Raw genomic sequence first — 57671 nt, 5'->3', positions numbered from 1 at the left:
GCGATCTCGCGCCGCGTCTTGATCGGCGGCCGGTCGGAGGGCGTGCGCTCCCCGAAGTCGTTGAACATCGTGATGCGCGGCCGCTTGGTGACCGAGGCGAAGACCCGCTCCAGGTCCTTGCGCTGCAGCGTCTCGTGCTCGATCAGCTCGGCGGTCAGCGCGTCGAGCGCGTCGCGATGGGTGTTCAGGATCTCCCACGCCTCGGTGTGCGCGGCCTCGATGAGCTTGCGCACCTCCTCGTCGATCTCGTGGGCGACCTCGAGCGAGTAGTCCGACTGCTTGCCCGCGGTGCGGCCGAGGAAGGGCTCGCCCTGCTCCTGGCCGTACTTCACGGCGCCGAGCTTGGCGCTCATGCCGTACTCGGTGACCATCGCGCGGGCGATCTTCGTCGCCTGCTCGATGTCGGAGGACGCACCCGTCGTCGGCTCGTGGAAGACGAGCTCCTCGGCGGAGCGGCCACCCATCGCGAACACGAGGCGGGCGATCATCTCCGAGCGGGTCATCAACTCCTTGTCGTCCTCCGGGACGACGAGGGCGTGCCCACCGGTGCGACCGCGCGGCAGGATCGTCACCTTGTAGACCGGCTCGATGTCCGGCATCGCCCACGCGGCCAGGGCGTGCCCGGCCTCGTGGTACGCGGCGACCTTCTTCTCCTGCTCGGAGATGATCCGGCTCTTGCGGGCCGGGCCACCGATCACGCGGTCGACCGACTCCTCCAGCGAGGCGCCCGTGATCTGCTGCTGGTTGAGGCGCGCGGTGAGCAGCGCGGCCTCGTTGAGGACGTTCGCGAGGTCGGCACCGGAGAACCCGACGGTGCGCTTGGCCAGCCCGTCGAGGTCGGCGTCCGGGGCGAGGGGCTTGCCCTTGCCGTGCACGGCGAGGATCTGGCGGCGACCCGCGAGGTCGGGCGCGGCGACGGGGATCTGCCGGTCGAAGCGACCGGGACGCAGCAGCGCCGGGTCGAGGATGTCGGGGCGGTTCGTCGCCGCGATCAGGATGATCCCGCCGCGGGCGTCGAAGCCGTCCATCTCGACGAGCAGCTGGTTCAGCGTCTGCTCGCGCTCGTCGTGCCCGCCGCCCATGCCGGCACCGCGGTGACGACCCACGGCGTCGATCTCGTCGACGAACACGATGCAGGGCGAGTTCTGCTTGGCCTGCTCGAACAGGTCACGCACCCGGGACGCACCGACACCGACGAACATCTCGACGAAGTCCGAGCCGGAGATCGTGTAGAACGGCACGCCCGCCTCGCCGGCCACGGCGCGCGCCAGCAGCGTCTTGCCGGTACCGGGCGGGCCGTAGAGCAGGACGCCCTTCGGGATCTTCGCGCCGAGCGCCTGGTAGCGCGTCGGGTTCTGGAGGAAGTCCTTGATCTCGTAGAGCTCCTCGACGGCCTCGTTCGCGCCGGCGACGTCGGCGAAGGTCGTCTTGGGCATGTCCTTGTTGAGCTGCTTGGCCTTGGACTTGCCGAACGACAGGACGCGGTTGCCGCCGCCCTGCGCGTTCATCATCCAGAACAGCAGCACCAGGACGAGGCCCAGCGGGATCAGGTAGATCAGCATCTGGCCGAGCAGGGACTCCTGCGTGACCTGGGTGTCGAAGCCGTTGCGGGCCGGGTTCTCCCGCAGCTCCGTGAAGATCTGGTTCCCGGCGGCGGCCGGGTACTGCGCGTAGATCTGCGTGGTGCGCGTCGGTGACCCGGACGTGCCGTCCGCGGGCGGGACGTCGACGGGGTTCACCAGCGTCATACGCAGACGCTGTTCCTTGTCCTCGAGCGTGACCTCGGCGACGTTGCGCTGGTCGATCTGCTGGAGGGCGAGGGACGTCGAGGCCTGGGTGTAACCACGCGTGTCGCTGAAGAACGACGACACGACCAGGTAGACGACGAAGAGCACCACGATCCAGATCAGCGGATTGCGGAGCAGGCGCTTGCGGTCCATGCGGTGGCGGCCGGTCCGGCCTCGACCCTCCCCGGGTTGACTCACTGCCGTCTGTCATGCCAGGGAAGCCCTGATGAATGCCAATGTACCCCGGCCCACTGACGCCGACCCGCGCGCGGCGTGACGTGCGCGACGTCAGCGCCGGCGCTGCGCCGTCCCGAACAGCCCGCGGCTGATCTCCCGGCCCGCCGCGCTCGCGGCCGACCGCAGGAACGAGCGGACCATCGGGTTGGCCATCGCCTTCTCGAACAACCCCGGTCCCTCGTCGGCCTCGGGCGGCGGCGCCTGCGGCGGGGCGGGCTGCGGCGGCTGGTCGGCCGGCACCGGTTCGGCCCGCACCTCGGGCGCCTGGGTGGCCCCGGTCCGGGCCGAGAGCCGCTCGTAGGCGGACTCCCGGTCGATGGTCTCGCCGTAGCGGGCCCACAGCGGCGACGCCTTCGCCGCCTCGGTGACCGCCGGGGCGCCGATCGCCCCCATCAGCGAGCGCGGGGCGCGCAGGCGGGTCCACGCGACCGGCGTGGGGGCGCCGCGCTCGGAGAGCACCGTGACGATGGCCTCGCCGATGCCCAGCGAGGTCAACGCGGTCTCGATGTCGTAGACCTTCGACCTCGGGTAGGTCCGCGCGGTCCGCGTCAGGGCCTTCTGGTCGTCCGGGGTGAAGGCGCGCAGCGCGTGCTGTACCCGGGCGCCCAGCTGCGAGAGGACGTCGTTCGGGATGTCGGTGGGCAGCTGGGTGCAGAAGAAGACGCCGACGCCCTTGGACCGGATGAGTTTGACGGTCTGCTCGATGCGCTCCAGGAACGCCTTCGACGCGTCGGCGAAGAGCAGGTGCGCCTCGTCGAAGAAGAACACGAGCTTGGGCTTGTCGAGGTCGCCCGCCTCCGGGAGGTCCTCGAAGAGCTCCGCGAGCAGCCACATGAGGAAGGTGGAGAACAGGGTCGGGTCGGCCTGCTGGTCGGCGAGCTCGAGCAGCGTCACCACCCCGCGGCCGCCCTCGACCGCGAGCAGGTCGGCCGGGTCGAACTCCGGCTCTCCGAAGAACTGGTCGCCGCCGCGGGCCTCGAGGTTCACCAGCGCCCGCAGGATCACGCCCGCCGTCGCCGTCGAGACACCGCCGATCTCCTTGAGCTCGGCCTTGCCCTCGTCGGAGAGCAGGTGCTGGATGACCGCCCGCAGGTCCTTGGTGTCCAGCAGGGCGAGCTGCTTCTGGTCGGCGTAGTGGAAGATCAGTCCGAGCGTCGATTCCTGCGTGGCGTTGAGCCCGAGCACCTTCGACAGCAGGATCGGCCCGAACGCGGTGATCGTCGCGCGGACCGGCACCCCGATGCCGGCGGCGCCGAGCGACAGGAACCGCACCGGGTAGGCGGTGGGGGCCCAGTCGTCCCCGGTCTCCGCGGCCCGCTTCGTCAGGCGGTCACCCGACTCGCCGGCGCGGGCGAGCCCGGAGAGGTCGCCCTTGACGTCGGCGAGCATCACCGGGACGCCCGCCGCGGAGCACTGCTCGGCGAGGTTCTGCAGGGTCTTGGTCTTGCCGGTGCCGGTGGCGCCCGCGACCAGGCCGTGGCGGTTCAGCGTCGCGAACGGGATGCGCACCCGGGCCGCCGGATCGGTGGCCCCGTCGATCACCACCGCACCCAGCTCGAGCGCGGCACCGTCCGTGGCGTACCCGGCGGCGATCTCGGTCGCGGCCTCGTTCCCGGTCACGGCGGGGAGAGTAGCCGGTCATGGCCTCTCGGCCTTCCTGACGACGGAGGTGGTGGCGACACGCCGCGCGGCGCCCGGATTCCCCCCCATCGGGCGACTCCCGCCGTCCGGAAACGGAGCACCGGCGACCGGCGCGGCGCGGCGTCCCCCACTCGCCCCCCGCAGCCCGCCCGCACAGCCCGGTCGGGCACCGCGCACGGTGACGCTCGGTCGGAAGCGTCACCCTCCCGGCCGAGACACGCTGCGATCATGGCGGTACGCCTGCCACGCTGCGGACATGGCGCTCCCCACCGCCCAGCCCCGGGTCCCCGACCCCGGTGCCGCCCGACGTCAGGTCTCGGCCGAGGTCGCCCGGGTGCTGGACATCGCACGTCACGAGGCCGCCGAGCGCGGCCACCACTGGATCGGCACCGCACACCTGCTGCGGGCCCTCGTCCGGGCCGACGGCCCGGAGGCCGGTCTGCTCGCCGCGGCCGGCGTGACCGACCGCGGCAGCGACACCGCCCTCACCCTCGCGGTGTGGACGGCGGCCGGAGAACCCGACCCCTCGGGCCCGCCCGGGCCGCCGATCGCGAACGGCGCGGTCCTCGAGGTGCTCGCCGCCGCGCAGGTGCGCGCGGCCGGGTTCGACCACGACGTCTCGGTCTCGGACCTGCTGACCGCGCTCCTGCGCCACGGCGGCGACCAGGCGGCGGACATGCTCACGACGCTCGGCGCGGACGCGGACCGGCTGCTCGACGCCCTCGCCGGGCTCGATGCCCTGACCGGTCCGGTGCCGCCCGCGGTCTCGGCGCGCCGCCCCTCCCCGGTGCGGCGGATCCAGCCGCGCGACCCGGGCACCCTGCTGGGGTGGCCGTCGGCCTCGTGACGGACGGGGGTCGCCGACGCGGCCCCCGCCCCACGTGCCCGCGAGCTCCGGCGCGCGTCAGCGGGCCGGGAGGTCGACCCGGCTCGCCACGATCTCGCCGCGCTGGTCGCGCTCGCCGGTGACCGTGACGGCGAGACCCGCCCGGAGTGCGGCGTTGCCGCCGGCCGCCGGCGTGGCGACGACCGTGCCCGGGGTGGTCTGGAGGGCCGTCAGGCTCCCGTCGGCCCCCCGGACGGTGAGGACCGGGGAGCCTCCCGGGGGCGTGTCCACCGACTCGATGGTGCCGATGGTCTGGGGCACCGAGCCCGGACCGGTCGCCGGTGCGATGGCGCGCCCGATCAACAGGCCCGCGCCGAGGAGCACGACCCCGGCGAGGACGAGCAGCAGGATGCGGGTCGACCGCGCCATGCCGGGTCGCCGGAGACGCTCGCGCACGTCGACGTCGTCGATCGGCTCGTCGAGCACGGCCGCCGAGGTGCGGGTGCTGCCCCTCGCGTCCTCCTCCCAGCCCCGCGCCGGGCCGCCGTCACGGCGCACCGTGTCGGGCCCGAAGGCCGGTTGCGGGCTGGCCGGGTGGATCGGGCCCGTCTCCGTCGTGGTCTCCGCCGCGTCCGTCGCGGGCTTCTCGTCGTCCGACATCGTCGTCCCCTCTACTCCCGCCGCAAGGCCTCGATCGGCCGCAGGCGCGCGGCGCGCCGGGCCGGGTAGCCGCCGAAGAACACCCCGATGACGATCGACACCACGACCGCCACGACCACCGCGGCGGGCACCACCACCGCGCGGAACCCGTTCGGGAGCGGGATGAGCGTCCCGGCCACCCCGATGCCGACGCCGATGAGACCGGCCAGCACGGACAGGATCGTGGACTCCACGAGGAACTGGCCGAGGATCGCCGACGGCGGGGCACCGAGCGCCTTGCGGATCCCGATCTCGCGGGTCCGCTCGGTGACCGACACCAGCATGATGTTGGTGATCCCGATCCCGCCCACCAGCAGCGAGATGCCCGCGATGCCGGCGAGGAGCAGGGAGAACGTCGACAGGGTCTGGTCGAGCACCTGGGCGAGCTGGGCGGAGCTGATGAGCTGGTAGTCGCGGTTGTTCGGGTTCGTGATCCCGTGTCGCCGGTCGAGGATCGAGTAGATCTCCGACTCGGCGGCGTTCTGGGTCGTCGACGCCCGCGCCCCGACCACGATCTGGTTGAGGTTCCCGAAGCCGGTGAACGCGCTCTGCACGGTGGTGATCGGCGCGAGCACGTTCGAGTCGGGGTTGGCGAACCCGCCACCCTGGCCCTTGGCCTGCAGGACCCCGATGATCTGCAGGGGGACGCCCTTGACGAGAAGGCTCCGCCCCAACGGGGTCGACCCGACGCCGTAGAGGTCGTCGGCCACGGTGCGGCCGATCACGGCCACCGGACGGCCGTCGGCGACGTCCGCCTCGTCGTAGGCCCGACCGGCGGCCACCACCGTGTTCGACCCCGGGAAGTACTGGGGCGTGCTGCCGATGACCGTCGCGGTCTCGGAGTTGGGGCCGGCGGCGACGGTCGACGAGCTCTGCACGACCGGCGCGACGTACCCGACGTCCGGTGCCCCCTGCGGATCGGCGATCGCCGTGGCGTCGCCCGAGGTCAGCGGGCGGGCGGACGCGCCGGCGGCGGCCCCGGCGGTCCCGCCGGGGGCACGGGCGAGCACCGTGATGCTGTTGGCGCCCAGCCCCGAGATCTGTCCCTGGATGTACTGCGCCGCCCCGTTGCCGAGCGCGGTCAGCAGGATCACCGCGGCGATGCCGATGATGATCCCGAGCATCGTCAGCAACGACCGGAGCCGGTTCGCGAGCAGCGCCCGGACGGCGAACCGGACGATCTCGACGGAGCTCACGGCCGGGCCCCGGAGCTCTCGCGCAGCCGACCGTCGGTCACGGTGACCACGCGATCGGCCCGCTCGGCGACCTCGGCGTCGTGGGTGATGATCACGATGGTGCGGCCGGTGGCGTGGAGACCGTCGAAGAGGTCCAGGACGTCGGCCGTGCTCGCGGAGTCGAGGTTGCCGGTGGGCTCGTCGGCCAGCAGGAGCGCGGGCGCGGTGACGAGGGCCCGGGCGACGGCGACCCGCTGCTGCTGACCACCGGAGAGCTGGTTCGGACGGTGGTCGGTCCGTTCCCCGAGGCCGACGACGTCGAGCGCGGCCAGGGTCCGCGCCCGCCGCACGCGCCGCGGGACCCCCGCATAGACCAGCGGGAGTTCGACGTTCGCGAAGGCGGTGGTGCGCGGGATCAGGTTGAACGACTGGAAGACGAACCCGATCTGTCGGTTGCGCAGCACCGACTGCTGACGGTCGTCGAGGTCGGCGACGTCGAGCCCCTCGAGCAGGTAGCGACCCGACGTCGGGGCGTCGAGGCAGCCCAGGATGTTGAGCAGCGTCGACTTGCCCGAGCCCGACTGGCCGATCACCGCGACGTACTCGCCCCGGCGGACGAGCAGGTCGACCTCGCGCAGGGCGTGGACCGCGGTCTCGCCCTCGCCGTAGACCTTCGACATCGACCGGACGTCGAGCACCGGCACGTCCGGCCGCACCGCGACGCGCCCGGTCATCGTCCGGCGCCGCCCGAACCGCCGCCCCCGTTGCCGCCGTTGCCGCCGCCGCGCAACCCGCGCAGGCTCGCCGCACTCGACGCCGACTGGTCGGGCAGCACCACGAGGTCGCCCAGCGAGAGACCCGAGGTCACCTGGGTGACCGTGTCCGACGACAGGCCCGTGCCGATCGTCCGCTCGAGAGAGGTCCCGTCCGGCTGGAGGACCTGAACCGTCCCCTGGCCGCTGTCCGGTCCGCCCACCGGCGTGACGGCTACGGAGGGCAGGAACGTCACGTCGTTCGCCTGGGCCACGGTGATCGAGACGCTCGCCGACATCCCCGGCCGCAGCCCGGGCGGCGGCGCGGTGATCGCGACGGCCGTGCCGTACTGCACGGTCGCCTGCGACCCGGGCAGCATGTTCACCGACATCACGGTGCCCGGCAGCTTCTGCCCCTGCAGGGCGTTCACCGACACCGCCACCGTCTGTCCCGTCGCGACCTTCGCGACGTCGAGCTCGGGTACCTGGGCGAGCACCTGCATCGCCCCGAGGTTCGCGATGGTCATCACCGCGGGCGCGGTCTGGGGGGCCGTCGCGTTCGACGCGGTCGCGCCACCCGACGCGGACCCGCCGCCCGTCGCGGCACCGCCGCCGCCCGTGGTGGCCGACTGGCCCGAGCCCGCGCCGCTGGAGAGCGCCGACCCGTCGGGCAGCCGCCCGCCCGCCGGGTTGCCGGTCCCGGTCTGGCTCACCACGACGCCCTGCGGTCCGGCCAGCTGCCCGGCGACCCCGTCCAGGCTGACGACGGTGCCGTCGGCCGGGGCTACCAGGTCGAGGTTCTGGGTGTTCTGGAACGACTGCACCCGCGTCGCGTTCGCCTGCGCGAGCTGGGACTCGGCGTTGCGGACCGCCGCCTCGCCCGGGTCCGCCGACGTCTGAGCGGTGGTCCCGCCGGCCTGCCCGGTTCCCGACGTCGAGGCAGTGCCGGTCCCGGTGGTGCCGCCGGTCCCGCCGTTGGTCCCCCCGCCGGTCTGGTCGGCCATCGGCCGGACCTGCTCGACGCCGGAGCCGTCCCCGGCGAAGCGGTTGATGGTGACGAGCCCGCCCTGCGGGGGCTGCGCAGTGCCGGCGGACGTTCCGCCCCCCGCCGCGCCGGTGCTCGTCGTCGACCCGCCAGCGCCCGTCGTCGGTGCTGTCGGGGCCGCCGGGGCGGCCGGGGCGGCCGGGGCGGCCGCACGCTGCTGCGTGGGCGCCTGTCCGGCCTGACCCGCCGTCGTCCCGGTCCCCGCGGCCTGCTGCTGCGTCGACTGCGGGTGGTCCTGCTGGTAGTGGGCGTCGTCGAGCTGCTGCTCGGCCGCCGCGACCTGGGCGTCCGCGGCGTCGAGGCTGGCCTGCGCGTACTCGCCGTCGAGGCGGGCGACCGTCTGTCCCTTGGTGACGCGGTCGCCCAGCCGGACCCGCACCTCGGCGATCCGGCCGCTGCTGGAGAAGTTCAGGGTCGCGCTCGTCGCGCTCGTCACCGTGGCGGCCGCGCTGATCGTCTCGGCCACGGTGCCGCGCCCGACGGGCGTCGTCCGCAGCGAGGCGTTCGAGCTGTCCGCACTCCTCGTCAGGCCGTACACCGTCCCGCCCGCGGCGAGGAGCACGAGCAGAACGACCAGCCCGTTCACGATCCAGAGTCGCCGGGCACCAGCCGCCATGCGGCGCACACTAGGGCCAGCCGCGCTGCCCGTTGCGCCCGGGGGGTGACGATCCGGCAGCGCACTCCCGGGTGTGTGACCCGGGAGTGACGCTCAGGCGTACACGGAGGGGTCGAGCGTCCCGATGTAGGGGAGGTCGCGGTACCGCTCGGCGTAGTCCAGCCCGAACCCGACCACGAACTCGTTCGGGATGTCGAACCCGATGTAGCTGACGTCCACGTCGAGCTTCGCGGCCTCGGGCTTGCGCAGCAGCGTCACCACGTGCAGCGACGCGGGCCCGCGCGACTCGAGGTTCTTGCGCAGCCACGACAGCGTCAGGCCGGAGTCGATGATGTCCTCGACGATCAGGACGTGGCGCCCGGAGATGTCCCGGTCGAGGTCCTTGAGGATGCGCACGACACCCGACGACGACGTCGCGGACCCGTACGAGCTGATCGCCATGAACTCGAGCTGGGTGGCCACCGGGAGCCGGCGGGCCAGGTCGGTCATGAACATGACCGCGCCCTTGAGCACCCCGACGAGCAGCAGGTCCGGCTCCCCGGGGCCGGGTGAGCCGTAGTCGGCGGCGATCTGGTCCGCAAGCTCTCCGATCTTGGTCTGGATCTCCTCGGAGCTGATGAGCACGGACGCGATGTCGCCGTCGTACACCTCGAGCGGACCCCTTCGTCGCTACTTCCCGGTACGCGCTGAACGGACCATCAGCCTGCCACGCGTCCGGATCACCTCCAAGCCGCCGGGGAGTGACGGCGGCCCCTGTCCGCGCCAGCGGGCCACGAGGGCGTCGACCGCCCGCAGCTGCGCCTCGTCCCACCCCCGCACGCCCCGCGCCGCGAGCCACGCCCGCAGCACGCGCCGCCGGACCGCCGCCGGCTCCTTCCCGACGACGGGTGCGGCGAGGCCGCCGTCGTCGTCCTCCGCCGCGCGGCGGACCTCCTCCGCGAGGGCGGTGAGGGCCGCGTCGTCGTCGGCGAGCTGCGCGGCGGTCCGGGCGAGGGCGGACGCCACGCCGCCCGCGAGCACGTCCTCCAGCAGCGGCAGCACCTCGTGGCGCAGCCGCACGCGGGTGTAGCGCGGGTCGTCGTTGTGGGGGTCGTCCCACGGCTGCAGCCCGGCCTCGACGCATGCCTGCCGGGTGGTCGCGCGACGGACCCCGAGCAGCGGGCGGCACCACGGCGGGTCCCAGGGGCGCATCCCCGCCAGCGACCGGGCGCCCGCACCCCGGCCGAGCCCGAGGAGCACGGTCTCGGCCTGGTCGTCGAGGGTGTGGCCCAGCAGCACCGGCACCCCGCCGAGCGCGTCGGAGGCCTCCCGCAGCGCGGCGTACCGCACGCGGCGCGCCTCCCCCTCGGGGCCGTCCGGCCCGGTCCCGACGACGACCGCGCGCACCCGCGCCGCCACTCCCAGGCCGGCGAGCTGTGCGCGGGCCCGCTCGGCGACCTCGCCCGACCCGGCCTGCAGCCCGTGGTCCACCACCACCGCGTGCACGTCGTCGCACACCGCCGTCGCCGCCGCGGCGAGCGCCAACGAGTCGGCCCCACCCGAGCACGCCACGAGGACCGGCCCCGGCCCGGCGTCGGGAAGGGCCTGCCGCAGCGCGCGCCGGACCTCGGCGGTCGCGGCAGGTAGCCGGCTCATCCCCGTGGCCCCGGCTCAGCCGTGGACGCGGTCCATCCAGGCCGTCGGGTCGGTGATCTCCGAGCGGCGGGGCAGGGTGTCCGGGGACGTCCAGACGGCGTTGAAGCCCTCCATGCCGATCGTGCCGACGACCTCGTCGACGAAGACGCGTCCCTGCTCGTACTGCTTCACCTTCGCCTGGACGCCCAGCAGCACCCGCAGCAGCCGGTCGACCGGGCCGCCGCCGCGACGGCGCGCGGAGAAGCGGCCGCGGATCGTCGCGACCGACGGGATGACCGCGGGTCCGACCTCGTCCATGACGTGCTCGGCGTGCCCCTCGAGCAGGGTGGTCAGCGCGAGCAGCCGGTCGAGGATCGCGCCCTGCTCGGGTCCCTGGAGCAGCTCGAGCATCGAGACGTCGCTGCGCGTGCGGATCGCGCGGGTGATCTCGGGCAGCCGGTCGAGCGCCGCGGAGACGCCGCTCTCCATGCCGGAGGCGAAGGCCGTGACCTCGTTCCGGAAGTGGTCGCGCAGCCACGGGACGGCGGTGAACTGCAGCCGGTGGGTGGCCTCGTGCACGCAGACCCACAGCGCGAAGTCCTCGGCGTCGACCTCGAGGGCCTGGCGCGCCGCCGTGACGTTCGGGGCGACGAGCAGCAGGTGACCGGCGTTCTCGGGACCGGCGAAGGGGTCGTACTGGCCGAGCACCTTCGTGGACAGGAAGGCGAGCAGGCCGCCCATCTGCGCGCCCGCCACCGTGGCGGTCATGCCCGCGGCGGCGCGGGTGAGCAGGCCGGGCGACGTCCGCGCGGCGGTGGGGAGCCGGACCTCGGAGGTCAGGGTGCGGATGCCCTCGACGCCGGAGGCGATCCACCCGGGGCGGTCGACCACGGCGGCGTCGGGGATGTCGTGCCCGGCGCCGAGCCCGGTGAGCTCCCGGACGTGTCCCTCGCCGATCCGGGCGCCGGCCGCGAGGCGCGCGACCTCCGCGCCGGCCTCCGTCCGGTCGACGGCGGGTCCGGGCGGCACGAGCCGCGAGCCGGTGGCGACGGCGAGGTCCCAGCGCACGGGCAGTCCGGTCGCGGGGCGCTCGCTGGTGGCGGTCACACCGTCCACCGTACGGATTCCGGTGGGCACCCGACGTCAGCCGTGGCCCACCACTGACGTGCCGTGGACGCCGTGGGCCACCGCTGACATCACCGGCAGCCGCACCCGCGCAGCGCCGTGGCGAGGGCGTCGAGGCGGGGGCGGGCACCGACCGGGTCGGGCCCGTTGGACATGAACGCGAACACCAGCAGGCGCCCGTCGGTGTCGGCGACCACCCCGGCGAGCGCGTTCGTGCCGGTGAGTGTTCCGGTCTTGGCGCGGACCCAGCCCCGGCCGGCGGCGTTGGTGGACCCGCTGTCGAACCGGTCGACGAGGGTGCCCGTCCCCGCCGCGACCGGGAGCCCGTCGAGCAGCGGGCGCAGCGTCGCGGTGCGCGGGTCGGCGGTCGTCGGCGCGGCCGCGGGGGTGAGGACCGCGGCGAGCACGGAGGCCGGGATCCGGTTCTCGGTGGAGAGCCCGGAGGCGTCGGCAGTGGTGACGCCGCCCGTGGCGATGCCGTGCTCGTCGAGGACCTTCCGGACCGACGACGCCGCCCCGTCGAACGAGGCCGGCGCGCCCTCCCGGATCGCCACCTCCCGGCCGAGCGCCTCGGCGAGCAGGTTGTCCGAGTTCGTCATCGCCGTGTGCACCAGCTCGGTGAGCGGCGGCGACTCCACCCGACCGAGGACGGGCGCCCCGCCCGGGGCGGTCCCGTCGCGCACGGTGACGGTCGCGCCCAGGCGCCGCCCGAGCTCGGTACCCACGTCCTGCGCGGGGGTCGCACTGCGGGCGCCGTCGAGGGCCGTGGGGTCGAGCCGGGCCCCGTCGAGCATCGTCGGGACCATCGGGGCGAGGTTCCCGCCCGCGATGTCGACCGGGTCCCAGCCCGGCGCGAGGGCGGGGCCGGTGTAGCGGGAGGTGTCGACGTACACGGTGCGCAGCGGCTGCCCGCCCCGGGCCGCCCGGACCTGGGCGACGAGGTCGTCGAGGTGCGCCGCGCCCGGGTAGACCGACTCGCGCCCGTCGGGCAGCGAGGACAGCGACACGTCGCCGCCGCCCACGAGGACCACCGAGTCGGGCGTCGGGCCCGCCGTCACCGTCGTGGCCAGCCGGGTCTCGGGGTCCAGCGAGAGCAGTGCGGCCGACATCGTGAGCAGCTTGGTGGACGACGCCGGCACCTGCGGCTCGCCGGGGTTGCGGCTCCACAGCGGCGTCTGCGGCGACGCCGGGTCGAGCACCACCCCGGTGAGGTCGCCCAGTCCCGCGGTGCGGCCGTCGAGGGCGGCGGCCACGCCGTCGGGCGTCGGGGTCGGCGCGGCGGCCGGCAGGGCGGCGAGCTGCGGCCGGAAGACCACGGCGGCCGGCGGGTCGACCGCGGCCGACACCGGCAGCCCCAGCGTGCGGGCGAGGTTCGGCGCGGTGAGCACCGCCGCGGTCCCGAGACCCCCGATCAGGGCCAGCACCACCAGCACGACGAGCGCCCGCGTCAGGATGCGGCGGGAGCGCGGGACCTCCGCACGGTGACTGGTCGGTCGCTCCCCGGCCTGTCCCTCGGATCGGTGACCGACCTCGCTCGCCGTCAGGAGGACCTCCCGGTATCGCCGTCGGTGCGACCTGCCCCACGCCCGGCCGTCGTCACGTGGTGCGGCCCGTACGACACACTAGAGGCGACCGACGGCGGGTTCACCGACCCCGGTCGGGTGACGGCCCCAGACGACCGCAGTGAGGACGCTGTAGTGGACTTCGACGTTCTGATCGAGATCCCCAAGGGGAACCGGAACAAGTACGAGATGGACCACGCGTCCGGGCGGCTCCGTCTCGACCGCACCCTCTTCACCGCCACGCAGTACCCGGCGGACTACGGGTACGTCGAGAACACGCTGGGCCTCGACGGGGACCCGCTCGACGCGCTCGTGCTCGTGCAGGAGCCGACCTTCCCGGGCTGCATCATCCTGTCCCGCACGATCGGCATGTTCCGCATGACCGACGAGAAGGGCGGCGACGACAAGCTGCTCTGCGTGCCGGCGGGCGACCCCCGCCAGGAGCACCTGCGCGACATCCACCACCTCTCGGAGTACGACCGGCTCGAGATCCAGCACTTCTTCGAGGTCTACAAGGACCTCGAGCCCGGCAAGAGCGTCGAGGGCGCCGAGTGGGTCGGCCGCGCCGACGCCGAGCAGGAGATCCGCGAGTCCTACAAGCGCGCCGAGGAGCACGACGGGCACTGACCGACGAAGTCGGTCAGTGCCGCCACCCCGACGAACGGACGGCCCCCTCGCAGCGTGCGCGAGGGGGCCGTCCGTGGCGTGCGGGCCGGAGGTCAGCGCACCACCGGCAGCGGCGCGGTCTGCGGGTCGGCCTGCTCGACCGCCGGCGCCACCGGACGGGGCGGGTCGACGGTGAGCTCGACGGCCGCGTGGCGACCCGGCGCCACGTCGACCTCCTCGCTGACCGGCGCGAACCCGCTCGCGGTCAGCAGGTAGCGGCCCTCCGTCAGGTCCTCGACCGCGAAGCGCCCGGCGGTGTCGGTGACCGTCGAGGCCACGACGCGGCCGTCGGCGCCCATGAGCACGACGAGCGACTCCGGCACCGCGGCACCGGAACTCGACCGCACCTGTCCCCGCACGGCGTGGCGGGCGACCGGCACCCGGACGTCGTGGCGCGTGCTGCGACGCCCGGCCGGGGACGCCTCGGCGACGACGAGCCGCTCCGCGACCGGCTCCCGCCCGGGGGCGAGCACGGCGACCGTGTAGGTCCCGGCGTCCAGCTCGGGGCACTCCCAGGTGCCGTCGGCCCCGGTGCGGCGGACGGCGCGGACGCCGCCGCTCGCGTCGGTGACGGTCACCGTCGCGCCCACCACGGGCGTGTCGGCGGTGTCGCGGACCGAGCCGCCGACCGGCGTGGCCCGGCGCATCGCCAGGGCCCGGTGCACCGGCACCCCGTCGAGCGAGACCAGCTCGGCGTGCGGCTTGAACGTGCTCGGGTTGGCGACGACGACGTAGTTGCCGGGCAGCGGGGCGTGCAGCCGGAACGAGCCGTCGGCGGCCGAGAACGTGCGGTCGACGACGGTGCCGTCGAGGGCGTGCAGGGCCATCGGCACCCCGGCGACGTCGTCGGCGAACCGCACCGACCCGTCGTCGGGAACCGGGCCGTCGGAGAGGCGACCGAGGACGACCGAGTCGCCGCCGGGTGCCTCGTGGCGGCCGCGGGAGCGCGGCACGGGCGAGGGCCGCAGCAACCGCTCGCTGCCGGCGGCACCGGCCGCGCCGACCGGCGGCGTCGACGTCGGGAGGTCGAGGGCGCCCCGGGCGGGGCCGTCGACCTCGGCGGCCGAGTCCACGCTGCCGGGGCCCTGGGCGTGCCCGGCCTCCTCGGCCTGCCGGGCCTGGATGCCCGACGTCGTGCGCAGCGGCACCTCCTTGAGGAACCAGATGAGCACGAAGCCGACGGCGATGACGCAGGCGGCGACGAGGAAGACCAGGTCCATCGAGGACGCGAAGCCCTCGAAGAACGGCCGTGCCAGGCGCGGGTCCATCTGCTGCAGGACCGAGGAGTCCTGCGTGACCTGTGCCGCCCCCGCTGCCGGGTTCACCGCGGCGGCGTTGACCGGGTTCGAGGTGACGGCGGGGTCGGCCAGGGCGGCCCGGAAGTCCGGGGACGCGGCCGCGCTGCGGAAGGCCGACGTGATGTTCCCGCCGAGCGTGCCGAACAGGATCGAGATGAACACCGAGACGCCGACCGTGCCGCCCATCTGGCGGAAGAAGGTCGCCGAGGCGGTGGCCACGCCCATGTCGCTCGCCGGCACCGCGTTCTGCACCGCGAGGACCAGCGTCTGCATGCAGTTACCGAGCCCGAGGCCGAAGACGACCATCAGGATCGCGACCTCCCAGTACGGGGTGTCGGCGTGCAGCAGGAAGTGGAACAGCAGCATGCCGACGGTCATCAGACCGAGGCCGATCACCGGGAAGACCTTGTAGCGGCCCGTCCGGCTCGTGAGCTGACCGGAGATGATCGAGGCGACCATGAGGCCGCCGACCAGCGGGATCATCTCGAGGCCGGCCCGCGTCGGGCTCGAGCCGTTCACGATCTGCAGGTACTGCGGGACGATCGCGATGCCACCGAACATGCCGATGCCGGTGATGACCGCGATGACCGTGGTCAGGCTGAAGACGCCGTTGCGGAACAGGCGCAGCGGCAGCAGCGCGTCGTCGCCGTAGGCCCGCTCGGCGAGGACGAAGCCGATGATGCCCACGACGCCGATGACGTAGCAGGTGATCGACCACGCCGAGCCCCAGCCCCAGGACTGGCCCTGCTCGGCGACGATCAGCAGCGGGACGAGGGCGATGGCCAGCGCCGAGGCGCCGGGCCAGTCGATGCGCCGCTCGCGGCGGGTGTGCGGGAGGTTGAGCACCCGCCACACCACGATGAAGGCGAGCACGCCGATCGGGACGTTGACGAGGAAGACCCAGCGCCAGCCGGTGATGCCGATGATCGAGGACGTGCCGGCGAAGAAGCCGCCGACCACGGGGCCGACCACGCTCGACGTCCCGAAGACCGCGAGGAAGTAGCCCTGGTACCGGGCCCGCTCCCGCGGCGGCACGATGTCGCCGATGATCGTGAGCGCCAGGCTCATGAGGCCGCCGGCGCCGGCGCCCTGCAGGGCGCGGAAGGCGGCGAGCTCGTACATCGACGTCGAGATGGTGCAGAGCACCGACCCGATGACGAAGACGCTGATCGCGAACAGGAAGAACGGCTTGCGTCCGTAGAGGTCGGAGAGCTTGCCGTAGAGCGGCGTCGAGATCGTCGCCGTGATGAGGTACGCCGTCGTCGCCCAGGCCTGCAGGTTCAGACCGTTGAGGTCGTCGGCGATCGTGCGGATCGAGGTGGAGACGATGTTCTGGTCGAGCGCGGCCAGGAACATGCCGAGCATCAGCCCGGACAGGATCGTCAGGATCTGGCGGTGGGTGAAGGCGCCGCTGCCGGACGTCTTCGCCGCGCTCGCCGGCGGCGAGGCGGTGGTCGTGCTCATCGGTCCTCCTCGACGCCCGTGGCGTCGGACTCGTGGTGGTTCTCGAGTGCGGTGGTGAAACGGTCCATCAGGTCGACGAGCCGCTCGCGGTCGGTCTCGTCCCAGTCGCTCGTGACGTCGGATATCCAGCGGTTGCGCAGGTCGCGGTTGGCCGCGAAGACCCGGTGGCCCTCCGCGGTGGCGGCCAGCAGGCACGCCCGGCCGTCGGCCGGGTCGGGGCGGCGCTCGACGAAGCCGACCTTGACCAGCGCGGCGATCTGCCGGCTGACCGTGGACGGGTCGGAGTGCACCGCCTCGGCGAGGGCGTTCGAGCGGTGCGGGCCCTCGATGACCAACCGGGCGAGCAGGACGTAGGCCGCCCGCTCCACACCCTCCTTCTTGGCCTTGATGACGCGCTGCCGCTCGATGAGCCGGATGAGCCGGATGAGCTGCAGACCGATCCGGTCCGAGGTCACCCAGCGCTCGTCGACCCCCTCGGGGACCGTGAGGGGCGACCGCTCGCCCACTGCTGCATTCATTTGCGTGCTCCGTACAATCGCTTGTTCGGTACAACTATGCACCCGCGGCCCGACGGGCGCCAACCGGGCTACCCGGTCGGAGCGTGTGACGAGCGAGTCAGCCCCCTCCGGATGACGGCGGAGCGGCGTGGCCGTCGCCCGATGGCAGCGACGACGCTTCGCTGTCACGGCCGGGACGGCGCTACCGTGCGCCCGTGCCCGACGTCGCCGAGCGTTTCCACGACCGCGTCCGCTACGAGCGCACCGACCGGGTCGCGACCATCACCTACGACCGCCCGGACAAGCTGAACGCCATCGACGGCGCGATGCGCGACGGGCTCAACGCGGCGTTCGACGCCCTCCGCGGCGACGACGACGCCTGGATCGGCGTGGTGACCGGCGAGGGCCGGGCGTTCTGCGCCGGGGCGGACTTCACCTCGCAGCGCAACCCGGCCGGTGAGTTCCCCGGCTCCTACTGGGAGCGCCCGACGGTGAACTCGTTCGAGTCCGGCTGGGAGATCCACAAGCCGGTGATCGCCGCGGTCAACGGGCTCTGCCTGGGCTACGGGCTCACGCTCGTCACCTGGTGCGACATCGTCATCGCCTCCGACCGGGCGACCTTCGGCTTCCCGGAGGTCAAGCTCGGCGTCCCGACGATCGTGGGCGCCCTCCGGCTCCCCGGACGCATCGGCTGGCAGCCCGCGATGGAACTGCTGCTCACGGGCGAGACCATCTCCGCGGCCCGCGCGAAGGAGATCGGTCTCGCGCTGCAGGTGGTGCCGCACGACGAGCTGGGCGGTGCCGTCGACGCCTTCGCGCAGCGCCTCCTCGCGGGCGCTCCGCTGGCTCAGCGCGCCATCAAGGAGGTCGCGCGCCGCGGGCCGGAGATGTCCCAGACCGACGCGATCCGCTTCGGGGAGACGATGCGCCGCGTGGCCGGGATGACGGAGGACGCGAAGGAGGGTGGCCGCGCCGCCGTGGAGAAGCGGTCCCCGCGCTGGCAGGGCCGCTGATCCCGATGTCCCCGAGGGACGAGCGTGTCCCGTTCCTGACGTCGGGTGTCAGCGGTGCGCCACCGCTGACACACCGGACGCCCTACGAGACCCGCTCGAACACCGCCGCGAGCCCCTGGCCGCCGCCGATGCACATCGTCTCGAGCCCGTAGCGGGCCTCGCGGCGGTCCATCTCGCGCAGCATCGTCGTCAGGATGCGGACCCCGGTGGCACCGACGGGGTGCCCCAGGGAGATGCCCGAGCCGTTCGGGTTGACCCGCTCGTCGGCGATCAGGTCGATGCCCCACTCGCGGGCCACGCCGAGCGCCTGGGCGGCGAAGGCCTCGTTGAGCTCGATGACGTCGAGGTCGGCCAGCGTGAGCCCGGCCTGCCCGAGCGCCTTCTCGGTCGCCGGGACCGGCCCGATCCCCATGATCTCCGGGCCGCACCCGGCCACGCCCCACGACACCAGGCGCGCCAACGGCCGCAGCCCCAGCTCGGCCGCCTTCTCCGGGGTCGTCACGATGCACACCGCGGCACCGTCGTTCTGTCCCGAGGCGTTGCCGGCGGTGACGGTCGCGTCCGGGTCCTGCTTGCCCATGATCGGGCGCAGCTTTGCCAGCGACTCCAGGCTCGCGTCCGGGCGGATGTGCTCGTCCTGGTCGACCACGGTGTCGCCCTTGCGGCCGTGGATCGTCACGGGCACGAGCTCGTCGGCGTAGCGACCCTCCTTGACGGCCGCGGTGGCCTTCTCGTGGCTGCGCACCGCGAGCCGGTCCTGCTCCTCGCGCGGGATCGAGTACTTCTTCCGGACGTTCTCCGCGGTCTCGATCATCCCGCCGGGCACCGGGTGGTTCACCCCGCCGGCGTGCACCCGGCCCTGGGCCAGCGAGTCCTTCATCTCGAACCCGCCGGCCTTCGTGCCCCAGCGCACCCGGTCGGTGAAGTAGGAGGCGCCCGACATCGACTCCGCGCCGCCCGCGAGCACCAGGTCGTTCGCGCCGGACTGCACCGCCATCGCGGCGTACAGCACGGCCTGCAGACCCGAGCCGCAGCGCCGGTCGATCTGGATCCCGGGCACCGTCACGTCCAGCCCGGCGTCCAGCGCCGCGACCCGGCCGATCGCCGGCGCGTCCATCGTCGGGTAGCAGTGCCCGAACACGACGTCGTCGATCGCCTCGGCGGTCACGCCCGTGCGGCGGACCAGCTCGCGGATCACGGTGGCGGCCACTTCCTGGACCGGGACGTCGCGCAGCGACCCCCCGAAGCCACCGACGGGAGTACGGACCGGCTCACAGATCACGGCGTCGACCACGTCGCCATCCTTCCCGACGACGCGTCGGGCCGGGCAGGTGCGCTTCCGCGGGGCGGAAGCGCCCGTGAGCACTTTCCGTGGCTACGGCCACGGAAAGTGCTCACGAGCTACAGCACATACCGCAGGATCACCTCGGCGACGCAGGCCGGCTTCGGCCAGCCCTCGATCTCGACGGTGCCGCCGATGGTGGCCTGCACGCCGCCCTTGACGTCGGTGACGTCGACGAGCCGGCAGTGCCCCCGGACGCGGCTGCCGACCGGGACCGGCGAGGGGAAACGGACCTTGTTCAGCCCGTAGTTGACGGTCATCGACACCCCGCTCACCTCGAAGGTGTCCCAGCCGAACTTCGGCATGAGGGCCACCGTGAGGAACCCGTGCGCGACGGTCTTCCCGAACGGCCCCTGCGCGGCGCGCTCGGGGTCGGTGTGGATCCACTGGTGGTCGTCGGTGGCGTCGGCGAAGACGTTGATCCGCTCCTGGTCGACGAGGACCCACTCGCTGGTGCCGAGGTCCTCCCCCACGGCCGCGCGCAGTTCCTCGACGTCGGCGAACTTCCGCATGCTGCTCCTCGCTCGTCCGAGCCCGACGGGTCGAGCTCCGCTCCGCTGCGTCTCCCGGCACGTTCCTTAGAGCTCGGCCGCGATCTCCTTGGCCTGCCCGACCAACGCGACCCGCTCGGCCGTCGTGGCGCCGAGCGGGGTGAGGTTCAGCGTCGTCACACCCGCCTCGGCGAAGGCCGCCATCCGCTCGGCGACGTAGGAGCGCGGCCCGATCAGCGAGATCGCCCGCAGCAGCTCCTCGGGGACCTCCCGCGCCGCCTCCTCCTTCTTGCCGGAGAGGTAGAGGTCCTGGATCGTCCCGGCCTCGTCGTCGTACCCGTAGCGCCGGGCGACATCGTTGTAGAAGTTCTTGCCCTTCGCGCCCATGCCGCCCACGTAGAGCGCGACCATGTTGCGCATCCCGTCGAGCATCTGCCCGGCGACGTGGGAGTCCTCCGTGACGAAGAACGAGGTCTGCAGGAAGACCTCGAGCGGGCCGAGCGACGGGTCGCGCTTCGCCTTCCCGGCCGCCAGCGACTCGCCCCAGACCTCGTGGGCCTTCTCCGGCACGAAGAAGATCGGCTGCCAGCCCTCGGCCAGCTCGGCCACGAGCGCCACGTTCTTCGGGCCGAGCGCGGCGACGAGGATCGGGATCCGGGCGCGCACCGGGTGGTTGATCAGCTTGAGCGGCTTGCCCAGGCCCGTGCCCTGCCCCTCGGGCAGCGGGATCGTGTAGTGCTTCCCGGCGTACTCGAGCCGCTCGCGGCGCCACACCTGACGGCAGATGTCGATGATCTCGCGGGTGCGCCCGAGCGGGGCGTCGTAGGGGACGCCGTGGAAGCCCTCGATGACCTGGGGGCCGGAGGCGCCGAGACCGAGGGTGAAGCGGCCGCCGGAGACGTAGTCGAGGCCGGCCGCCGTCATCGCGGTGAGCGTCGGGGTCCGCGTGTAGATCTGCAGGATCCCGGAGGCGATCTCCAGGCGCTCGGTCCGCGCGGCGATGTACCCGAGCTGGCTGACCGCGTCGAAGCTGTAGGCCTCGGGCACGAAGACGATGTCGAGGCCGGCCTTCTCGTGCTCGGCCAGCTCGGCGACGGTCTCGGCGAACCCGCCGGCGTAGTTGATCCCCATCCCGATGCGCACGGGGACGGAGCCTGCCACGATCACGCCCTCGTGAGCACTCCCGGACACCACGAGTCCATCACCGTCCGCGGCTACGAGACCGACGCGAGCCGGCACCTCAACCACGCCGAGTACCACCGGTACGGCGAGCACGGCCGCGAGGAGACCCTCCGCGCCGCCACGGTGGGGATCGCGGCGCTCTCGGCGGACGGGATCGGCCCGGTCATCCTCGAGACCACGGCGCGGTTCCTCGCCGAGCTCGTCGTCGGCGACGAGGTCGACGTCGTCACGAAGACGACCTTCGGCGCCGGGAAGACCTTCCGGATGGACGCCGAGCTGGTGCGCGCCCGCGACGGCGTCACCGCCGCCACGATCACCGGCGTGATGGGGCTGCTCGACCACACCACACGGCGGCTCGTCGCCGATCCCCACGGCCGGCTGCGCACGATCGCCGCCGACCGGGCCGCCTTCGACGCGGTGATTCAGCCGCCCGAGGGCTCGTAGCCCTCCGGCCAGTCCGACACGTCGATCCGCCGCTTCTCCAGCACGTCGCCGATCGTCGACCACTGGTTGCCGCCGAGCCGGGCGAGCGGCTTGAGCCGGTCGATCTGCGGCCGGCCGTCGACGAGCACGTCGTCGGAGACCGCGGCGTGCACCACGCGGCCGAACACCACCGTCGAGTTCCCGAGGCAGACCGTGGAGTGCAGGACGCACTCCAGCGCGACCGGTGAGCGCGCCACGCGCGGCGGGCGGACGTGGGTCGAGGGCTCGCGCTCGAGGCCGACCTCGGCGAACTCGTCGGCGTCGTGGGGGAAGTTCGTGCCGGTGGCGTTGACCTCCTCGAAGAGCCACTCCGGGGTCAGCGAGATCGTCATCTCCCGGGTGGCCTCGACGTTGGCCAGCGAGTCCTTGCGCCCGACCGAGGTGAACTGCACGACGGGCGGGTCGACGCAGGCGACGGTGAAGAACGAGTGCGGCGCGAGGTTGTCCACCCCGTCGGCCGAGGTCGTCGCGACCCACGCGATCGGCCGGGGCACCACCACCGAGTTGAGGAGCTGGTAGAACGCACCCGGGCCGAGCTCGTGGGGGTCGAAGTCGGTGCGCACGGTGCGGGGTCCTCCTGCTCGGGTCAGTTCGCGGGCGCCACCAGCGTCGTGGTCGTCGCCGTTTCCCGCGACCGGGACGTGGTGGGGCGTGACCGGGCACTCGTCGTGGTGGTCGTCGTCGGCGCGTCGGTGCCCGTGGTCGCCTCGCCGGTGGCGTCGGCCGGGTCGGCGGTGGTGGTGGCCGCGTCCGGGGGCCGGGCGCCGATCACCTCGCCGACGCTCGTCCCGGACCCCCCGGAGAGCGGGGACCCCTTCACCCGCTCGATGCCGGTGACGACGACCATCGCGACGAGGAAGACCAGCAGTCCGGAGGCCACGAGGGCGGCGAGCTTCGCCCGGCTCCGGCGGGCGGACGCGCCGACCGGCCGCAGGTGCCGCGTCGGGGACTCGTCCGGCGGCGGCCCGTCGGGCAGCACGGCGGTGGGCGCGGGAGGAGCGGGGGCGGGAGGCGCACGGCGGGCGTCCAGGCGGCGGCGGACGTGGTCCCGCGTCCGCTCGAGCGAGCGCTGGTAGACGGCCTCGCCCACGGTCGTGACGACGGACGCCACCGCGGCTCCCACGATCGTCCCCGTGGCGCCGCCGACCAGCCCGCCCGCGGCGGCGGTCGTGGTGGCGGCCAGGGCCTGGCCGGTCACCCGGACGCCCGAGATCCGGCCGGCGGGCGCCGCCGGCTCCGGGCGACGGGGCGTCTCGGTCAGCAGGACCGTCGCCGACTCGTCGGCGGGCGGCGGCGGGTGGTGCGGTCCGGGGCCGCGCTCAGTCCCCCGAGCGTCGATGACGGCCCCCGGAGCCGCGCAGCATGACCGGCCGGGACACGCGCTCGGGCCCGTCGGCTCCGTCCTCCCCGCGGAAGGACCGCCGCTCCGCGGCGCGACCGGCCCGTCCGAGCGAACGCCTGACTTCGTCGTAAATCGGCGTCTGGGTCATGGCGTCAGACCCTACGACGGGCACACGCGGCCGATCGGTCGACCCCGCCCGCACCCACGCGGCGTTTGCAGGCGGCGTGACCAGGGCAAACGCGCCCGTGTGGGGGCGCCTGACGCCCGCTGCGGGGGCAGAGAGTTCCCCCGCCCCCGTCGAGTCCACGCCATCGGACCAACTCTGTGATCCATCAGACACCCTGTGTCACGAAAGGCGCGCGTGTACGGCAAACGAACCGACATGACCGTCCACTCCGAGCTCCCCTACAACGCCGAGCCACCGCGGGGCGCCCTCGCGGGGACGACGCTCACCCCGGTGGACGCGTTCTACTGCCGCAACCACGGGCCGGTGCCCGAGGCCGACGGGTCGGACTGGCGACTGCGGGTGGGCGGACTGGTGACGACGCCGCTGACGCTCTCGCCGGCCGAGCTCGCCGCGCGGTTCGAGGTGTGCTCCGAGACCGCGACGCTGCAGTGCGCGGGCAACCGGCGCGCGGGTCTCGTCGCCGTCCGGGACATCCCCGGGGAGGCGCCCTGGGGTCCGACGGCCACGGCGACCGCGGTCTGGACCGGGGTCCGGCTCGCCGACGTGCTCGCCGCGGTGGGCGTCGTCGAGGGGGCGTCGGACGTCGAGTTCGTCGGGACGGACGTCAGCGACGCGGCGGACCCGCCCCAGGAGTTCGGCGGGTCGGTCCCGCTGCGCAAGGCCCGGATGCCCGAGGTGTTGCTCGCCTGGGCGATGAACGGCGAGCCGCTGACGCCGGTGCACGGCGCCCCGCTGCGCGTCGTCGTCCCCGGCTACATCGGCGCCCGCAGCGTGAAGTGGGTGGACCGCATCGAGGTCCGCGACCGGCCGTCGGCGAACTTCTTCCAGGCCTCGACCTACCGGCTCCTGCCCCCGGACGCCCCCGTGACCGGCACCCCCGGCGAGGGCGTCGAACTCGGCCTGGTCGCCGTCAACGCCGACTTCCTCCTTCCCGACGACGGGTCGTCCCACCCGGCCGGGCCGGTCACCGTCGCGGGCTACGCGTTCGCGGGCGGCGACCGCACGGTGGTGCGGGTCGACGTCTCCGCCGACGGCGGCGCCACCTGGTCGCAGGCCGACCTGGGCGAGCAGGCGAGCACCTGGGCGTGGCGGCACTGGTCGGCCACGGTCGAGCTGCCCCGCGGGGAGACCGAGGTGCTCGCCCGCGCCTGGGACTCGTCGGCGGCGCTGCAGCCCGAACGGCCCGAGCACGTGTGGAACCCGAAGGGCTACGTCAACAACTCGTGGGCCCGGCTGCGGCTGCACGGGGCGTGACCGCGCCGCCGGTCCCGCCGGTGCTCCCGGGCCCGGACCGGATCAGCCAGATCAGGCCCGCCACCGTGACCACCGCGCAGCCGGCCGCGAGGGCGGCCCCGCCCGGGCCGCCGGTGAAGCGTTCGCCGAGCACCGCGATCCCGATCGTCCCGGCCACCACCGGGTCGATCGTGGTCTGCGTCGCGAGGCCCGCGTCGAGCCCGCCGTCGCGGTAGGCGGTCTGGAGCAGCAGCAGGCCGAGGATCGGCAGCACCAGGACCGCGACCCCCGCCGTCACGAGCCCGGGGTCGAGGGGGCCGCGGTGCAGGCCGTGCAGCACCGGCCGGACCAGACCCGACGTCGTCCCGGCGCAGAGGCCGGCGCCCGCGGCCCGGCAGACGGCCCGGCTGCCCGCCCGGAGCCGTGCGCTGGTGGCGACGAGCGCCGCGAGGACCACCGCCGCGACCACCACGGTGCCGACGAGGCCCGCAGGGGGTGCGGGCACACCGCCCGGATGGTGCGGCGCGAGCGCGAGCAGGCCGCCGAGTCCGGCCACGAGCACGGCCGCCGCCGCCCACTCGGCGCGCGTCACCACCCGGCGTTCGAAGCGGGCGTCGAGCGGGAGCGCCAGCACCAGCGCGAGCACGCCGATCGGCTGGACCAGCGTCACCGACCCCAGGCCCAGGGCCACCACGTGGATCGTGGCCCCGGCCGCCATGGAGCCGACGCCGCCCCACCACACCGGCTGCCGCACCAGCGCGCCGAAGAAGGAGCGCCCGTCGTGCCGCCGGTCCCCGGTCCGGCCCGCGGCGAGGCGCTGCAGGGCGGCCGCGAGGGCGTAGAGGAAGGCCGAGCAGAGCGCGAGCACCACCGCGAGGACAGGGTGCGCCGCCACGGCGGGAGGAGGCGGTCGCAGGAGCACGTGGTCGACGGTACGGCCCGGTGCTGCGTCCCGGCGGGTGCGGGCGGGACGATGCGCGGGTGCCCGACGCCGACCAGGACACCGAGCGGGAACCCGACTACCGGTTCACCCTCGCGAACGAACGCACCTTCCTCGCCTGGCTACGGACCTCGCTGTCGCTGCTCGCCGCCGGCGTCGCCGTGGTCCAGCTGGTGCCGTCGTTCCCGATCCCGCATGCGCGGGGCGTGACCGGCGGGCTGCTCGCGGTCCTCGCGGTGGTGGCGGCCGCGTCCGGGGTGCTGCGCTGGCGCTCGGTGGAGGACGCGATCCGGCACGACCGCCCGCTCCCCCGCCAGCGGATCCCCTGGGTCATGGCCACGGGGCTGGTGGTCCTCGCGCTCTTCGGGCTCGTGCTGATCGTGCTGCGCGGCGAGGCGTGAACAGTCCCAGCGACGCCGGGCTGCAGGCCGAGCGGACCGGGCTCGCCTGGAGCCGGACCTCGCTCGGCGTCGCGGGCAACGCCGTCCTGCTCGCCGCCCGGGAGTTCGGTCACCTCGAGGTCTCGCTCGCGCTCGTGCCGGCGGGGCTCGCGCTGCTGATCGCGGTGGCGACGGCGCTCTACGGCCGGCACCGCACCCGGGTGCTGCGGCACGCGCCGCTGCCGTCCCCGCTCGCCGCGGCGCGGGCGGTGCCGCTGCTCGGCGGCGCGGTGGTGCTGCTCGCCGTCGTCTCCGGCCTCGTGCTGCTGGTGTGAGCGTGCAGCCGAACGCCGCCCGGCCGACCCTCGCGTGGCGGTTCTGGGTGGTCGTGCTGCTCGTGGGCGTGGGCGCCGGGATCGCCGGCGGCCTGCTGACGCTGCTGCTGCACCTGGCGCAGGACGTGGCCTACGGCTACAGCGAACGGTCGTTCCAGGAGGGCGTGGACGGGGCGCCCTGGTGGCGGCGCCTGCTCGTCCCCGTCCTCGCGGGCCTCGTCGCCGGGCTGGGGTGGTGGTGGCTGCGCGGCCCGGTCTCGCGGCGGCTCGGCGCGATGCGCGGGGTGTCCGCGACGGTGTGGACGCCCGGCGCCCGGATGGGACTGGGCCGGACCGTCCTCGACGGCGTGCTGCAGATCGTGATCGTGGCGCTCGGCGCCTCCCTCGGCCGCGAGGGCGCGCCGCGGGAGATCGCGGCGGCCCTCGGCTCCCGCCTCGGCGAGCTGACCGGGCTGGCCGACCACGAGCGCCGCGTCCTCGTCGCGTGCGGGGCGGGGGCCGGACTCGCCGCGGTGTACGACGTCCCGTTCGGCGGCGCCCTCTTCACCCTCGAGGTGCTCCTCGGCTCCCTCGCGCTGCCGGTCGCGATCCCCGCCGTCGTGACCGCGACCCTCGGCGCGGTCGTCGCCTGGTTCCTCGTCGGCGACGCGGCGGTCTACGCCGTCGCCCCGGTCCCGACGACGGGCTCGGCGGTGGTCTTCGCGGTCCTCGCCGCCCCGGTGTGCGGGCTCGCGGCCGTCGGCTTCGTCCGCCTCGTGCGGTGGGCGCGACGCCCGGCACCGACCGGCTGGCGGCTGCCGGTGGCGACGACCGGGGTGTTCACCGTCCTCGGCGCCCTCGCGATCGTGTTCCCCGAGCTGCTCGGCAACGGCAAGGGGCCGACGCAGATCGTGCTCGACGGCGGCGGCGCGCTGCCGGTCCTGGTCGCGCTCGTGCTGCTCAAGCCGCTGCTCACGATCGCGTCGCTGCGCGCGGGGGCGAGCGGCGGGCTGTTCACCCCGACCCTGGCCACGGGCGCCCTGCTCGGGGCCGTGCTCGCCCGCGGCTGGGTCCTGCTCTGGCCCGGCAGCCCGCTCGGGGCCTACGCCCTGGTCGGCGCCGCGGCCTTCCTCGCGGCCGCGCTGCAGGCCCCGCTGGCCACCGTCGTGCTCGTGCTCGAACTGACGCACGCCGGAACCGGTCTGCTCGTCCCGGTCACCCTCGCGGCCGTGCTCGGCACCCTGGTCGCGCGGCTGGTCGAGCCGCAGTCCACGACGACGGCGGCGCAGCTCGAGCCGCTCAGCCCGCCCGGACCTCCGCGGGGGTGAGGTAGTCGTCGGTGTGCTCGAACTCGGCGAGCCGTCCCGAGGTGTCGGTGAAGAAGCCGAGCCGCACGGCGTTGTTCCCGCCGACGCCGTGGAGCGCCCAGTTGGTGGCCACCCGCGCGACCGCGTCCGGGGCCCGCAGCGCCCACAGGTGGTACCCGCGCGTCACGACCTGCGCCGGGAGCCCCGCGAGGTCGATCCCGAAGGGCTTGGCCACCGCGTCGGTCCCGCCGAGGTCGACGACCAGGCCGAGGTCGCGGTGCCGGTAGTCCGACGTCGGACGGCCGGCGAGGGCCGCGGCGACGTTGGCCGCGGCGACCGGGGCCTGGCGCGTGGCGTGCTGGGCGGTCGGCGGGCACGTGTGGCCCGGGTTCGTCAGGTCCGGCACCGACGCGGCGTCGCCCAGGGCGGTGATCTCCGGGTGGTCGGCGGCGGCGAGGTCGGCCCCGACGTCGAGCGCCCCGTGGGTGGACGGCAGGTCGAGGCGGGACATGAGCGGGTTCGGCGCCACCCCGGCCGTCCAGATGAGCGTGGCGGTCTCGAGGCGTCGGCCGTCCGAGAGCGTGACCGAGCCGTCGTCCGCCCCGGTGAGGCTGGTGCCGAGGTCGACCACGACGCCCCGGTCGGTGAGCACCCGGTGGGTGTCCTCGCTCAGCCGCTGTCCGAGGCCGGGCATGAGTTCGGGGGCGTGCTGGACGACGTGCCAGCGCACGAGGTCGGGGTCGAGCCCGCGGGTCCGACGGGCCAGGGCCCGCGTCATGAGCTGCAGGCTCGCCGCCGTCTCGACCCCCGCGTAGCCACCGCCCACGACGACGAACCGGCACCGCCGCTCCCGCTCCGCGGCGTCGGTCGTCGCGGCCGCGAGCTCGAGCTGTTCGAGGACGTGGTCGCGCAGGAACGCGGCCTCCGCGAGCGTCTTGACCCCGCGGCCGTACTCGCGCAGGCCGGGGATGTCCATGACCTTCGTGACGCTGCCCGGTGCCAGCACGAGGTGGTCGTAGGAGAGGTCCTCGCGGGTCCCGGTGATGGTCCTCACCAGCACCCGCCGCGCCGCGGGATCGACGCCGACCGCGCGGCCCGGCAGCGTCCGGGTGCGGCGCAGCCGCCGGGCGAGGGCGATCGTCGCGGCCCGCGGCGGGATGACGCCGGCCGCGACCTGCGGGAGCAGCGGCAGGTAGAGGACGTGGTCGTCCGGGCTGACGAGGGTGATCCGGGCGTCCGGGGCGAGCCGCTCGAGCCGCCGCGCGACCCCCGCCCCGGCGAACCCACCTCCGACGATCACGACGTGCGCTGCCACGTCGCCTCCGTTCCCGGTCCCCCGCCGCCCCACACCGGTGCTCACGCGAACAGGCGCGCCCCCGGCCACCCGCCGTCGGGAACGACTACCGGACGAAGGCGCTGTGCCCGGTGATCCTCTTCCCGACGATGAGGGTGTTCATCTCGCGCGTGCCCTCGTAGGAGTAGAGCGCCTCGGCGTCGTTGAAGTACCGGGCGATCCCGTTCTCCAGGATCGTCCCGTTGCCGCCGACGATCTGGCGGCCGAGCGCGACCGTCTCGCGCATCCGGTCGGCGCAGAACTGCTTCGCGAGCGCCGAGTGGGCGTCCGAGCCGCCCCCGCCGTCGATGAGCTGCGCGTTGCGGGCGGCCATCCCGAGCGACGCCGTCGTGTTGCCGAGCATCTGCACGAGGGCGTCCTGGATCATCTGGAACCCGGCGATCGGACGCCCGAACTGCACGCGCTGCTGGGCGTAGCTCAGGGCGAGCTCGTAGGCCGCCATCTGCACCCCCACGCACGCCCACGACGCGTTGCCCCGGGTCCGGCGCAGCACCCCGCCGGTGTCGGCGAACGTGCCCTGGCCGCCGGAGAGCCGGCGGTCCTCGCCCACGCGGACGCCCTCGAGGGTGATGTCGGCGTTCTGGGTGATGCGCAGCGCCGTCTTGCCCTCGATCTTCGTGGTGCTCACACCGGCGGTCTCCCGGTCGACGACGAAGCCGCGGACCGCCTCGCCGTCGCGGGCCCAGATCACGAGCACGTCGGCGAACGTCCCGTTCCCGATCCAGCGCTTGTGCCCGTCGATGACCCACTCGTCGCCCTCGCGGCGCGCGGTGGTCTCCATCCCGCCCGCCACGTCGGACCCGCCGTGCGGCTCGGTGAGGCCGAAGGCCCCGACGAGGTCCAGACGTGCCATGGGCGGTAGCCAGCGCTCGCGCTGCTCCGGGGTGCCGCACGCGTCGATCGAGCCCATCGCGAGGCCGCTCTGCACCCCGAAGAAGCTGTTGGTCGAGGCGTCGATGCGGGCGATCTCGGCGTGCACGAAGCCCATGAGCACGCGCCGCGCCGGCCGGTCCGAGTACGTCGAGAGGCCGTAGGGCAGCCCCGCCAGGTCGAGTTCGGCGAAGCCCCGCCGGAACTGCTCGGGGAACTCCGCCGCCTCCCACGCCTCGTTCACCACCGGGGCCACGTCGGTGGCGAGGTAGCCGCGCAGCCGGCGCAGGATGTCGCGCTCGCCGTCGTCGAGCAGCTCGCCGTAGGCGTAGAAGTCGGCGACGTGGGCCGCGTCGGGATCGAGCTCGAGGTGCGGGCGGGGCAGGTCGGCGAAGGGGTCGCCGTGACCGCCGTCCTCGCCGGCGGTGGCGGGCGCGATGGAGGTGCGGTCGTCGGTGGGCGCAGCCATGGCGTCAGCGTGCTCCCGGTCCGGGGCCCGCGCCACAGGATCGGTGGTGCACACCATCGGTGATCGCGTGGGCGTCCCACGGAAGATGCTTGTACGATGAAAGTGAAATCTCGGGTGGTCCGCGGGGATCCGGATGGCCGACCGGTCCCGGTTTCGCGACAGTGGTGGGCGGGTCAGTCTCCCGCGTGACCCCGGGGCGCCGGGACGCGAGCGGTTTGAGGAGTACGACGGTGGACGGACAGCAGCCGATCATGATCTTCGGACGGATCACACGGGGTGACGGCGGCCCGCTCCCGGGGGCGGCGCTGACGCTGTGCGACCTGGCGGGCGACCAGCTCGACCGGACGGTCGCCGACGAGTCCGGCGACTACCGCCTCACGCCGTCGACCGGCGGCACCTACCTCGTCATCTGCTCGTCGTCCACCCACCAGCCGAAGGCCTCGCTGGTGGCGGTGTCCGACCGGGCGCTGCGCCACGACGTGTCGCTCTCCGGCGGTGGTGCCTCCCTCGAGGGGACGGTCGGCGCGTCGCGCGACGGCGGCCTCGTCGGGAGCGCCGGGGTCGTGCTGACGCTGACCGACGTGCGCGGCACCGTCGTCGCGGTCGCCCGGTCGAACGCCGACGGCGGCTACCGGTTCGCCGACCTCGACGAGGGCACGTACACGCTCACGGCCGCCGCCCCCGAGACCACGCCGGTGGCCGAGACCGTCCAGATCCCGGGCGAGGGCCGCGTCACGCGCGACATCTCGCTGGTCAGCCAGCTGCGCCTCTCCGGCGTGGTGCGCTCGGCCTCCGGCGGCCGGCCCGTCGCCGAGGCGCTGGCCACCCTGGTCGGCGCCGACGGCAACGTCGTGGGCGCGGCCGTCACCGGCGCGGACGGCACCTTCGACTTCCCCGAGGTGACGCCCGGGACCTACACGATCACGGCCAGCGGGTACGCGCCCGTGGCCAGCGAGATCGAGGTCGGCGCCGGGCAGCCCTCCGAGGTGACGCTCACGCTCACCCCGCCGGCGCTCGGCCCCGCCGACGAGGCGCCCTCCGACGCCACCCGCTCGTTCTCGGGCGAGGACTTCGGCGCCGACGCCGTCCCGGCGGGGGCGTACGCCAACGGGCACAACGGGCGCCACGCGACCGGCGACTTCTACTCCGACCGCGGCGACGCCGACGGCGGACGGCGGTGACCGCCACGACGTCGGGGACCCAGCGGGTGGCGGGTGTCGCCGTCACCAGCGACGGCTGGCCGGTGCCGTTCGCCGTCGTCACCGTGATCGACGCCGCCGGTCAGCAGATCGGCGGCGCCACGGTCGACGACGACGGCCGCTTCGTCCTCGACGGCCTCCCCGCCGGGCCGTGCACCGTCATCACCTCCGCCGTGGGCCACACGCCGTCGGCCCGACCCGTGGCCGGCCCGGCGTCGGGCGACCTCGGCCGCGTGGTGCTCACCCGCACCGGCGCCCTGGAGCTCCCCGCCCCCGGGCGCTGGGAGATCGACCCCGTGCACTCCCGGATCGCGGCCTCGGCGTTCCACCTCGGCATCACGAAGGTCCACGGTCGGCTCCGCCGCTTCACCGGCGCGATCGACATGGGGCCGACCCTCGAGAGCACGCAGGTCACCGCGGCGATCGAGTCGGGCAGCGTCGACACCGACGACGAGCGGCGCGACGAGCACCTGCGCGCGCCCGACTTCCTCGACGTGCTGCGCTTCGGCGAGATCCGCTTCGCCTCGACGCAGATCGTGAAGCACACGGCCGACCACTGGACGATGCTCGGCGACCTGGAGCTCAAGGGCGTCAAGAGCCGCGTCGCGATGGACGTGATCTACCACGGTGCCGGCCCCGACCTCTGGGGCGGCGAGCGCGCCGGGTTCTCCGCGACCACCCAGCTCTCCCGCGACGACTTCGACATCTCGTGGAACCAGTCGGTCATCGCCGGCATCTTCGCGATCGGCCGCACGCTCCGGATCGAGATCGACATCGAGGCGGTCCGGGTCACCGGGTAGGTCCGGCACCGTCCCCGCGGGGGTGACACCGCGCAGGTCCGGGTGCGGCTGGCCCGTGGGCTCCCTGTTCCTTGTCGCGGGCTCCTGGACATCGCGCCCCACCCTGTCGTTCTGATTCACAACGACAGGGCGGGGCGCCTGGGCGAATCGGCCGCGACACGGTGACGTGAGGGCCGCCGGGCCGCGCGCCGACGTCGTGCCGAACCGTCCGGGCTCCGCTCACCCGAAGTCCCCGACCGTTCCGTGTCCTCGCCGCGCCCCGCGCTGCGTGTCGCGGTCTCCCCCACGTCACGCCGAGCGCCCCGCGTCGCCCGTGCAGCTTGTCGCGGCCTCCCCCGCGTCACGCCCCGCGCACCGCGTCACGCCCCACTCGTCCGTGCAGCTTGTCGCGGCCTCCCACCCGCCCGTGCAGCTTGTCGCGGCCTCCCACCCGGCCGTCACCGCCTTGTCGTTCTGATTCACAACGACAGGCCGAGTCGCCCGGGCCGATTTCTCCCGACAGGGTCGTTCGACTCCCACTGCGCCGTTCGGACGGCCGGCTGTCCACAACCATCCGAGAGTCAGCTGGTTGTCCACAGCGTGACGCCGGAACATGGCCGAACGACGGAGCTCGCGGCCATTCTCGGCGCCATGTCCTGGTTCGAACCCCAGCCCGGCGACGGCGGCCTCCTGCGTCGCAGCGCGTTGATCCGCCTCGAGGACCCCACCCTCGTCGACAAGGCCCTGCGCCAGAAGCAGGTCGTCCGCGTGCACCGCGGGATCTACAAGGAGGGCGAACCACCCGACGACCGCGAACGCGCCTGGGCCGCGTGCGCGACGGTCGGCGGCTGCGCGGCCGTCGCGAGCCACCGGACGGCAGCGCGCGTCCTCGGCCTCGAGGTACCCGCGGGCGGGCCGGACGAGGTCACGATCCCGCGCTGCGAGCGCCGCCCGCATCGCACCGACCTGCGGTTCCACACCTCCGTCGTCGCCCCGGAGGACGTCCTCGACCTGGACGGTCTCCGGGTCACGACCGTGGCCCGCACGCTCGTCGACCTCGCCCGGACGGAGGAGGAGTACCGGGCCGTGTGGGCGGTGGAACGCGCCCTCCTGCGCACCCGCGTCACGCGGGAGGAGTTGGACGACGCGATCCGGCGGTGTCGTGGGACGCCGGGTGTCCTGCGGGCCCGCCGTCTGGTCGCGGCGGCCCGACCGCTGTCCGGCTCGCCGCTCGAGACCGCCGGACGGCTCGCCCTCGTCGAGGACGGACTGGAGGAGCCGGAGGTGCAGATGCCGATCACCCGCGCCGACGGCAGGAACGCCTACGTCGACCTCGCCTATCGCCGCCTGCGCAAGGGCTTCGAGTTCGACGGCCGTTCGGAGCACGGGATGGAGATGGCCGTGTTCGAGGACCGCGACCGTGAGAACCAGATCGTCCTGCGCGACCTCACGATCTACCGGTTCTCCTGGTTCGACGTCTTCCGACGGCGCGCGCAGTACCTCCGCACCGTCCGCGGCGCGATCGGGGCGTGAGCCCACGCCCTCCTGTCGCGGCCCGCGTCCGACCCGGCCGGCCTTATCGTTGTGAGTCACTGCGACAAGTCCAGGAGAACCCGGCGGCCGACCGCGACAAGGCGCGAGCAGCCCCCTACGCCGGGGCGCCCAGCACCACGTCGTGCTCGACCGACTCACCGGCCACCGTCACGACGACGACCCGGGGTCGGTCGGTGTCCCCGCCCGTGCGGTGGGGCGTGCAGATCAGCACGAAGTCGCCCACCTCGGGCGGGCGGAGGTCGAAGGTCCCGTCGGGCTCGGTGTGCACGCGGGCGACCTGCTGGCCCGCCATGTCGACGAGGGTGACGGCGGCAGGGCTCGGCCCGCCCGTCCCGTCGACGACGCGGCCCGTGAGCCGCCCGATGCCGTCCGCGGTCGTCCTGTCGACCACGTGGTGCTCCTCCATGGTGGCGGCCGCGTCCTGGCACTCCTCCGTGGTGGCGGCCGCGTCCGGCACCTCGGTCCGCGCGTCGGGGGCGAACTCCGGCTCGCCGGCGACCAGCCCGCCGTGGTTGGCCCGGGTCACCAGCGCCATCAGCACGATGGCCACCGCCACGAGCACGACGGGGACGACGAACGCGAAGTCCGGCATCTCCCGGGCGACCACGGCGTTCCCGCCCGCCGCGACCACGATGACCGTAATGCGCAGCGGCGAGTTCCAGTTCCAGCGGAACGGCCTGTGGAGCTCGACGAGGCTCGACACCCAGTTCGTGACGGTGCCCGACAGGAAACTGGTCGGGGTGCCGGCCGGGCCGACGTAGCGCATGGCCGCGGCCTGGATGCCCATCGCCAGGCCGGCCCCGAGGACCAGGACGACGACGCGGGGCTGGGCCAGCGCCTCGTCGTCGACGGCGTAGAAGAACACCCCGACGGCGACGAGCAGCGCGAACTCCACCGTCAGCGCCACCCCGACGGCGTTGCGCCAGGGCAGTCGGCGCATCGCCACCCCGCACACGAGGGTCCCGACGACGAGGCCGCTGCAGTACCCCGTGATCGCCACGACGTTGTCGAGGGCCTGGTACCAGTCCCCCTGCCCGACCCCGAGCCCCAGCAGGACCAGGTTGCCGGTCATCGTCGAGGCGAAGACCTCGTTGAAGGCGAAGAACGTGACGACGTCGATCGCGCCCGCGGCGGCCGTGAGCACGATCGTGACCGCGCTGAGCAGCCCAGGCCGTCGCTCCGGATGGTCGAAACCGGTCATACCGACTCAATGCCCCGGACGGGCCGCTTCTAGGGCGCGGCACGCCGTGACGAGCGTCATCGCGTTGTGCACGACCGAAGCGATGGCGCTCGATCCCGAGCGGTCGTCCACGGCCCCGAGGAGCGCCGTGGGCGTGCCGCTCAGCGCCGGTCGAGCACCAGGTCCACGTCCACCGGACCGCCGTTCACCGAGATCTGCGTCGCCCGCGGGGCCGCGAGGTGGGCCGCGTCCTGCGGGGTGGCGATCACTAGGAAGTCGCCCGAGGCCGGCGGCTCGATCCGGAACCGTCCCTGGCCGTCCGCGACGGCCCGGCCGGCCTGCCGCCCGGAGTGGTCGACGAGGGTCACGACGGCGGGTGCCGGGGCGGCGTCCGGGCCCGTCACCCGACCCCGGAGCACCCGCCCGGGGCTCACCGGCACCGACCGGTCGTCGGGAACGGGGACGCTCTCGGTGACGGCGGCGCCGTCGAGCTCGTCGGCGCCGTCCGCGGCGCGCTCCTCCGGCTCGACGTAGGCGTACTTCCCGCCGCGCAGCAAGGAGGCCAGGGCGGCGACGACGCAGCACAGGGCGGCGAAGACGAGGGCGAAGGTCAGGCCGTCGGCGAACGGGCCCGAGATGAGCTGCGGGAAGAACGAGCGCCCGGTGAGGAACCCGGCCTGCTGCGGGCCGACCTGGGCGAGGACCTGCGGGCCGAGCAGCGTCTGCATCGGGTTGTAGCCGAGCAGCGCGGCGAACAGCGTGGAGACCGGTGGGAGCTCCGAGATCCGCTGGGCGGCGTCGGCGGGCACGCCGTGCGCGAGGAGCCCGTCGCGCAGGGCGCTCGGCAGCGTCCTCGAGAGCCCGAGGATCAGCATCGAGAAGAAGATCCCGATGGAGAGCACGGTCGCGCCGTTCTGGAACGTCGAGGTCATGCCGGCGGCCGCGCCGCGCTGCCGGGGCGGGACGCTGTTCATGATCGCCGCCCGGTTCGGCGACGAGAACAGGCCCATCGACAGCCCGTTCACCGCGAGGATGATCGCGAAGTCGACGTAGGAGAAGTCGACCGGCAGGAACTTGAGCAGCAGGAAGCTCAGGGCCGCGCCCAGCATGCCGACGGTGGCGTAGGCGCGGGCGCCGTGGCGGTCGGACAGGATGCCCGAGACCGGTCCGGCGACGAGGAACCCGATGGTCAGCGGGACCATGTAGATGCCGGCCCAGAGCGGGGTCGACTCGTAGTCGTAGCCGTGCTGGGGCAGCCAGATGCCCTGCAGCCAGATGATGAGGATGAACTGCAGACCGCCGCGGCCGAGGGCGGCGAGCAGGCTCGCGATGTTCCCGGCGGTGAACGCCCGGATGCGGAAGAGCGACAGGTGGAACATCGGCTCGGCGACCCGGGTCTCGATGACCGCGAAGACCGCGAGGACGATCACGCCGCCGATCAGGCAGGTCAGCACCGTCGGGGAGGTCCAGCCCATGACGTGCCCGCCGTAGGGCTGGATGCCGTACGTGATGCCCATCAGCACCGCGACGAGGCCGACCGCGAAGGTGACGTTGCCCCACCAGTCGATCTTCGCCGCGTGCCGCTCCCCGACGTCGCGCAGCTTGAGGTAGGCCCAGACGGTGCCGACCACGCCGATCGGGACGCTGACCACGAAGACGAGGTGCCAGGACAGCGGCGCGAGGACACCGCCGATGATCAGGCCCATGAAGGAGCCGGCGATGGCGGCGATCGAGTTGATGCCGAGCGCGAGCCCGCGCTGGTGGGTGGGGAAGGCGTCGGTGAGGATCGCCGTGGAGTTGGCCAGCAGCAGCGCCCCGCCGATGCCCTGCAGCACCCGCATCACGATCAGCCAGAGGGCCCCGGCGTCGCCGGTCATCCAGGTGACGGCGAGCAGGATCGAGAAGACCGTGAAGACCGCGAAGCCGAGGTTGTACATCCGGGCGCGGCCGTACATGTCGCCGATGCGCCCGAAGCTGACGACGAGGACCGCGGTCACCACGAGGTAGCCCATGATCAGCCACAGCAGGTAGCTGATGTTCGCGGGCGCCAGCGGGTCGATGTCGATGCCGCGGAAGATGTCGGGCAGCGCGATGAGCAGGATCGACATGTTGATCGTCACGATCAGCACGCCGAGGGTGGTGTTGGACAGCGCCACCCACTTGTAGCGATCGGTCGACACGCCGCAACCCCCTGTCGTTAGCCTATGCAAACAGACTGTACCCGCGTGCGGCCGGGACGACGCCTCGTCGGGGTGCGGTCAGGAGCCGGCGGGGACCAGGACGGGGAGAACCCGCTGCGCGAGGTCGGCGAGCAGCGACCGCTGCTGGTCGGCGGACAGGCTGCCGCCGCGGGTGAGCGTGAGGCTCACCGTCACCTGCCGGTAGGCGACGACGAGGATCGGGCCGTCGGGGTCGGAGAAGAACGTGCCGCGGGCCGCACCGATGGGGGTGTCCACCCCGGTGACGCCCTGGCTCTGCAGCACCTGGTTGTTCACCTCGACCTGCGCCAGCGCCGCCTCGGGCGAGTTGTAGCCGCTGGTGAGCAGCTTGAGGACCTGCGACCCCTGCGGCGCGGCCCCGGGCCCGCCGGTGGAGGTGTAGGTGCAGGTGACGCGCTCGAGGCGGCCCACCGAGGGGGCGGGGACGTCGCGCAGCGCCCGGACGTCGACGGTGCCCAACGGGAGACCGAGCAGGTTCGGCAACTGGTCCTTGGACAGGATCTGGTTGCAGTCGGTGGGCACGAGCGTCGAGCGCGACGGCGGCGCGCTGGTGGGCGCGGCGGCACCGGGACCGGGGAAGGTGGGGATGGGCGGCGTCGCGAGTTGCGGCGCCGAGGAACAGGCCGCCGCGAGCACCACCAGGGCGACGGCTGCCGCCGCCCGACCGCATCGTCCCCGCACCCTCGTCCCCTCGACCGCACCACCGCCAGGCGCCCACGGTATCGGGCACCCCCGGGGTCCCGCGCCGGGAGCACCACCCGCGGACGCCGGTCAGTCCTCCGGGATCTCCGCCAGCACCTTCTGGGCCACCCCGAACGCCCGGTTGGCCGCGGGGACGCCCGCGTAGACCCCGACCTGCAGCAGCACCTCGCGGATCTCCTCCCGCGTCAGCCCGTTGCGCAGGGCCGCGCGCACGTGCATCCCGAGCTCGCCGTCGTGGTGGAGGGCGGCCAGGACCGAGAGCGTGACGATGCTGCGCTGCCGCCGGTCCAGGCCGGGCCGGTTCCAGATGCCGTCCCAGGCGTACCGGGTGATGAACGCCTGGAACTCCGCCGTGGTCTCGTCGGTGTTCGCGATGGCCCGGTCGACGTGCTCGTCGCCGAGCACCTCACGGCGGGTGGCGAGGCCGGCGGGATCGAGGTCACTGCTCATCGGTACTCCGTCCGTGACGCGAGGAAGGCGTCGACGAGGGCCGTCGACTCGCCCACGTGGGCCGCCGGGTCGAGGGCGGCGTCGATCTCCGCCGGGGTGACGTCGCTGCCGTCCAGGGCCTCGGCGAGCACCTCGGCGAAGGGGCGGCCGGTGTCGAGGGAGGTCGAGGCCGCATCCGTGACCAGCGTCTTCGGGTCCGCGACCCGGCCCCGCAGCACCGTCGTGACGTTCTCGGCGAGCAGGAGTCCGCCGGTGGTGTCGAGCGAGGCGCGGACCGCGGCCGGGTCCACCACGAGGTGGGTCAGGGCGTCGGCGAGCCAGGCCGAGCCGGACCCGGCCGTCCGGAGCAGCTCGCGCAGCGGCGCCCACTCCGCGTGCCAGGGCCCGGCGGCGCGCTCGTACTCGTGTCCCGACGCGGCCGTGAGCACCGCGGCCACCAGCCCCGGCACCCCCACGGCGGCCGCCCGGGCGGACACCGCGCCCACCGGGTTGCGCTTGTGCGGCAGCGTCGAGGAGCCGCCGCGGCCCGGCACGTCCTCGCGGACCTCGGCGACCTCGGTCTGGGCCAGCAGGACGAGGTCGGTCGCCACCGACCCGACCGCCGCGCCCGCCCGACCCAGGACACCGGCGAGCTCGGCGACCCGCCCGCGTTCGGTGTGCCACGCGAGCACCGGCTCGTCGAGCCCGAGGCGGCGGGCGAACGCCGCCCGCACCGCCCGCCCGTCGCCGGCGAACGCCGCGAGCGTCCCGACCGCCCCGCCGAGCTGCACCGCGGGGCGCCACGTGCGGAGCGCGGCGACCGCGCCGTCGAGACCGGCGGCCCACCCCGCGGCCCGGAGACCGACGGTGACCGGCGCGGCCTGCTGCAGGAGGGTCCGGCCGGCGGCCGGGGTGTCGCGGTGCCGCTCGGCGAGCGCCGCCGCGGCGTCGGCCGCCGCGGTGAGGTCCGCTGTCACGACCGCGACCGCCCGCGCGGCGACCAGCATCGAGGCCGTGTCCATGACGTCCTGGCTCGTGGCCCCGCGGTGCACCGCGGCCGCCGCCTCGTCCTCGCCGTCGGCCCGCAGTGCCGCGCGCAGGGCGGCCACCAGCGGGACCACCGGGTTCCCGGACGCCGCCGCCTGGGTCGCGACCGCCGCGGCGTCCACCCGTCCCGGCCGGCACGCGCGACCGACGGTCTCGGCGACCGGGGGATCGATCAGCCCGGCGTCGGCGGACGCGGCCGCGAGCGCGGCCTCCGTCTCCAGCAGCGCGGCGAGCCAAGCGTCGTCGGCGACCGCGGCGCGGACGGCCCCCCGCGCGAGGATCTCGTCGAACAGGCCCGGAGCGGTCACGCGGGCATCATGCCGCGCGTGGCGCCCCGGCCCGCGACCCCACGTCCGCTCAGGCGAATTCCTTGACCAGCGTCGCGCAGAACGCGTCGAGGTCGTCGGGGTTGCGGCTGGTGATCAGGCCCTGGTCCACCACGACCTGCTCGTCGACGACGGTGCCGCCGGCGTTGCGGATGTCCGTGCGCACGCTCGGGAACGAGGTGAGGCGCTTGCCGCGCACGAGGTCGGCCTCCACGAGGGTCCACGGCGCGTGGCAGATCGCGGCGATCGGCTTGCCCGCGCCCGCGAAGGCCTGCACGAAGGCAATGACGTCGGCGTTCTGGCGCAGCGTGTCCGGGTTGCACGTGCCGCCCGGCAGGATCAGCGCGTCGAAGTCGTCGGCCGACACGTCGGCGATGGCCGCGTCGACCGCGAAGGTGTCGGCGGGGTTGATGTCGCCGTTCATGGCCTGGATCTCACCGGTGTCGACCGAGATCAGGGTGGTCGTCGCGCCCGCGTCGTCGGCGGCCTTGCGGGGCTGCTCCAGTTCGACCTGCTCGACGCCGCTCGCCGCGAGGATCGCGACGCGCTTGCCGGAGAGTTCGTTCGCCATTCGGGCTCCTCCATCGAAGATCGTCTTTCCCGACGACGGGTTGCCCACGACCGACCGCGCGCGAAACGGGTCACCGCACCAGGCGCGGCGGGCTCCCCGTCGCGAGCTCCCCGCCCGCCTCGACGGCGTCCGCGCGGGTCTGCGCCCACGCGACGACGCCCTCGGCGTCCACACTGTGGCGGCCCGCCACCGACGCCCCGGCGCCGAGGTTCTCCGCGCCGCGGCGCAGCAGCGACACCGCACCCCGCCGGTTGCCGCGCTGGGCGTGCGTGAGACCCACCGCGAGCTGGGCCAGGCCCTGCCAGAACGCGCGCTCGTCGTCGGCCCCGGACTTCCACGCCCCCTCCAGCACCTCGTGGGCGTGGAAGGGGAACCCGCCGTCGAGCAGGCGCTGGGCCTCGCGCAACGCCTCGTCGGGCGGCAGCACGACGTCCTCGTCCACCCGCTCGACGCCCGGCGCACCCGGCGGGAGCGGCCGGCCGGCGGCGTCGCGGGGGCGGGCGTTGCGCGCTCGTCCCGCCTCGTCACGGTCTCGTCCGGCACGTGGGGTCACCCGACCACGGTGACACGGACGGCGCTGCCGGGAGGTGGCGGACGGACGAACGGGCCGCCCGTCACGGTCGATCGTGACGGACGGCCCGTTCGTGGGGTGCCGGCGAGTGGTCAGCGACGCTGCGAGGTGTCGGTCGGCTCCTCCGTCGTCGCGTCGTGGTGCGTATCGGTCCCGTTCGTGGCGGCCGTCGAGCCGTCCGGGCCGGCCGACGTGGCGTCGACGTCGGCCTTCGGCGGCAGCCCGCGCGTCGCGTGGAGGCTGGTGATGGTCACGACCGTCAGGGTCACCAGGATCACCGTCAGAGACAGCCAGGTCGGCACCTCCGGGATGGCCGCGTCGACGTCGACGTGCAGCCAGTGCAGGACCAGCTTCACGCCGATGAAGGCGAGGATGAACGCCAGGCCGTACGAGAGGTGCACCAGGCGCTCGAGCAGCCCCACCAGCAGGAAGTACAGGGCGCGCAGGCCGAGCAGCGCGAACGCGTTGGCCGTGAACACGATGTACGCGTTCTGGGTGATGCCGAAGATCGCGGGGATCGAGTCGAGCGCGAAGACCAGATCCACCGAGAGGATCACCGCGACGGTGATGAACAGCGGGGTGACCCCGAGCCGCCCGCCGACCGTGCGCCAGAGCCGGCCGTCGTGCTCGTCGCCCGGCTTCGTGTCCTCCTCGTGGACGGTCACGAGCCTGCGGGTCAGGCGCACGGCGACGTTGTCGCTCATGTCCTTCGGCTCGTCGCCGTGCGAGCGGACGAGGCCGTAGGCGGTGTAGAGCAGGAACGCCCCGAAGACGACGAACGCGAAGCTGACCGCGTTGATCACCGCGGCGCCGATGAGGATGAAGATCGCGCGCATCACGAGCGCGCCGACGACGCCCCAGAGGAGCACCTTCTGCTGGTGGCGCTTCGGCACCGCGAACTGCGCGAGGATCACCGCGAAGATGAACAGGTTGTCGACCGACAGGCTCTTCTCGACCAGCCAGCCGGACAGGTACTCGACGCCCGACTGGGCGCCCATGACGACCCAGAGGCCGGCGCCGAACGCGAGGGCCACCGCGATGTAGATGACCGACCACAGGGTGGCCTCGCGGAAGCCGACCTCGTGCGGCGACCGCGCGTGCCAGATGTCGACGCCCACGAGGACGACGATGCCGCCGATCGTCGCGGCCCAGACCCAGAACGGGACGGTCACGTCCAGCCTCCTCCAGCTGATGAACTCCCCGTCCAACGCCAGGGGAAGTCTTTGAGTTCCCTTTACCCGGTGAGCCCGCCCACGCCACCCGTCCCGGCGAACTCTCCCGGCCCGCACGCGTCGTCGCACCTCCGTCAGACCCACACGGGCGACGCTGCCGCTCCGGAACGGTGGTGGGAGGGTCATGACGGCTGGTCGGGTCGGTCTGGCGGTACTGGCGGCAGGGGTCGTGCTCGCGCCGGCCGCGCTCGCCGCCCCACCCCCGCCGTCGCCCGCCCCTCCCCCGCCCGGCCGGATCCTCGACGCGCTCCTCGCCCCGCGCGGCGGCGACGTCGTCGGCACCGAGTACCGCGAGTTCACGACGACGGCCGCCGCGGGCCGCGTGCGCGGCCACCTGATCCGGGTCGACCTCGCGAACCGACGCGTCGCGATGCGGCTGCTGCGACCCGCCGTCGTGAGCGCGGTCGGCACGGTGCCGGACCTCGCGGCGCGGGCCGGCGCCATCGGCGGCGTCAACGGGAACTTCTTCGACGAGGGCGGCACGGGGGCGTCGGTGGGGGTCGAGTACGAGAACGAGGCCCTGGTCAAGTCCGCGGTGCCCCTCGGACGACGCCCGGCCCCGCCGGGCCCGCCGGGGTCCAGCCCCGACACGGTGATCGGTATCGACACCCAGGGGGTCGGGCGGATTGGGCGCGTGCTGTTCTCCGGCTCGGTGCGGTTCGGCGGCCGGGAACTCCCCCTGGCCGGCCTCAACCTCTACGCCGTCCCGGTCGGCGGGATCGCGGCCTTCACCCCGGCCTGGGGCGGCACGACCCGCGCGCGCACCGTCTGCGGCTCGGACACCGACGTGAAGGCACCCTGCGCCGGGGAGGCGGTCGAGGTGCGGGTCCGGGCGGGGAAGGCGGTGGCCGTCGGCGCGGTCGGCACCACCGCGGTGCCCGCCGACGAGGTCGCCCTGGTCGCCCGGGACGCGGCCGCGGCGTCGCTGCGGGCCCTGCGTCCCGGCGACCCGGTCGACAGCCGCTGGACCGCCGTCGCACCCGACACCCCGCCGCTGCGCACCGCACTGGGGGCGCTCGCCCTCGTCCGCGACGGCGCGCCCTGGCCGGGACTGCAGACCACCGAGCGGGCGCCGCGCACGGCGGTCGGCCTCTCCGGCGACGGCCGCACGTTGTGGCTGATCGCCGTGGACGGCCGCCAGGAGGCCAGCGTGGGCGCCACGCTCGCCGAGCTCGGGCGGCTGGTCACCGACCTCGGCATCCCGCAGGCCGTCGCGCTCGACGGCGGCGGGTCGACGCAGATGGTCCGTCGCCCGGTCGGGGGACCGCTCGCCGTCGTGAACGTCCCGTCCGCGAAGCCGCTGCGGGCGGTGGCCGACGGTCTCGCGGTGGTCCCCGCCGGCTGAGATTATCCGTCCGGGGCGGGAACATCGGGCCGCGGGGCGTGGTTGGATCGGGTGTCCGGGCCGGGCGCCATGTGCCCCCGGGTCTCAATAATAAGAGCCGCCAGGGACGATCGTTCGGCTGAAGCCCTGGTGTGCCACGCGCCGCGAGGCGGCTCATCGCCCGGCTCGGACACCCCACGGACGCAGCGGGCCCCGGCACCATCAGGTGCCGGGGCCCGTCGTCGTGAACCGGGATTACTGCCCGCCGCCGAGGTTCGGCAGCTGCTGGTTGAACTGGTCGGCGCACTGCTGGGCGGCCTGCTGGACCGCCGCCGGGTTCGGCTGGGACTGCGCCTGGGAGATGCACTGCTGGAACTGCCCGAGCGTGTTGCCGCCGCCCGACTGGAAGAAGGCGAAGAGCCCGACACCGACGACGACCATCAGGATGATGTTGACGATCACGGACAGGAGGCCGAGCAGCAGGCCGGTGAGCGCGACGCCGCCGTTGGTCGCCTGCTGCTTGCGGACCCGCCCGCGGCCGATGACGCCGAAGATGACGGCGAGCAGCCCGAACAGGAAGCCGATGACCGGCAGCCACCAGCAGGTCAGCAGGCCCAGGATGCCGAACACCAGCGCTGCCGCGCCCATGCCGTTGCGCGGCTTCGGCGGCGGGGTGGCGGTGCCGGTGTCCCACTGGCCCTGTTGCGGGTAGGGCTCGGTCACGTCGGGTGTCCTCTCGGGTCGGAGCCGGTTGCCCACCTTCTACCCGCCGCGTCCGGATTCACACCGCCATCCGCGCCGTCGAGGGAGCCACCACCCACCGGTCCGGATCGTCCGGGGTGGTGCGGCGACTCCCCGCGGGCTCACGCCCCGAGCGACGCCGTGTGCGCGATGGCCTCGTCCTGCCGACGGTTCTCCGCGCCGGTCGCGATGGGCGCGTCGATCCAGCTCTCCGGGATGCCGAACCCGTCGACGAGCGCCCGCGCGTGGGGCCGCAGGGTGTGGCACAGCTTGTTGATCTCGGAGGTCACGGCCTTGGACCGCCCGGCGGAGATCCGGCCGTGCTCGAGGAACCAGCCCTTGTCCTGCTCGACGACGCTCAGCGCGTAGAGGTCGCACACCGACCGCATCAGCTGCCGGGCCGTCGGGTCGGTCTGGGCCTCGCACGCCCGGTTGAACGCGTCGAGGACGAGCCCGTCGAGGTGCGACCGGGCGGAGTGCAGCAGGTGGTCCTGGGCGCGGTTAAAGATGGCGAACGCCTTGTCCGGCGTGACGCCCTTGCCGCGCGCCGGCCGCAGCCGGCGGACCAGCCCGTCGAGGGTGTGCTGCTCGCGGTCGTCGAGCAGCTTGATCTGCCACGACGAGTCGAGGAGCTCCTCGTCGTCCCCGCCGGTCGCCGCGCCGCGCAGCCGCTCGGCGAGCTGGTGCAGCGAGGTGCGCTCGGCGACGGTGTCGAGCACCTGGTCGGCGACGAAGCGGATGGTGCCGAGGGTGTCGAGGTTGCCGAAGTCGTCGGCGTAGCCCGAGATCAGGCCCTTGGCGACGAGCTGCAGCAGGACCGTGTTGTCGCCCTCGAACGTGGTGAACACGTCGGTGTCCGCGCGCAGCGTGCCGAGCCGGTTCTCCGAGAGGTAACCCTGCCCCCCGCACGCCTCGCGGCAGACCTGGATGACCTCGGTGGCGTTCCAGGTGGACAGCGCCTTGATGCCCGCGGCCCGCGACTCGAGCTCGCGCTGACGGTTCTCGTCGACCGAGCCGCCGGCTTCCCGCTCGGTCTGGATGTCGTGGAGCATCTCGACGAGCTCGTTCTGGGCGAACCGCAGGGCGTAGGTGCGGGCCAGCAGCGGGAACAGCTTCCGCTGGTGGGCGAGGTAGTCGAGGATCACGATCTCGCCGTCGCCGCCCGGGGCCGCGAACTGCCGGCGGGCCTCGGCGTAGCGGATCGCGATGGTCAGGGCGAGCTGCGCGGCGCCGACGGCCGAGCCGGAGACGCTGATGCGGCCGCGGACCAGCGCGCCGAGCATCGTGAAGAAGCGGCGGTTCTCGCTCTCGATCGAGCTCGAGTAGGTGCCGTCGGCGTTGACGGAGCCGTAGCGGTCGAGGAGGTTCTCGCGGGGCACCCGGACGCCGTGGAAGGCCAGGCGCCCGTTGTCCACGCCGTTGAGGCCCTCCTTGTGGCCGTCGTCGGTGATCTCGACGCCGGGCAGGACGTTGCCCTCCTCGTCGCGCAGCGGGACGAGGACGGCGTGCACGCCGTGCCGTACCGGGGCCTCGCCGGTGGGGGCGGACCAGAGCTGGACGAACACCGCCGCCATGCGGCCGTCGCGCGCGGCGTTGCCGATGTAGTCCTTCTTCGCCGACTCGGTCGGCGTGTCGACCACGAACTCCTCGGTGGCCGGGTCGTACGTGGCGGTGGTGTGCACCGACTGCACGTCGGACCCGTGGCCGGTCTCGGTCATCCCGAAGCAGCCGGGCAGCGACAGGTCCATCACCGACGGCAGGTAGCGCGCCTGCTGCTCGGGGCTGCCGAGGGCCTGGATGGCACCGCCGAACAGACCCCACTGCACGCCGCTCTTGACCTGCAGCGACAGGTCCGCGAACGCGAGCATCTCGAAGGACACGACCGAGCCGCCGATGTCGCCGCGGCCACCCACCGCGGTGGGGAACCCGTGCACGGCGTGGCCGTCGGCGGCGAGCTGCCCGAGCATCTCCCAGACGCGCTGCCGGTGGGTCTCGGCGTCGGTCCCGGGTTCGACGTGCAGGTCGGCGAAGTCCTCACGGCCGCGGATCTCGTCGCGCAGCCAGGCCCAGCGACCGTCGAGCGAGTGCCGCACGGCGTCGACCACGGCGGGCGACACGTCGGACGTCGACGGGGGGACGGAGAGCGGAGCGGCCATCGGGAAGGCCTCCTCAGAGCTTGTTACTGGTCGGTAACCACGGTTGTACCGCGTACCGGGAGTACCCGCTTCCTGGTGTGGCCTGCGTCACTCGTCAGGCGGACGCGGCCGAGGAGTTCACCGTGTGGGCCAGGCCGCCCCACGCGAGGTCGGCGACCTCGTCGGTGATGACCTCGCGTGGGACCTCCGGACGGGACGTGAGCCAGTGGTCGCCCACCGAGCGGGCCATCCCGACGACGGCGTGGCCCCACGTGGCCGCGGGCGCCGGGTCCCGACCCTGGCGGTGCAGTTCGGTGGTGATGATCTCGCCGACGTGGTCGCCGATGAACGACGTCAGGTCGCCCACGAAGTCACCCTCGGCCGCCGTGGCGGTGCGGTCGGACCCCGGCGGGCGCATCACGTAGCGGTAGATGTCGGGGTCGCCCTCGATCAGCGCGAAGTAGGCGTCGATCCCCTGCCGCAGGATGTGCTGGGGCGGACCGGCGGTGCGCATCGCCTCGGCGACCTGCGCCACGATCACGGCACCGACCCGCTCGCACACGGCCTGGTACAGGTCGAACTTGTCGGCGAAGTGGCGGTAGACCACCGTCTTCGAGGTCCGTGCCTGCGCCGCGACCTGGCTCATCCCGACGTCGGGCCCGAACTGCCGGATCGCGACGATCGTCGCGAGCGTGAGTTCCTGCCGCCGGGCGCGTCGGTGCTCGTCCCACCGGCTGGAACGTTTGTCCCGACGGGGCGGCGGGGCAGTGTCCTGCTCCGATGCGCCGTCGGTCACAGCGCCTTCCGGCGAGGGGCTGCGCCGGGACCGTCCCGAACGGCCCGACCCCTCGTCCTCATGACGATGCGAACGACGACTCACGGCACCCACGGTACCTGCTACTTTTGAGTAACCAAGACCAGACCTCCCTGGAGGAACCCATGGCCAGCCCCCGTCGCGCGGCGGTCGTCGGCGCCAACCGCATCCCGTTCGCCCGCTCGAACGGCGCCTACGCCCGCGCCTCCAACCAGGACATGCTCACCGCGGCGCTCGACGGTCTCGTCGCCCGCTTCGGGCTGACCGAGGAGCGGATGGGCGAGGTCGTCGCCGGGGCGGTGCTGAAGCACAGCCGCGACTTCAACCTCACCCGCGAGGCCGTCCTCGGCTCCCGCCTGTCCGCCGCCACGCCGACCTACGACGTGCAGCAGGCGTGCGGCACCGGCCTCGAGGCCGCGATCCTCATCGCCAACAAGATCGCCCTCGGACAGCTCGAGGTCGGCATCGCCGGCGGTGTCGACACCACCTCCGACGCCCCGATCGCGGTGAACGACGATCTGCGCGAGGTCCTCCTCGAGGCCAACCGCGCGAAGTCGACGGCCGGCATCGTCAAGGCCCTCGCCGGGTTGCGCCCGGGCCAGCTCGTCCCCGAGATCCCGGCCAACCGCGAGCCGCGGACCGGCATGGCGATGGGCGAGCACGCCGCCATCACCGCCGCCCACTGGGGCATCGAGCGCACCGCACAGGACGAGCTCACCGCCCGGTCGCACCAGAACCTCGCCAAGGCCTACGACGCCGGGTTCTTCGACGACCTCATGACGCCGTTCCTCGGCCTCACGAAGGACAACAACCTCCGCGCCGACTCCACCGCGGAGAAGCTCGGCAAGCTCAAGCCGGTGTTCTTCCCGGCCGGCGGCGACAAGACCGAGGCGACGATGACGGCGGGCAACTCGACGCCGCTGACCGACGGCGCCGCCACCGTGCTACTCGCCTCCGACGAGTGGGCCGCCGAGCGCGGCCTGCCCGTCCTCGCGCACATCGTCGACGCCGAGACCGCCGCCGTGGACTACGTGCACGGCGACGAGGGCCTGCTCATGGCGCCCGCCTACGCCGTCCCCCGGATGCTCGAGCGCAACGGGCTCACGCTGCAGGACTTCGACTTCTACGAGATCCACGAGGCGTTCGCCTCCACCGTGCTCGCCACGCTCGCCGCCTGGGAGAGCCCGCAGTTCTGCAAGGAGCGCCTGGGCCTCGACGCGCCGCTCGGCTCGATCGACCGCGAGAAGCTCAACGTCCACGGCTCGTCGCTGGCCGCGGGGCACCCGTTCGCCGCGACCGGCGCCCGCATCGTGCCGACGCTCGCCAAGATCCTCCACGAGAACGGCGGGGGCCGCGGGCTCATCTCCATCTGCGCCGCCGGTGGCCAGGGCGTCGTCGCCATCCTCGAGGCCTGAGAAAGGGATACGGACATGTCGCACGACTGGTACTCCGACTTCGTCAACTCGGGCTTCGGCCGGGCCGTCGCCGGCAACGTCGGCCTGCCCCCGGTGCCGAAGCTGCGTCGCTGGGAGCCCGGCCAGCCGCTGCTCTCCGGCGCCGCGCTCCTGGGCACCGCGACCGCCGACGGGCGCGTCGCCAAGATCGTCCGGGCCGTGCTGGCCGACGCGGGCGTCGAGGTCCACGAGGACCCGGCCGCCCCGATCGGCGGCGGCTCGTCGAGCTCGAAGGTCGCCGCGGCGATCGTCGACGCGACCGGGCTGTCGAGCCCGCGCGACCTCGCGGCGATCCAGCAGTTCCTCACCCCGGTGATGCGCCGGGTGGGCCCGTCGGGGCGCATCCTCGTCATCGGCGACGTCCCGGCCCAGGCCGAGCGGCCCGCCGTCCGCGCCGCCCGCCGCTCGCTCGAGGGCCTGGTCCGCTCGGCGGCCAAGGAGGCGCGCTACGGCGCGACCGTGAACCTGGTGCACGTCGCCGACGGCGCGGAGAACGACATCGAGTCGACGCTGCGCTTCTTCCTCTCCTCCCGCTCGGCGTTCGTCGACGGTCAGCGCCTCGACGTCGGCACGGTGCCCGGCTACGCCGGCTCGTCGGCCGGCACGGACTGGGACCACCCGATCACCGGCAAGGTCGCCGTCGTCACCGGCGCGGCGCGCGGTATCGGCCGCACGGTGGCGCAGACCCTGGCCCGCGACGGCGCCACCGTGGTGGCCGTCGACATCCCGGCCGCGGGCGACGCCCTCGCGCACACCGCGAACGACGTCGGCGGCACGGCGCTGCAGCTCGACATCACCGGTGCCGGCGCGGGCGAGGCCATCCTGGAGCACTGCCGCCGTCACGGCGGGGTCGACATCGTCGTGCACAACGCGGGCATCACCCGCGACAAGCTGCTCGCGAACCAGGACACCGACCGCTGGAACTCGGTCATCGACGTGAACCTGAACGCGCAGCTCGCGATCAACGACGTGCTGCTCGCCTCGGGCGACGACGACGGCTTCCACCGCGGCGGGCGCATCGTCACGGTGTCGTCGATGGCCGGCATCGCGGGCAACCGCGGCCAGACGTCGTACGGCGCGTCGAAGGCCGGCGTCATCGGTCTGGTCGAGGCCACGGCCCCGCTGCTCGCGGACAAGGACGCGACCATCAACGCCGTCGCGCCCGGGTTCATCGAGACCGCCATGACCGCGGCGATGCCCGTCGGGACCCGCGAGGCCGGCCGCCGGCTCTCCTCGCTCACCCAGGGCGGGCTCCCGGTCGACGTCGCCGAGACGATCGCCTGGTTCGCCCAGGGCGCCTCGTACGCGATCAACGGCCAGGTGCTGCGCGTCGACGGCCAGAACTACCTGGGGGCCTGAGCATGCCCACCGAGACCCTCGACAGCGCGCCCGCCCTCGGTGCGCTGTACGGCCGGGCGCTGCTGACGGCGCGGTCGGGCGGGGACACCCTGCCCGACCGGACGCTGGAGCTGGTCAACGTCGCGATCGACGCCGAGGCCGTGGCGAACTACGCGCACGTCTGCGGGTTCCGGGTGGGCGGCGAGCTGCCGATCACCTACCCGCACATGCTGGCGTTCCCGCTGCAGATGCGGCTGATGACCGACCGCGAGTTCCCGTTGCCCGCCCCGGGCATGGTGCACCTGCGCAACGTCATCACCCAGCACCGGCCGCTGACCGTCGGCGAGCCCCTGGTGGTGCGGGTGCACGCCGAGCGGCTCGTCGCGCACCCGAAGGGCGCGCAGGTCGACCTGGTCTCGACCGTGGGCCTGCCCGACGAGGACGCCGTCTGGCACTCGCGCTCGACCTACTTCGTGCGCGGCGCGACCGCGGAGGATGCCTCGGAGGCCGCCCCGCCGGAGCCCGACCCGCGCGTCGGGGACCGGCCGCACGCGGTGTGGACGGTGCCGGGCGACATCGGCCGTCGCTACGCCGCGGTGTCCGGCGACGTGAACCCGATCCACGTCAACGGGCTCGCCGCGAAGGCGTTCGGCATGCCGGGCACCATCGCGCACGGCATGTGGTCCAAGGCCCGCGTGCTCGCGGCGCTCGCCGGTCGCACGGACGAGGCCGTCACGGTCGACGCGGTCTTCCGGTCGCCGCTGCGCATCCCGTCGAAGGCGTTCCTCTACACGGCCGCCACCCAGGACGGCTGGGACGCCGCCCTGCGCTCGTCGAAGGGCAAGGACCACCTGCTCCTGACGGTGCGCCCGGCGTAGGTCGGCTCCGTCCCGCGTGAGGGGAACCCTCGAGCGCTCTATCGGCTCGAGGGTTCCCCTCACGCATGTCGGGATGCCGTCAGCCGTTCGCGAGATTCACACCAGGCATCCGTCACGTCGCGTCTCCCGACCGATCGCGCGTCAGAACAGGACGTAAGGGCACGAGCCGGGACATCACCATCGTGTTGTGCGCGACACGTGTCACCCAGGCCACCCTGCTTCACGGTGACGCCGCAGCGCCCGAGCACGATGTCGGGTCGTGGCCCCGCACTCCCCGTCCGCTCTCGACCCCGCCGGGACCGGACCCACCGATCGGTTCGAGCGTCCCGACGACGGGCCGCCCGCCGACGACGCGACCGTCGAGACCGGCCGCCCCGCCGAGGGCGACGAGCACGACGGCACCGGGACGGAGTCGCCCGAGTCGACCGCACCCGCCGTCGGGAAGCGGCGGTTCCGGTTGCTGCCGAGGCGCCGGTGGCTGCGGCGGACACTGGCGGCGATCGTCGTGGTGCTCGTGCTCCTCGCCGCGATCGCGGCACCGTCGCTCGTGCACGCGCTCACCCGGCCGGGCTCGGACACCGTCGCGGCCCGGCTCGCCGAGTGGGGCCGCGACCACGGGCTCGGGCCGGTCGTGACGTGGCTGGAGTCGGCGCAGTACCAGCTCGACCAGCCGCCGACCGGCGGCATGCCGGCCGGGGGCATCCCGCACGCGAACGGGGTGGTCGCCGACCGCCCCGGCGGCAGCCCGGCCCCGCCCGCGCTGCCCGCCCCGGCCGGACTCCCCCCGCTGCCCGGGGAGGGGCAGTGGCAGACGGTGGTGTCCACCCCCCACGGCGACGCGGTGCGGGTCGCGTCGGTGCGGCCCGACGCGCAGCACACGTCTTTCACCGTCGGCGTGCTGTGGATGGACCCGACGCTGGTCCGCGGGGTGCTGCACCCCGGTTCCGAGGACCCGGGCGGCACCTGGTCCGTCCCGTCCTCGATCGACGCGAACGAGCAGCGCACCGTGGTCGCCGCGTTCTCGGCCGGTTTCCGGCTGCAGGGCGACAGCCACGGCGGCTGGTACCTCGACGGCAAGGAGGCCCGCCCGCTCGTGCCGGGCGCGGCAAGCCTCGTCGTCCACCGGAACGGCACCACCGACGTCGGGGCCTGGGGCAGCGAGGTGTCGATGTCGCCGGACGTCATGGCGGTCCGCCAGAACCTCGTGCCGCTCGTCGACCACGGCGTCGTGAACCCGACCTGCGCCACGGGCGGGACCGCAGAATGGGGCTCGACCGTCGGCCAGGCCGCCTACATCAACCGGTCCGCGTTCGGGGTCACGGCGACGGGCGCGGAGGTCTACGTCGGCGGCCCGGCGCTGTCGGTGTGCACGCTTGGCGAGATCCTGCGCAGCGCGGGCGCGGTGCGCGGGATGGAGCTGGACATCAACCCGGCGTGGGTCTCGGGCGCCTACTTCCACCCGACCGGCAACCCGCAGCCCGACGCGTTCCAGCTCTTCCCCGGCGAGCAGGTCGGCGCCCAGCACTACCTGCAGACCTCGAGCCGCGACTTCCTGTCGTTCGACCTGCGCGCGGTCGCCGACACCGTCGGCGCCCCGCCCTCGACCCAGCACACGGGGACGAAGCACACGGGCACCGGCACGGGGAAGCGCCAGCACAGGTAGTTGCCTGATGGAAGGATGTCGGGGTGTCGACGCCGACGTCCCGACTCCGGACCGCCCTGCTCGTCGTCGCCGTGCTGCTCATCGCGCTGAACCTGCGCCCGGCAGTGGTGGCGGTGTCGCCCCTGGTCGCGCAGATCCGCACCGACCTCGGCATCTCCAGCGCCGTCGCCGGGCTCGTCACGACGCTGCCGGTGCTCTGCTTCGGCCTCCTCGCGCCGGTGGCGGGGCGGCTCGCCCGGCGGATCGGGCTGGAGACCACGCTGCTCGCGGCGCTGGTCGTCCTGACGGCGGGCATCCTCGTCCGGCTCGCCCCCTCGCTCGGGGCGCTGCTGGCGGGGAGCCTGCTCGCCGGGGTCGCGATCGCGATCGGCAACACGCTGATGCCGGTCGTGGTGAAGCGGGACTTCCCCCACCGCACCGGCGCGATGACCGGTGCCTACTCGACGATGATCTCCGCGGGTGGCGCGCTCTCGGCCGCCGTCATGGTCCCGATCGAGCAGGCGACCGGGCTCGGCTGGCGCCCGGCCCTCGCACTGTGGGCGACCGGGGCCGGGCTCGCTCTCCTGCTGTGGTCGCCGTGGGTGCTGCGCGCCCGACGGGAGGCCGCCGCGGCGCCGCCCACCGCACCCGCCGCCCCCGTGCGGGGGCTGTGGAACTCAGCGCTGGCCTGGCAGGTGACGTTGCTGATGGGGCTGCAGTCCCTGCAGTTCTACTCGTTCACCGCCTGGGCCCCGACACTGTTCGTCGAGCGGGGACGCACCCCGGCCGAGGCGGGACTGCTGCTGTCGCTCACCGGTCTGGCCTCGCTGGTGACGTCGGCGTTCACCCCGGTGTTCGCCACCCGCCGCCCGACCCAGTTCCATCTCGTCGCGGCGCTGGTCGGGCTGTGGGTGGTCGGCTACCTCGGCCTGCTGCTCGCTCCCGACGGCTCGGCGCCGCTGTGGATGGTGATCATCGGACTCGGCCAGGGTGTCGGCATCTCCCTCGGACTGACGCTGATCACCCTGCGCTCCCCCGACGCCGCGCACACCTCGGAGCTGTCGGGGATGGCGCAGGGCGTCGGCTACGTGGTCGCGGCCGCCGGTCCGTTCGTGCTCGGCGCGATCCGGGACGCGACCGGCGGCTGGACCTGGCCGGTGATCACCCTGCTCGTGCTGCTGGTCCCGCTCGCGATCGCCGGGGCGGGCGCCGCCCGTGACCGCCACGTGGGCGTGGCGGCCGCGGAGCAGGTGGCTCACGCCGGGTGAGCACGAGTCGGTGCCCCGTCCGGGCGGCGGCACCTCCCACCGTCGGCGATGCGCATCGATCTCCGGTGAACGCACCGCTGCCGGTGGACGAACCGATCAGCTGACCTTGACCAGCGCCTTACCCGTGTTCTCGCCGCGCAGGAGGCCGAGGAACGCGTCGACCGCGTGGTCGATCCCCTCGGTGACGCTCTCGGCGAACCGCACGCGTCCGTCGGCCACCCACGGCGTGACCTCCTCGAGGAACGCCGGGAAGCGGTCGAGGGAGTCCGACACGATGAAGCCCTGGATCGACAGCCGCTTCTTGACGATCTGGAAGAGGTTGTCCGGCCCGGGCGTCGCGTCGCCGTCGGTGTCGTTGTAGTGCGCGATGGCGCCGCACGCCGCGATGCGCGCGTAGTCGTTGGCCACGGCGATCGCCGCCTCGAGGTGGTCGGCGCCCACGTTGTCGAAGTAGACGTCGATGCCCTCGGGCGCGGCCTTCCCGAGCTGCTCGCGCACGGGGGCGTCCTTGTAGTTGAACGCGGCGTCGAAGCCCAGCTCGTCGGTCAGCCACGACACCTTCGCGGCCGAGCCGGCGCTGCCGATCACCCGCGACGCGCCCTTCTGCTTCGCGATCTGCCCGACGAGGCTGCCGACGGCCCCGGCCGCGCCGGAGACGAAGACGGCGTCGCCGGCCCGGAACGCGGCGTGGTCGAGCAGGCCGACCCACGCGGTGAGGCCGGGCGCGCCCAGGACGCCGAGGTAGGCCTTGGCGTCGACCCCGTCGACGTCCGGGACCTGCTGCAGGTGCCGCGCCTTGGCGATCCCGCGGTCGCGCCAGGCGAGGTTGCCGAGGACCAGGTCCCCGACGGCGACGTCGGTGACGTCGTCACCCACGGCCGTCACCTCGCCGACCGAGCGGCCGTCCATCGGCTGGTTCAGCCGGAACGGGGGCACGTACGAGGGCACGTCGTTCATCCGGCCCCGCATATAGGGGTCGACCGAGAAGTACCGGTTGGCGATCTCGACCTCGCCGGCGCCGGGCGCGGGCAGCTCGCGCTCGACCAGCGCGAAGTCGTCGGGCGAGGGGAAGCCGTGGGGTCGGCGGGCCAGGTGGACCTCGTGTGCGGTCGTCATGCCTCGACGGTTACCCCCCATGACGGCCGTGTGTCATGCGCCCGCGATCGGGAACACCTCATCGCACGCGAGAGGTTGATCCGGAGCCGCTCAACCCGTCGTCGGGAACGGACCGAGACCTGAGTCGCATCGACTCAGGAATGAAACGGTCCCCCGCGTTGCTGACGGGAACGACAGCCGCCGCAGACCACCGGTCACAGGCGGCAGGACCCTCCAGGAAAGGTACGCATGACCAGCGCATTCGGTCCCGGCGGCCCCGGGTCCGGCCAGTTCGACGACTTCCTGGCGCGCTTCCTCGGCGGCAACTCGCCGCGGGGCGCCCAGCGCATCGACATCACGGCCCTCATGACCGAGCAGGCCCGCGGCCTCGTCGGCACCGCGGCGGCCCAGGCCGCCGAGCGTGGCAACACCGACCTCGACGCGTGGCACCTCCTGCTGGCCGGGCTCCAGGTCGCGCCGTTGCGCGCCCTGATCGCCGGGACCGGGGTCGACACCGAGGAGCTCGCCCGGTTCGCCGACGGCCAGCTCCCGCGCGGCGAGGCCACCGGCCAGCCGCCGGCCCTCACCCCGACGGCGAAGCGCACGCTGCTCGACGCCCACCAGATCTCGCGGGCGCTCGGCGCCAGCTACATCGGGCCGGAGCACATCGTGCTCGCGCTCGCCGCGAACCCCGACTCGCCGACCGGCAAGGCGCTGCAGTCCCGCGGCGTCGACCCGCAGTCGCTGCAGCGCAGCGCGTCCACCGGTGGCCGTCCGGCCGCCCAGGGTGGCGGCGGGCAGGGTGACTCCGACACCCCCACCATCGACCAGTTCGGCGTCGACCTGACCGCGAAGGCGCGGGCGGGCGAGCTGGACCCGGTCATCGGCCGCGAGGACGAGGTCGACCAGACCCTCGAGGTCCTCTCCCGGCGCACCAAGAACAACCCCGTGCTGATCGGCGAGGCCGGCGTCGGCAAGACCGCCGTCGTCGAGGGGATCGCCCAGCGCATCGTCGCGGGCGACGTCCCCGAGCAGCTCGAGGGCAAGCGGATCGTCCAGCTCGACCTCACCGGCATGGTGGCGGGCACCCGCTACCGCGGTGACTTCGAGGAGCGGATGACGAAGCTCGTCGCCGAGATCCGCGAGCACTCCGAGACGTTGATCGTCTTCATCGACGAACTCCACACCATGGTCGGGGCCGGCGGCTCCGGCGAGGGTGGCGGCATGGACGCCGGCAACATCCTCAAGCCGGCCCTGGCCCGCGGCGAGCTCCACATCGTCGGTGCCACGACGCTCGACGAGTACCGGCAGTCCATCGAGAAGGACGCCGCGCTCGAGCGCCGGTTCCAGCCGGTGATGGTCCCCGAGCCCAGCGTCGCGGACACCGTCGCGATCCTGCACGGGCTGCGGGACCGTTACGAGGCGCACCACCAGGTCCGCTTCACCGACGAGGCGCTGACGGCGGCCGCCGAGCTGTCCGAGCGCTACGTCACCGACCGGTTCCTGCCCGACAAGGCGATCGACCTCGTCGACCAGGCCGGCGCGCGGAAGCGGCTGCGGTCCAAGGGCCCGCACACCGACACCCGCGAGCTGGAGCGGCGGCTCGAGTCGCTGCAGCGCGACAAGGACCAGGCCGTCGCCGACGAGGATTACGAGCGGGCGGGCGCCCTGCGCGACGAGGTCGCCCGGGCCGCGCAGGCCCTCGAGGAGGCCCGTCAGGAGCGGACGTCCGGCCGGGACGGTGTGCTCACCGTCGACGTCGACGACATCGCCGAGGTGGTCTCCCGCTCGACCGGCATCCCGGTCGCGCAGCTGACCGAGACCGAGCGGTCGCGGCTGCTCGGGCTGGAGGCCCAGCTCCACGAGCGGGTCGTCGGCCAGGACGACGCCGTGCGCGCCGTCGCCGAGGCGGTCCGCCGCTCGCGCGCCGGCCTGGGCGACCCCGACCGGCCGATCGGCAGCTTCCTGTTCCTCGGCCCCACCGGCGTCGGCAAGACCGAGCTGGCCAAGACCCTGGCGGCGGCCATGTTCGGCGACGAGGACCGGATGGTCCGCGTCGACATGAGCGAGTTCTCCGAGCGGCACACCGTGTCGCGCCTGGTGGGTTCGCCCCCCGGGTACGTCGGCTACGGCGAGGCCGGGCAACTGACGGAGGAGATCCGTCGTCGCCCGTACTCGGTGGTCCTGCTCGACGAGATGGAGAAGGCCCACCCCGACGTCTTCAACACGCTGCTCCAGGTGCTCGACGACGGGCGGCTGACCGACTCGCAGGGCCGGACGGTCGACTTCCGCAACACGGTGCTGATCATGACCAGCAACGTGGGCTCGGAACTCATCACCACCAACACGCAGGCCCTCGGCTTCGCGCCCACGGGCGTGAACCCGGACCAGTCCCTGCAGGAGCGGCTCATGCCGCGGCTGCGGGAGTCGTTCCGGCCGGAGTTCCTCAACCGGATCGACGAGGTGATCGTCTTCAAGCGGCTCGACGCCGCCCAGCTGCGGACCATCACCGACCTGCTGCTCACCGAGACGCGGGAGCGGCTGGAGGCGCTCGACATCGCCGTCGAGTTCTCCACCGCGGCCGTCGACTGGCTCTCCGACCACGGGTACCAGCCCGAGTTCGGGGCCCGGCCGCTGCGGCGCACGATCCAGCGCGAGGTCGGCAACCGGCTGTCGTCGATGCTGCTCGGGGACGAGCTCTCGGCGGGTGACCGGGTGCGCGTCGACGTGGTCGACGACGCGTTGACCTTCACGGTCGACCAGTCGTCGCTCGCGAGCTGATCGATCCACGACCCACGAAGGGGCCCTCCGTCCGGAGGGCCCCTTCGTGCGTTCCGTGATCTTCCGGGGCACACCGGGTATCCGTGGGGCGAACCACTTCGGGGAAGGACTCGTCATGAGCGCGAACGTCGGTGACCGCATCACCCTGCACGCGAACTCGGTCGACGCTCCCGACCGCACCGGCACGATCGTCGGCGTGCTCGGGACCGACGGCCCGCCCTACCGCGTGCGCTACGACAACGGCGACGAGACCATCCTGACGCCGGGTGCCGACGCGACCATCGAGCCGCCGTCGGTCCGCGAGCGTCTGGACCAGGCGGCCGACAAGGCCTCGGAGAAGGCGACCGAGATCGCCGGCGAGGCCCGGGCGACCGCCGAGGACGTCACCGGGCGCGCAGCCCGCACGGTCGCCGACGCGGCGTCGAAGATCGCGGAGCGCTTCCAGCGCTGACCGATCTCCGCTTCGAGCGAACGGCCCCTC

The 57671-nt window shown here is 73.8% G+C and carries 51 protein-coding genes (1 of these 51 only partly in view); 19 read left to right on the top strand and 32 right to left on the bottom strand.

Annotated elements, in window-relative coordinates; translation table 11 throughout:
• Positions 1 to 1940: the 5' portion of an ATP-dependent zinc metalloprotease FtsH gene (ftsH, locus tag A3CO_RS0115595; protein WP_018333184.1), read on the bottom strand. The gene continues 616 nt to the left of window position 1, outside the view; only the first 1940 of its 2556 coding nucleotides appear in the window; the start codon lies at positions 1938 to 1940; the stop codon falls past the left edge of the window.
• 135 nt (positions 1941 to 2075) lie between these two features.
• Positions 2076 to 3644 carry a helicase HerA-like domain-containing protein gene (locus A3CO_RS0115590; protein ID WP_018333183.1) on the bottom strand — a complete coding sequence of 523 codons (1569 nt, stop codon included), beginning with the start codon at positions 3642 to 3644 and terminating at the stop codon, positions 2076 to 2078.
• Positions 3645 to 3921: 277 nt separating this feature from the next.
• Between A3CO_RS0115590 and A3CO_RS38710 the strand changes: the two genes are divergently transcribed.
• On the top strand, positions 3922 to 4512 hold the full coding sequence (locus A3CO_RS38710; RefSeq protein ID WP_018333182.1) for a Clp protease N-terminal domain-containing protein: 591 nt from the start codon (positions 3922 to 3924) through the stop codon (positions 4510 to 4512).
• Positions 4513 to 4569: 57 nt separating this feature from the next.
• Here A3CO_RS38710 and A3CO_RS0115580 read toward each other — a convergent pair whose 3' ends face one another.
• The 8 genes from A3CO_RS0115580 to dacB form a co-directional block, all read right to left on the bottom strand.
• On the bottom strand, positions 4570 to 5151 hold the full coding sequence (locus A3CO_RS0115580; RefSeq protein WP_018333181.1) for a hypothetical protein: 582 nt from the start codon (positions 5149 to 5151) through the stop codon (positions 4570 to 4572).
• 11 nt (positions 5152 to 5162) lie between these two features.
• Positions 5163 to 6386, bottom strand: a complete 1224-nt coding sequence (locus A3CO_RS0115575) for an ABC transporter permease (RefSeq protein ID WP_018333180.1) — start codon at positions 6384 to 6386, stop codon at positions 5163 to 5165.
• On the bottom strand, positions 6383 to 7099 hold the full coding sequence (locus tag A3CO_RS0115570; RefSeq protein WP_018333179.1) for an ABC transporter ATP-binding protein: 717 nt from the start codon (positions 7097 to 7099) through the stop codon (positions 6383 to 6385). Before A3CO_RS0115570 ends, A3CO_RS0115575 begins: the two co-directional genes overlap by 4 nt.
• Complete coding sequence (locus A3CO_RS37565) at positions 7096 to 8778, bottom strand: efflux RND transporter periplasmic adaptor subunit (RefSeq protein WP_026204653.1); 1683 nt, start codon at positions 8776 to 8778, stop codon at positions 7096 to 7098. The genes A3CO_RS0115570 and A3CO_RS37565 overlap by 4 nt, the downstream gene beginning before the upstream one ends.
• Positions 8779 to 8871: 93 nt before the next feature.
• Complete coding sequence (gene hpt / locus A3CO_RS0115560; RefSeq protein ID WP_018333177.1) at positions 8872 to 9426, bottom strand: hypoxanthine phosphoribosyltransferase; 555 nt, start codon at positions 9424 to 9426, stop codon at positions 8872 to 8874.
• Positions 9427 to 9447: 21 nt separating this feature from the next.
• Positions 9448 to 10413 (bottom strand): tRNA lysidine(34) synthetase TilS, encoded by a 966-nt coding sequence (gene tilS, locus A3CO_RS0115555; RefSeq protein WP_018333176.1) that lies wholly within the window; start codon positions 10411 to 10413, stop codon positions 9448 to 9450.
• A 15-nt stretch (positions 10414 to 10428) separates the two neighbouring features.
• A complete protein-coding gene (locus A3CO_RS0115550; protein ID WP_018333175.1) occupies positions 10429 to 11499 on the bottom strand; it encodes a zinc-dependent metalloprotease in 1071 nt (356 codons plus the stop codon).
• A gap of 89 nt (positions 11500 to 11588) precedes the next feature.
• Positions 11589 to 12950 (bottom strand): D-alanyl-D-alanine carboxypeptidase/D-alanyl-D-alanine endopeptidase, encoded by a 1362-nt coding sequence (dacB, locus tag A3CO_RS32515; RefSeq protein WP_018333174.1) that lies wholly within the window; start codon positions 12948 to 12950, stop codon positions 11589 to 11591.
• A 264-nt stretch (positions 12951 to 13214) separates the two neighbouring features.
• Between dacB and A3CO_RS0115540 the strand changes: the two genes are divergently transcribed.
• On the top strand, positions 13215 to 13706 hold the full coding sequence (locus tag A3CO_RS0115540) for an inorganic diphosphatase (protein ID WP_018333173.1): 492 nt from the start codon (positions 13215 to 13217) through the stop codon (positions 13704 to 13706).
• A gap of 92 nt (positions 13707 to 13798) precedes the next feature.
• On the opposite strand, the gene A3CO_RS0115535 is transcribed toward A3CO_RS0115540, so the two are convergent.
• Together A3CO_RS0115535 and A3CO_RS0115530 are read right to left on the bottom strand one after the other, a co-directional pair.
• On the bottom strand, positions 13799 to 16507 hold the full coding sequence (locus A3CO_RS0115535) for an MFS transporter (protein ID WP_018333172.1): 2709 nt from the start codon (positions 16505 to 16507) through the stop codon (positions 13799 to 13801).
• Positions 16504 to 17025 carry a MarR family winged helix-turn-helix transcriptional regulator gene (locus A3CO_RS0115530; RefSeq protein ID WP_157647597.1) on the bottom strand — a complete coding sequence of 174 codons (522 nt, stop codon included), beginning with the start codon at positions 17023 to 17025 and terminating at the stop codon, positions 16504 to 16506. The genes A3CO_RS0115535 and A3CO_RS0115530 overlap by 4 nt, the downstream gene beginning before the upstream one ends.
• Positions 17026 to 17219: 194 nt before the next feature.
• Here A3CO_RS0115530 and A3CO_RS0115525 point away from each other — a divergent pair, with 194 nt between their 5' ends.
• On the top strand, positions 17220 to 18017 hold the full coding sequence (locus A3CO_RS0115525) for an enoyl-CoA hydratase/isomerase family protein (RefSeq protein WP_018333170.1): 798 nt from the start codon (positions 17220 to 17222) through the stop codon (positions 18015 to 18017).
• 82 nt (positions 18018 to 18099) lie between these two features.
• Here A3CO_RS0115525 and A3CO_RS0115520 read toward each other — a convergent pair whose 3' ends face one another.
• The 3 genes from A3CO_RS0115520 to A3CO_RS0115510 all read right to left on the bottom strand — a co-directional run bounded on the left by A3CO_RS0115520 (position 18100) and on the right by A3CO_RS0115510 (position 20993).
• Positions 18100 to 19311, bottom strand: a complete 1212-nt coding sequence (locus tag A3CO_RS0115520; protein WP_018333169.1) for an acetyl-CoA C-acetyltransferase — start codon at positions 19309 to 19311, stop codon at positions 18100 to 18102.
• A gap of 107 nt (positions 19312 to 19418) precedes the next feature.
• Positions 19419 to 19871 carry a MaoC family dehydratase gene (locus tag A3CO_RS0115515; protein ID WP_018333168.1) on the bottom strand — a complete coding sequence of 151 codons (453 nt, stop codon included), beginning with the start codon at positions 19869 to 19871 and terminating at the stop codon, positions 19419 to 19421.
• Between the two features lie 66 nt (positions 19872 to 19937).
• The gene (locus tag A3CO_RS0115510) at positions 19938 to 20993 is read right to left on the bottom strand and encodes an LLM class F420-dependent oxidoreductase (RefSeq protein ID WP_026204652.1); all 1056 of its coding nucleotides are present in this window, start codon (positions 20991 to 20993) and stop codon (positions 19938 to 19940) included.
• 30 nt (positions 20994 to 21023) lie between these two features.
• Here A3CO_RS0115510 and A3CO_RS0115505 point away from each other — a divergent pair, with 30 nt between their 5' ends.
• Positions 21024 to 21476 carry an acyl-CoA thioesterase gene (locus tag A3CO_RS0115505; RefSeq protein ID WP_018333166.1) on the top strand — a complete coding sequence of 151 codons (453 nt, stop codon included), beginning with the start codon at positions 21024 to 21026 and terminating at the stop codon, positions 21474 to 21476.
• Here A3CO_RS0115505 and A3CO_RS0115500 read toward each other — a convergent pair.
• Positions 21455 to 22078, bottom strand: coding sequence for a flavin reductase family protein (locus A3CO_RS0115500; protein WP_018333165.1), 624 nt, complete (start codon positions 22076 to 22078; stop codon positions 21455 to 21457). The two genes, A3CO_RS0115505 and A3CO_RS0115500, sit on opposite strands and share 22 nt — an antisense overlap.
• A gap of 23 nt (positions 22079 to 22101) precedes the next feature.
• Positions 22102 to 22713, bottom strand: coding sequence for a hypothetical protein (locus A3CO_RS0115495; RefSeq protein ID WP_018333164.1), 612 nt, complete (start codon positions 22711 to 22713; stop codon positions 22102 to 22104).
• 526 nt (positions 22714 to 23239) lie between these two features.
• Between A3CO_RS0115495 and A3CO_RS0115490 the strand changes: the two genes are divergently transcribed.
• Positions 23240 to 24298: a sulfite oxidase gene (locus A3CO_RS0115490; RefSeq protein ID WP_018333163.1), complete on the top strand. Its 1059-nt coding sequence runs from the start codon at positions 23240 to 23242 to the stop codon at positions 24296 to 24298.
• Here A3CO_RS0115490 and A3CO_RS32510 read toward each other — a convergent pair.
• On the bottom strand, positions 24258 to 25199 hold the full coding sequence (locus tag A3CO_RS32510; RefSeq protein ID WP_157647596.1) for a DMT family transporter: 942 nt from the start codon (positions 25197 to 25199) through the stop codon (positions 24258 to 24260). The two genes, A3CO_RS0115490 and A3CO_RS32510, sit on opposite strands and share 41 nt — an antisense overlap.
• A 59-nt stretch (positions 25200 to 25258) precedes the next feature.
• Between A3CO_RS32510 and A3CO_RS0115480 the strand changes: the two genes are divergently transcribed.
• The 3 genes from A3CO_RS0115480 to A3CO_RS0115470 are packed head-to-tail and all read left to right on the top strand — an operon-like array spanning position 25259 to position 27239.
• Positions 25259 to 25618, top strand: a complete 360-nt coding sequence (locus A3CO_RS0115480; RefSeq protein ID WP_018333161.1) for a YidH family protein — start codon at positions 25259 to 25261, stop codon at positions 25616 to 25618.
• Positions 25615 to 25932 (top strand): DUF202 domain-containing protein, encoded by a 318-nt coding sequence (locus A3CO_RS0115475; RefSeq protein ID WP_018333160.1) that lies wholly within the window; start codon positions 25615 to 25617, stop codon positions 25930 to 25932. Before A3CO_RS0115480 ends, A3CO_RS0115475 begins: the two co-directional genes overlap by 4 nt.
• On the top strand, positions 25929 to 27239 hold the full coding sequence (locus tag A3CO_RS0115470) for a chloride channel protein (RefSeq protein ID WP_018333159.1): 1311 nt from the start codon (positions 25929 to 25931) through the stop codon (positions 27237 to 27239). The genes A3CO_RS0115475 and A3CO_RS0115470 overlap by 4 nt, the downstream gene beginning before the upstream one ends.
• Here the strand turns inward: A3CO_RS0115470 and A3CO_RS0115465 are convergent.
• Positions 27211 to 28533: an NAD(P)/FAD-dependent oxidoreductase gene (locus A3CO_RS0115465; protein ID WP_033414522.1), complete on the bottom strand. Its 1323-nt coding sequence runs from the start codon at positions 28531 to 28533 to the stop codon at positions 27211 to 27213. The two genes, A3CO_RS0115470 and A3CO_RS0115465, sit on opposite strands and share 29 nt — an antisense overlap.
• An 85-nt stretch (positions 28534 to 28618) precedes the next feature.
• Positions 28619 to 29911: an acyl-CoA dehydrogenase family protein gene (locus tag A3CO_RS0115460; protein ID WP_157647594.1), complete on the bottom strand. Its 1293-nt coding sequence runs from the start codon at positions 29909 to 29911 to the stop codon at positions 28619 to 28621.
• Positions 29912 to 30141: 230 nt separating this feature from the next.
• On the opposite strand from A3CO_RS0115460, the gene A3CO_RS0115455 reads away from it, so the two are divergent.
• The 3 genes from A3CO_RS0115455 to A3CO_RS35925 all read left to right on the top strand — a co-directional run bounded on the left by A3CO_RS0115455 (position 30142) and on the right by A3CO_RS35925 (position 33422).
• Positions 30142 to 31092 (top strand): MSCRAMM family protein, encoded by a 951-nt coding sequence (locus A3CO_RS0115455; protein WP_018333156.1) that lies wholly within the window; start codon positions 30142 to 30144, stop codon positions 31090 to 31092.
• Positions 31089 to 31910 (top strand): YceI family protein, encoded by an 822-nt coding sequence (locus A3CO_RS0115450; protein ID WP_018333155.1) that lies wholly within the window; start codon positions 31089 to 31091, stop codon positions 31908 to 31910. The genes A3CO_RS0115455 and A3CO_RS0115450 overlap by 4 nt, the downstream gene beginning before the upstream one ends.
• A 630-nt stretch (positions 31911 to 32540) precedes the next feature.
• Positions 32541 to 33422, top strand: coding sequence for a hypothetical protein (locus A3CO_RS35925; RefSeq protein ID WP_018333153.1), 882 nt, complete (start codon positions 32541 to 32543; stop codon positions 33420 to 33422).
• A 115-nt stretch (positions 33423 to 33537) separates the two neighbouring features.
• Here A3CO_RS35925 and A3CO_RS0115435 read toward each other — a convergent pair whose 3' ends face one another.
• The 8 genes from A3CO_RS0115435 to A3CO_RS32495 all read right to left on the bottom strand — a co-directional run bounded on the left by A3CO_RS0115435 (position 33538) and on the right by A3CO_RS32495 (position 41660).
• The gene (locus A3CO_RS0115435) at positions 33538 to 34644 is read right to left on the bottom strand and encodes a DUF1275 family protein (protein ID WP_018333152.1); all 1107 of its coding nucleotides are present in this window, start codon (positions 34642 to 34644) and stop codon (positions 33538 to 33540) included.
• Between the two features lie 140 nt (positions 34645 to 34784).
• On the bottom strand, positions 34785 to 36731 hold the full coding sequence (locus tag A3CO_RS0115430; RefSeq protein ID WP_157647619.1) for an MFS transporter: 1947 nt from the start codon (positions 36729 to 36731) through the stop codon (positions 34785 to 34787).
• 150 nt (positions 36732 to 36881) lie between these two features.
• The gene (locus A3CO_RS0115425; protein WP_157647593.1) at positions 36882 to 37523 is read right to left on the bottom strand and encodes a hypothetical protein; all 642 of its coding nucleotides are present in this window, start codon (positions 37521 to 37523) and stop codon (positions 36882 to 36884) included.
• A 90-nt stretch (positions 37524 to 37613) separates the two neighbouring features.
• Positions 37614 to 37994 (bottom strand): 4-carboxymuconolactone decarboxylase, encoded by a 381-nt coding sequence (gene pcaC / locus A3CO_RS0115420; RefSeq protein ID WP_018333149.1) that lies wholly within the window; start codon positions 37992 to 37994, stop codon positions 37614 to 37616.
• Entirely contained in the window at positions 37991 to 39328 is a 1338-nt protein-coding gene (locus A3CO_RS0115415; protein ID WP_018333148.1) for a lyase family protein, read from the bottom strand. Before A3CO_RS0115415 ends, pcaC begins: the two co-directional genes overlap by 4 nt.
• 49 nt (positions 39329 to 39377) lie before the next feature.
• The gene (locus A3CO_RS0115410; RefSeq protein ID WP_018333147.1) at positions 39378 to 39917 is read right to left on the bottom strand and encodes a type 1 glutamine amidotransferase domain-containing protein; all 540 of its coding nucleotides are present in this window, start codon (positions 39915 to 39917) and stop codon (positions 39378 to 39380) included.
• A 70-nt stretch (positions 39918 to 39987) separates the two neighbouring features.
• Positions 39988 to 40470, bottom strand: a complete 483-nt coding sequence (locus tag A3CO_RS32500) for a DUF309 domain-containing protein (RefSeq protein ID WP_033414415.1) — start codon at positions 40468 to 40470, stop codon at positions 39988 to 39990.
• A 110-nt stretch (positions 40471 to 40580) separates the two neighbouring features.
• A complete protein-coding gene (locus A3CO_RS32495) occupies positions 40581 to 41660 on the bottom strand; it encodes a TerC family protein (RefSeq protein ID WP_018333145.1) in 1080 nt (359 codons plus the stop codon).
• A gap of 184 nt (positions 41661 to 41844) precedes the next feature.
• Here A3CO_RS32495 and A3CO_RS32490 point away from each other — a divergent pair, with 184 nt between their 5' ends.
• Complete coding sequence (locus A3CO_RS32490) at positions 41845 to 43065, top strand: phosphodiester glycosidase family protein (protein ID WP_084681903.1); 1221 nt, start codon at positions 41845 to 41847, stop codon at positions 43063 to 43065.
• Positions 43066 to 43299: 234 nt separating this feature from the next.
• On the opposite strand, the gene A3CO_RS32485 is transcribed toward A3CO_RS32490, so the two are convergent.
• The 3 genes from A3CO_RS32485 to A3CO_RS32480 form a co-directional block, all read right to left on the bottom strand.
• On the bottom strand, positions 43300 to 43767 hold the full coding sequence (locus A3CO_RS32485) for a DUF4190 domain-containing protein (protein ID WP_018333143.1): 468 nt from the start codon (positions 43765 to 43767) through the stop codon (positions 43300 to 43302).
• A gap of 140 nt (positions 43768 to 43907) precedes the next feature.
• Positions 43908 to 45941, bottom strand: coding sequence for an acyl-CoA dehydrogenase family protein (locus tag A3CO_RS0115385; protein WP_018333142.1), 2034 nt, complete (start codon positions 45939 to 45941; stop codon positions 43908 to 43910).
• Between the two features lie 94 nt (positions 45942 to 46035).
• On the bottom strand, positions 46036 to 46716 hold the full coding sequence (locus A3CO_RS32480; protein ID WP_018333141.1) for a TetR family transcriptional regulator: 681 nt from the start codon (positions 46714 to 46716) through the stop codon (positions 46036 to 46038).
• Between the two features lie 143 nt (positions 46717 to 46859).
• On the opposite strand from A3CO_RS32480, the gene A3CO_RS0115375 reads away from it, so the two are divergent.
• From A3CO_RS0115375 to A3CO_RS0115355, 5 genes are all read left to right on the top strand, one after another.
• Positions 46860 to 48149 carry an acetyl-CoA C-acetyltransferase gene (locus tag A3CO_RS0115375; RefSeq protein ID WP_018333140.1) on the top strand — a complete coding sequence of 430 codons (1290 nt, stop codon included), beginning with the start codon at positions 46860 to 46862 and terminating at the stop codon, positions 48147 to 48149.
• 15 nt (positions 48150 to 48164) lie between these two features.
• Positions 48165 to 49547, top strand: a complete 1383-nt coding sequence (locus A3CO_RS0115370) for a 3-oxoacyl-ACP reductase (RefSeq protein WP_018333139.1) — start codon at positions 48165 to 48167, stop codon at positions 49545 to 49547.
• 2 nt (positions 49548 to 49549) lie between these two features.
• Positions 49550 to 50404: a MaoC/PaaZ C-terminal domain-containing protein gene (locus tag A3CO_RS0115365; RefSeq protein WP_018333138.1), complete on the top strand. Its 855-nt coding sequence runs from the start codon at positions 49550 to 49552 to the stop codon at positions 50402 to 50404.
• Between the two features lie 259 nt (positions 50405 to 50663).
• Positions 50664 to 52067 (top strand): hypothetical protein, encoded by a 1404-nt coding sequence (locus tag A3CO_RS0115360; protein ID WP_018333137.1) that lies wholly within the window; start codon positions 50664 to 50666, stop codon positions 52065 to 52067.
• Positions 52068 to 52090: 23 nt separating this feature from the next.
• Positions 52091 to 53314 carry a CynX/NimT family MFS transporter gene (locus A3CO_RS0115355; protein ID WP_018333136.1) on the top strand — a complete coding sequence of 408 codons (1224 nt, stop codon included), beginning with the start codon at positions 52091 to 52093 and terminating at the stop codon, positions 53312 to 53314.
• A 96-nt stretch (positions 53315 to 53410) separates the two neighbouring features.
• Here the strand turns inward: A3CO_RS0115355 and A3CO_RS0115350 are convergent, their stop codons facing one another.
• Positions 53411 to 54430, bottom strand: coding sequence for an NADP-dependent oxidoreductase (locus A3CO_RS0115350; RefSeq protein ID WP_018333135.1), 1020 nt, complete (start codon positions 54428 to 54430; stop codon positions 53411 to 53413).
• Between the two features lie 228 nt (positions 54431 to 54658).
• On the opposite strand from A3CO_RS0115350, the gene A3CO_RS0115345 reads away from it, so the two are divergent.
• Both A3CO_RS0115345 and A3CO_RS32475 read left to right on the top strand, forming a co-directional pair.
• Positions 54659 to 57190, top strand: a complete 2532-nt coding sequence (locus A3CO_RS0115345; RefSeq protein ID WP_018333134.1) for an ATP-dependent Clp protease ATP-binding subunit — start codon at positions 54659 to 54661, stop codon at positions 57188 to 57190.
• A gap of 115 nt (positions 57191 to 57305) precedes the next feature.
• Entirely contained in the window at positions 57306 to 57641 is a 336-nt protein-coding gene (locus tag A3CO_RS32475; protein WP_018333133.1) for a DUF1918 domain-containing protein, read from the top strand.
• Positions 57642 to 57671: the final 30 nt, after the last annotated feature.

The organism is Actinomycetospora chiangmaiensis DSM 45062 (assembly GCF_000379625.1).
Taxonomy (GTDB): domain Bacteria; phylum Actinomycetota; class Actinomycetes; order Mycobacteriales; family Pseudonocardiaceae; genus Actinomycetospora; species Actinomycetospora chiangmaiensis.
The sequence above is the reverse complement of the archived record's forward strand: the minus strand, read 5'-3'. Positions and strand labels throughout refer to the sequence as shown.

Bases quoted from the DNA above. Each gene is read 5' to 3' on its own strand.
- A3CO_RS0115580 (WP_018333181.1), bottom strand. From the start codon at position 5,151: ATGTCGGACGACGAGAAGCCCGCGACGGACGCGGCGGAGACCACGACG.
- A3CO_RS0115530 (WP_157647597.1), bottom strand. From the start codon at position 17,025: ATGAATGCAGCAGTGGGCGAGCGGTCGCCCCTCACGGTCCCCGAGGGG.
- A3CO_RS0115345 (WP_018333134.1), top strand. From the start codon at position 54,659: ATGACCAGCGCATTCGGTCCCGGCGGCCCCGGGTCCGGCCAGTTCGAC.
- tilS (WP_018333176.1), bottom strand. From the start codon at position 10,413: ATGAGCCGGCTACCTGCCGCGACCGCCGAGGTCCGGCGCGCGCTGCGG.
- A3CO_RS0115535 (WP_018333172.1), bottom strand. From the start codon at position 16,507: ATGAGCACGACCACCGCCTCGCCGCCGGCGAGCGCGGCGAAGACGTCC.
- A3CO_RS0115570 (WP_018333179.1), bottom strand. From the start codon at position 7,099: ATGACCGGGCGCGTCGCGGTGCGGCCGGACGTGCCGGTGCTCGACGTC.
- A3CO_RS0115375 (WP_018333140.1), top strand. From the start codon at position 46,860: ATGGCCAGCCCCCGTCGCGCGGCGGTCGTCGGCGCCAACCGCATCCCG.
- A3CO_RS0115515 (WP_018333168.1), bottom strand. From the start codon at position 19,871: ATGCGGAAGTTCGCCGACGTCGAGGAACTGCGCGCGGCCGTGGGGGAG.
- A3CO_RS0115490 (WP_018333163.1), top strand. From the start codon at position 23,240: ATGACCGTCCACTCCGAGCTCCCCTACAACGCCGAGCCACCGCGGGGC.
- pcaC (WP_018333149.1), bottom strand. From the start codon at position 37,994: ATGAGCAGTGACCTCGATCCCGCCGGCCTCGCCACCCGCCGTGAGGTG.
- A3CO_RS0115370 (WP_018333139.1), top strand. From the start codon at position 48,165: ATGTCGCACGACTGGTACTCCGACTTCGTCAACTCGGGCTTCGGCCGG.
- A3CO_RS32490 (WP_084681903.1), top strand. From the start codon at position 41,845: ATGACGGCTGGTCGGGTCGGTCTGGCGGTACTGGCGGCAGGGGTCGTG.
- A3CO_RS35925 (WP_018333153.1), top strand. From the start codon at position 32,541: ATGTCCTGGTTCGAACCCCAGCCCGGCGACGGCGGCCTCCTGCGTCGC.
- A3CO_RS0115435 (WP_018333152.1), bottom strand. From the start codon at position 34,644: ATGACCGGTTTCGACCATCCGGAGCGACGGCCTGGGCTGCTCAGCGCG.
- A3CO_RS32475 (WP_018333133.1), top strand. From the start codon at position 57,306: ATGAGCGCGAACGTCGGTGACCGCATCACCCTGCACGCGAACTCGGTC.
- A3CO_RS0115410 (WP_018333147.1), bottom strand. From the start codon at position 39,917: ATGGCGAACGAACTCTCCGGCAAGCGCGTCGCGATCCTCGCGGCGAGC.
- A3CO_RS0115430 (WP_157647619.1), bottom strand. From the start codon at position 36,731: ATGTCGATCCTGCTCATCGCGCTGCCCGACATCTTCCGCGGCATCGAC.
- A3CO_RS38710 (WP_018333182.1), top strand. From the start codon at position 3,922: ATGGCGCTCCCCACCGCCCAGCCCCGGGTCCCCGACCCCGGTGCCGCC.
- A3CO_RS0115365 (WP_018333138.1), top strand. From the start codon at position 49,550: ATGCCCACCGAGACCCTCGACAGCGCGCCCGCCCTCGGTGCGCTGTAC.
- A3CO_RS37565 (WP_026204653.1), bottom strand. From the start codon at position 8,778: ATGGCGGCTGGTGCCCGGCGACTCTGGATCGTGAACGGGCTGGTCGTT.
- A3CO_RS0115385 (WP_018333142.1), bottom strand. From the start codon at position 45,941: ATGGCCGCTCCGCTCTCCGTCCCCCCGTCGACGTCCGACGTGTCGCCC.
- A3CO_RS0115350 (WP_018333135.1), bottom strand. From the start codon at position 54,430: ATGACGACCGCACACGAGGTCCACCTGGCCCGCCGACCCCACGGCTTC.
- A3CO_RS0115460 (WP_157647594.1), bottom strand. From the start codon at position 29,911: ATGGCTGCGCCCACCGACGACCGCACCTCCATCGCGCCCGCCACCGCC.